Consider the following 56186-nt stretch of genomic DNA (forward strand, 5'->3'; position numbering starts at 1 on the left):
ACCAGCCGCCGCCGCGGTCTCCGACCCCGCCAGGGTTCGCAAGCCGAGGAGAGCCCCCGCAGGGGCACCGCCCCCCCCCCAAGCCCCCCCCCCCCCCCCCCGCGGGGGGGGGGCCCCCCCCCGCCCCCCCCCCCCCGCCCCCGGGCCCCGCCCCCCCCCCCCCCCCCCCCCCCCGCGCCCCCCGCCCCCCCCCCCCCCCCCCCCCCCCCCCCCCCCCCGCCCCCGGCCCCACCCCCGACCCCGCCGCACGCCCGCAAACGCCCGCACCGCCCCGCAGGGCACGGCACGGCACCGCCCCACCCCGCCCCCCACCCCCGGCCTAGCCCGCCGCCACGGCGAACTCGCACCACACACACTTCCCCCCACCCCGCGCCTCCACCCCCCACTCATCCGCCAGCCGCTCCACCAGCAGCAATCCCCGCCCCGAGACCGCCCAGTCCCCCGCCTCCCGCCGCCTCGGCAGCGCGCTACTGCCGTCCTCGACCTCGATCCGGATCCGCCCCTGCCCCGTGAGCCGCAGGCTGACGTCACCGCCGCTCTCCGTGTGCACCAGCGCGTTGGTCATCAGCTCATCCGCCGCCAGCTCGATCTCGTCGGCCCGGTCCGACGCCCCCCACGCGTCCGCCGCCGCCCGGATCAGGTGCCGCGCCAACGCCGGCGCCTCCGGGTCGCCCGGCTCCAGCCGCTGGCGCAGCGGCCCGCCGCCCCGCGCGAGGGGCGTACCGCGGCGGCGCAGGACGAGCAGGGCCATGTCGTCCCCGCCACCTGAGTCGCCGACCAGGTCGCACAGCACGTCGGCCAGCTCCTCCACGTCCGCCGGGCCACCGCGCACCGCCGCCATGAGCTCCCGCATCCCGGTGTCCTGGTCCGCGCCGGGGCGTTCGATCAGGCCGTCCGTGCACAGCACCAGCGTGTCCCCGGGGTGCAGTTCGAGGCTGGTGACCGGGTAGCCGGAGCCGGTTCCGGACTGCTCGCGCGCCGGGAGCCCGAGCGGCAGCCCGCCCGCCACCTGGATCCGGTGGCAGCTGCCGTCGCCGCGCCGCACGACCGGGTCGAGGTGACCGGCGCGGACCATCCGCAGCATCCCGGTGGTGAGGTCGGCCTCGGCGTACGTGCACGTGGCGAACCGTTCCGTCTCCAGTTCGCGCAGGAAGGCCGAGGCCCGCGCCATCGCCGTACCGGGGCTGTGCCCCTCGACGATGTACGCGCGCATCACGATGCGCAGCTGCCCCATGACGGCGGCCGCGTCCGTGTCGTGCCCCTCCACGTCGCCGATCATCACCCCGACCCGGCCGTCGCCGAGCGGGATCACGTCGTACCAGTCGCCGCCGATGTCCCGCCCCATCCGGGCGGATCGGTACCGTACGGCGATCCGCGCGCCCGGCACCTCCGGGATCCGGCGGGGCAGCATCGCCCGCTGGAGCCCTTCGGCCAGGTCGTGCTCCTGCTCGAAGAGGATGGCCCGCTGGAGGCTCTGCGCGATGCCGCTGCCGAGCGCCATCAGCACGTTGCGTTCCTCGGCGGTGAAATCGCCGTCCCGCCGGTAGAGCAGTCCGAGCGCCCCGACGGGCCGTCCCTGCGCGATCAGGGGCAGGTAGACCCCGCTGCGGACCTCCAGCGGCTCGATGTACGGCCACAGCTGCGGGTAGCGCATCTGGAAGTCCTGCCGCGAGGCGATGAAGACCGGCTGCATGGTGCGCACGGCCTCGCTCATCGGGAACTGCGCGTCGATCCGCGTGTACTCGATCTCGGGCACGTACGAGCCGAGCTGGCCCTCCGCGACCAGGTGGATGCGGCCGCCGTCGACGACGCCCAGCATCACGCTGACCGCGCCGAGGTGCCCGAGGGCCTCCGGGTCCTTGAGGACGTCGGTCACGTCGTTGACGGTGCGGGCGTGGGCGAGGATGGCGGTGGTCCGCTCGACGACGCCGGTCATGCGCCGCCGGCCCTCGGCGTGTTCCCCGTCGGCGCCGGGGTCGTCGGGGTCGTGGGCGGCGTCGCGCAGGATCCCGATGACGCGGTACGGCCGACCGTCCGGCTCCCGCAGGATGTGGCCCTGGATTTGGGTCCAGGCCGAGGACCCGTCCCGGCGGCGGCTGCGCACGTAGGCCCCGTAGTGGCTCCGGCCGTCCTTGATCGCCTGCGCGACACGGGCGTCGAGCCGGGCCTCCTCGGCGGGGGCGAGGCGCGGCCGGAGCCCGGCGAGGGTTCCGTCGTACTCGTCCGGGCGCAGGTCGAGGACCTCGAGCGCGGTGGGATCCAGATGCATCCGCCCGCTGTCGAGGTCCCAGTCGAAGGTGCCCATGCGGTTGAGCGCAAGGCTCGTGTCCGGCCGCGCGGGCCAGTCGACCTCGGGGCTGCTTCCCCTACGGGCCATGCAGCCAGGGTCTCACTCTCCCCGGCCGGTGTCCCCGTGGGCCACGAGGGAGGTGGGGCAGGCCCCACCCCCACGGGGGCGGCGGACCCCAGTGACCGGGCGCCCCCAGGTGCGCGAGGGTGACCGGAAGGCCACCGGCGGCCGCCCCACGCCCCCTCGAACGGAGGAATCCCTTTGCCCTCTCCCCCAGCACCGTCGCGAGCACCGTCGGGCTCCGCAGGCATCCACGGCCGGACGCTCGCCGTGCTGGCCGCCCTCGCCGCCCTCGCGGCGGCCCTCGTCGCCGCCTTCCTCCTCGCGCCGCGCGCGCTGGCGGCGGCGGACGGCTCCGGCGACGGCATCGTCGACCGGCGCAGCCTCGTCGAGGCCGTCCGCGAGGCGTTCGTCGCGTACGGGACTTCCGGCGGACGGGAGTTCTCCCCGGGCGTGGAGAGGGTGGTCGACTACTGGTTCCGCTACCACGTGGCCAAGGCCGTGATCGCCGCGCTCCTGCTGGTCGTGCTCGTCGCACTCGGCGTTCGTCTCTGGAAGGCGTTCCTGACGGCCGGCCCGCTGAGGACGGGAGCCAGGACCGCGCTCGCGTCGGCCGGCGCGTTCGTCACGGCGCTCGCGCTGTTCTCGCTGGCGGTCGTGATGGCCAACGTCCAGGGCGCCGTGGCGCCGTTCTCCTCGCTGTTGCCGCTACTGGAGGCCGGCGCGGCCGAGGGGACGCTCGGCGACACCCTCGGCCAGCTCCGGCGGCAACTGGCCGACTCCCCGCACGGGGATGACCTGGCCTCGCCCGCCCTTGAGGTGATGGTCGGCGACTTCGCGCGCTATCACGCGGCGATGGCCGTGATCGCCGGGGTGGTCGCGGTCGCCCTGGTCGGCGCGAGCGTGGCGCTGTGGAGGAGGCGGGCGCGAACGGCTTCGTCCGACAGGCGAACGAGGGGCCTGCTGGGGGCGCTCGGTGTCGTCTCGGCCGTGTCGTCGCTGGCCGTGCTCGTCGTCGCGGTGGCCAACACCACCACCGCCGCGGACCCGGCGCCCGCGCTCGCGGCCTTCTTCGACGGCGGCTGGTGACGCCGAAACCCCGAGATGCTCCACATCTCCTTGACTCCTCAAGCATCTATCGGGATACTTGAGAAGTCAAGGAGGTAGCAATGAGTGATGCGCTGGACGTATGCCTGCGCTTGGTGAAGGCGGAGACCACCCTGGTGAGGCGGTTCGACAACCGCCTGGGGGCGTTGTTCGGGGTGAGCCTGGCCGATTTTCTGACCCTGCTGCACTTGGGGCGGGCCGAAGGCGGGCGGATGCGGCGGGTGGACCTCGCCGAGGCGCTCGGGATGACCGCGTCCGGCGTGACGCGGGGGCTGGCGCCGTTGGAGCGGATCGGCCTCGTGGTGCGGGAGGCGGACGCCCGCGACGCCCGCGTGGCGTACGCCGCGTTGACGGACACCGGGCGCGAGCGCCTGGGCGAGCTGCTGAAGGCGGCCGAGCAGGTGGCGGCGGAGTCCTTCGCCGCCCCGCAGTGGGCTCCGCAGGAGGTGGACTCGTTGGGCGCTCTGCTCACCCGGCTGGGCGGGACGGGCCTTCCCCAGGACCACAGCCGCGCCCAGGACACCCTCTGACCCCTAGGACCTGACCCTTAGGACTCGGCCGGTGGAGCCGGCGAAGGCTCCTGGGGCTGGGGAGCCGGCGTGGTCGGCGGGGGCGGCAACTGCTGGGGGCCGGTGACCGTGAAGCTCGGTTCCGGCGCGGCCGAGGTCCGCGGGGCCGGCGGCTCCGACGCCGCCGGGCTCTGCGTCGTCGGAGGCGGCGCGGACTGCGGCTCGGGCTCCTGCTTCGCCGAGGCCGACGGCGACGGCGTGGGCGACGGCGGCTTGGACGTCGGGGCCAGCGTCGGCAGGCACGAGGCGTTCGGCGTGTCCGTCGGAGGGCACAGGCTCGGCGACGGCGACTTGGACGGGGACTCCGAGCCCGACCTCGCCGACGCGGACTCCGAAGGAGACTGCGACGGCGACAGGGACGGCGGGCAGGAGGCGTTCGGCGTGTCCGTCGGAGGGCACGCGCTCGGGGTCCCGGGGGACTCGGACGTGGACTTCGAGGGCGACGTCGAGGGGGACTCCGACGAGGACTTGGACGGAGACTGCGAGGGGGACTTCGACGGAGACTGCGAGGGGGACTTCGACGGAGACTGCGACCGGGACTCCGACGCCGTGGGCGAAGACGGCGACACGGACGGGGTCGGCGACGTCGGCGTGACCCACGGGGTCGGCGTCGGCGGCGGCGGCACCGGCTTGTCGTGCTTGCCCGAGTGGTCGTGCCGGTCGCGCTCGTACCAGCGCCGGTCCTGGTGGTCGTAGATCACGAACTTCTTCACGACCGTCACCGACGGAGCGATGACCACCACCTGCGACGGCCGGTACGAGTTCCACACCTGCCCGTAACGCTTCGGGTTGGCCTGGAGCGCCACCGGCGGACCGAGCGGGTTCCCGCACGCGCAGCGCACCCGGGGCACGCCCCGGTCGTCGACCATCACGGCCGTCCCGGCCTGGAGCACGGCCTGGTAGGCGGTGGCCTGGCCGTCGCGGTAGCCGTGGTTCGTCACCCGGGTGTCCATCCGCAGCTGCACCGGGGTGAGCGAACGGAGGTAGCCGGGGACGGCCGCCGGCTGGATGCCGAGGGCGGAGGCGAAGGCGGCGTTCTTGGCGGGCTCCGCCGACAGGGCGTTCACCTGCTTCTCGACGTCACAGCTGGCGGTGGCCCTGGTGCCGCCGTACACGCCCGGCGCGGCGCCGCTGACGCTCCTGGTGGCCGTCGTGGTGCCCGCGGTGGCCGTGGCGGCCGTAGTGGCCGTGTCACCGCTGGAGGGCGGAGGGCTCTCCGGCAGCGGTGCGGCCTCCTTCGAGGCCGTGGACTCGGTGAACGGGTCCGGGCCCGATGCGGAGACCGGTTGGAGGAACACCTCGCGGCCCGCGTTGTCGGGGGTACCGCCGGGCCGGGTCAGGACCAGGGCCAGGGCCACGGCGGCCGCCACCGCGACGAGCGCGGTGGCGAGCCGGGGAACGGATCGCCACCAGGGTCCCTTGGCAGGGCCTCCCCCGCCGCCGGTGCCGCCCGGCCCACCGGGCGTTCCTCCGCCCGGCCCGCCGGGCGGCGCGGGAGGTGGCGGCGGTGGCGGCCCGTGCTGCCCGCCCGAGAGCGGGCCGGAGGGCGGCCCCGTGGGGCGCTCTGATGACGGCACCTGGCCGGAAGGTTGCGTGGTCACGGGCTCTTCTTCCCATGAGGAGTGAGTTCCCTGGGGACCATTGTGTGCGCCGTCCGGGTGGTACCCGCAAGCCGAGGGGCTGCGCGCCGTCCGGGTGGTGTCCGGGGGCCGCGGGTGTCACGGTGGCAGGATGAGCCAGACGCCGAGATCGACAGGCCCGGCGGGTTTCGCGCGGGCATGGCGGGACGCCCTCGTCGCGGTGGTTGCGGGGTTCGTGGTGATGACGGCCGTCGCCGCGGCCGGGCTGGCGTGCGCCGGAGCGGACGATCTGCCGGGCGGCGCCTTCCCCCACGTCGTCGCCGCGGTCGTGGTGATGGCGGCCGGCGGCTCCGTCGAGGTGTCGGGCGGGGCCGGATTCCTGGCGGGAGCGGACGCCGGCCTGTCGGTGCTCCCGCTCTCGGTGAGCCTGGCCGGCGCCCTCACGGCCGGCTACTGCTTCCTGCGCCCGCTGCACAACCGGGCGGTGGCCCGTCCCCGCGAACTCCTCGGCCGGGCGGCGCCGTTGGCCCTGCTGTGGCTGCTCGCACTCACCGGCGCCGCGCTCTTCGCCCGGCAGACCTTCGGGATCTCCACCGGCGATTCCCCCTTGGGGGAGATCGCCGAACTCCTCGACTCCGCGCCGACCGTGGGGTTCCGGGCCGACCTGCCGGCCACGCTCCTGTTCGGACTGCTCTGGATCCTGGGCCTGTTGCTCATCGCCCTGCTGGTCTCGCGCCGCGCGCCGCTCCCGGCCCGGCTGGTCCGCTTCCACGCGGCGCTGCGCCCGGCCGCCTTCGCCACCGTCGTCCTGCTCCTCGCCTACGTGGTCATCGGCGTCGGCGTCGGTCTGGTGGTGGCCGCGACCCAGGGCCACACCGCGCGGACCCTGGCCGTGATCCTGCTGGGTGCGCCCAACCTCGCCTGGCTGGCGCTCACCCTGGGCTTCGGCGGGGCCTGGGAGGGCAAGGTCGAGGGGCCTTTCGGCCTGCCGATGCCGCAGTTGCTGGACCAGGTCCTGCGCGGGCCGGACCTGTCCTCGGTCGACGTGGCCTCGCTCGCGGAGCGGGACTCCCGGGCGTGGTGGCTGGTGGCGGTGGCCGCCGTCCTGCTGCTCGGTACGGGCGTCCTGGCGGCCGTACGGTCCCCCGCCCACGTGCGCCCCTGGCAACACGCCCTGCACTTGGGCGTGGCCCTGGCCCTGGCGACCCTGGCCGTCTGTCTGCTGGGGCGGATCCAGGCCCAGTTCGGCCTCTCCCTCCTGGGGCTCGGCGAGGGGGACGGCCTCGGCGGCAAGGTCGAGCTGCGCCCGGTCCTGTGGCGTACGGTCGGCCTCGCCCTCCTGTGGGGCGCGGTGGCGGGCTTCCTGGGCGCCTTCCTCGCACGCCCCCTGCACCGCCGCGGCCGCGTCGACGAGCCCGCCGCGACACAGACGTAGCTCCGAAGCGCTGACCGCCCCACCGGACCCGGACCGGACCCGGGGCTATCCCGGGCCTGCGGGCCCGTGGAACACCGGCAGCGCCCACCGCGGTACGGGAGGCGGCGCGGGGGGCACCGTCCCGCCGCCGGACCCACCGGAGCCCGACGCCCCCGCCCCCGTGGAGGACCTCTTGCGCCGGGCGCTCGCCCCCGCCCGCCGCAGCGCCCCCGTGAACTCCAGGCAGGTGCTCCAGCGGTCCTCCGGGGACTTGGCCAGGGCCTTGGCCAGGACGTCGTCCACCGCCGCCGGCAGCCCCTCCCGCCGGGAGGTCAGCGGCGGCGGGACGGCGTACTGGTGGGCCCACAGCAGGGCCATGTCGTCGTCCCGCTCGAACGGCGGGCCGCCGACGAGGGTCTCGTAGACGACGCACCCGAGGCTGTAGACGTCGCAGCGGCCGTCCACCGGCTTCCCCGAGATCTGCTCCGGCGCCACGTAGTCCAGGGTTCCGACGAACTCCCCCACGCTCGTGAACCCGGTCAGCGACAGCGACTTCTTCGTCAGTCCGAAGTCCGTGAGGTACACGTGCTCGGGGTGGTCGACGTCCGTGCCTTCGGCGACCAGGATGTTGCCCGGCTTCACGTCGCGGTGCACCAGGTCGTGGTCGTGGGCCGCGTCCAGCGCCGAGGCCACCTGGCCGGCGATCCGGGCGGCCGTGTCGACCGGCAGCGGACCCGTCCGGTCCAGCATCGCCCGCAGGTCCTGCCCGGCGACGTACCGCATGGCGATGTAGAGGAGCCCGTCGGTCTCCCCCGCCTCGAACACGGGCACGATGTGCGGGTGGTCGATGGCCGCGGCCACCTTCGACTCGTGGGCGAACCGCTTCCTGAAGGTGTCGTTCCGGGCCAGCTCGGGGGCCAGCAGTTTCAGTGCCACCGTCCGGTCGAGCCGCAGGTCCCGCGCCCGGTAGACGACCGCCATGCCGCCGCGTCCGATCTCGCTCTCCACCAGGTACCCGGCGATCTGCTTCCCGCGCAGGTCGGAGGGGCGGCCGCGGACCGGTTCCTCACTCATCACGCGCCTCCCGCGTCACGCGTGTCCACGATCCGGGTGGGGTCGTGCGGCGAGGGCCGGTCGGGGGCGCCCCCGTGCCCGGGCCCGGCCGGGCCGGCCGGTGGTGCACCCCGCCGTACGTCGGCCCCCACGCCGGGAGCCGTCGGGGGCGGTGACGGCGGCGGTGACGGGGGCCCGGGCGCGACCCCGGGTCCGGTGGCGACCGCGTACGTCGCCAGGCGGGTCCCGTCGCCGTACAGCCAGCGTCCCGCCGCCTCGTCGTAGAGCCACACCGACTCCCCGTCGACCACGACGCCGACGCGCAGCCCCCGTACGGAGCGCCGGAAGACCTCGCTGGTCACCCTTCCCGAGGCGAACTCCTCGAACGCCCGCCGGTAGCCGTCCAGGACCTCGGCGCTGCGCGCGAGCAGCGGCCGCGGGTCGTCGGCACGCTCCGGTGGCCGCCCTCCGGTGGTGGGCGGCGGTTGCGGTACGGCGACCAGCAGGCGCCCGTCCACCCAGGCGGACCAGCCGTTGGAGCACAGGACCTCCCCCCATTCGCCCTGCCGGGTCAGCAGCCGGACGGGCAGGAAGGGGTCCAGCGGGGTGGTGGGCCGGGAGACGTCCGGCGACTCCCACGCGGGAAGTCCGTCCTGCGGCACGACGTGGGTGGGCCGGAAGCCCGCGGCTCCGCCCCCCGGATCGCCCATCGGGCTGCTCATGAGGCCTACTTCCGCATGATGGCCGGCTCGTGGCGGCGCAGGAGCCGCGAGACCAGCACACCGAAGAGCAGGGACAGGGCCACCAGGCAGGCCATGCAGAGCAGCCAGACCCCTTTCTCGTGGGCGAAGAGCGGGTCCTGGGTGACCTTGCCGGGGACGATCGCACCGAGGTCGATCGTGCCGGCCATCGCGCCCATCGCCCACCGGGCCGGTGCGAACCACGCCAGCTGTTCGATGACGGGGACGCCGGTGATCTTCAGGAGGGTGCCGCAGAAGACGACCTGGACGATGGCGAGGAGGACCAGCAGCGGCATGGTGACCTCCTCCTTGCGCACCACGGCGGAGATCAGCAGGCCGAGCATCATGGCGCAGAAGGACAGCAGGGCCACGGCGAGGGTGATCTCGATCAGCGGGGGCATGAAGATGCCCTTGCCGTCCGGTGCGTTGAGTTTCACCCCGGCGAGGGCGACGAGGGTCAGGGCCGCGGCCTGCGCGACCGTGATCGTGCCGAGCACCACCACCTTCGACATCAGGTAGGCGGAGCGGGACAGTCCGACGGCGCGTTCCCGCTGGTAGATCACGCGTTCCTTGATGAGCTCGCGGACCGCGTTGGCGGCGCCGGTGAGCACGCCGCCGATGCACAGGATGAGCAGCGCGTTCAGCGCCGTCTCGGCGGTGAGGGTGCTCCCGGCGAGGGCGCGGGCCATGGCTCCCATCATGAACGGCAGGGCGATCATGATGACGATGAAGGTGCGGTCGGCGCTGAGCACGGCGGCGTACCGGCGGACCAGGGAGGACAGCTGGGAGCCCCAGCTCTGCGCCTTCGGCGGTGGCAGGGGCGCGGCCCCGCCGGCGCGTCCGGCTTCACCGGCCACCCCGGCGAGCCGGGGCTGGCGGGCGGCGACGTCGATGTGGCGGCGGTGGACGGGTGAGGCGCGGTACTGCCCCGCCCAGTCGCGGTCCCGCTGGTCTTCGAACGCTTCGAACGCCTCGGGCCACTCCGCGAACCCGAAGAAGCCGAGTGCCTCCTGGGGCGGTCCGAAGTACGCGATGCGCCCGCCCGGTGCGAGGACCAGCAGCAGGTCGCACACGTCCAGGCTGAGGACGCTGTGGGTGACGACGATGACGGTCCGGCCGTCGTCGGCGAGGCCGCGCAGCATGTGCATGACGGAGCGGTCCATGCCGGGGTCGAGGCCGGAGGTGGGTTCGTCGAGGAAGAGCAGCGAGGGTTTGGTGAGCAGTTCCAGGGCGACCGAGACGCGTTTGCGCTGGCCGCCGGAGAGGCTGTGGATGGGCTGGTCGGCGCGCTGCTGGAGGCCGAGCTCGCCGATCACCTCGTCGACGCGGGCCCGGCGCTCGGCCTTGGCGGTGTCCTGCGGGAAGCGCAGCTCGGCGGCGTAGGTGAGGGCGCGGCGGACGGTGAGCTGGGCGTGCAGGATGTCGTCCTGCGGGACGAGCCCGATGCGGCTGCGCAGTTCGGCGTAGTCGCGGTAGAGGTCGCGTCCGTCGTAGAGGACGGTGCCCTGGTCGGCGGGGCGCAGACCGGTGAGCGCGCCGAGCAGGGTGGACTTGCCGGCGCCGCTGGGGCCGACGACGGCGAGCAGGCATTTGGCGCCGACGGGGAAGGAGACCTGGTCGAGGAGGGTCTTGCGGCCGCGGTCGACGGCGACGGTCAGGCCCTGGACGTCGAGGGAGACCTCGCCCGTGTCCACGTACTCCTGGAGCTGGTCGCCGACGAGGCAGAAGGCCGAGTGGCCGATGCCGACGATGTCGCCCTCGATGAGGAACGCGGACCGCTCCACCCGGGAGCCGTTGAGGTAGGTGCCGTTGTGGCTGCCGAGGTCGGCGATCTCGTACGTGCCGTCGGCCAGGGCGCGCAGTTCGGCATGGCGGCGCGAGACGGTCAGGTCGTCGATGACGAGGTCGCTGTCCGGGGCGCGGCCGATGCGGACGACGGTACGGGCGGGCAGCGGACGCACGCTCGTCGGCTGGCGGAAGGTGCCGGTCGCGGCCGGGTTCGAGACCCTGGAGGGCCGGCCGGACGGCGGCGCGGGGGCGGAGGGCGGCGCGAACGCGGCGGGGGACGCGGCTGCGGACGCGGCGGCGGGGTCGCGCGCGGGGACCAGGACGGCGCGCGGGCCGTCGTCCAGGCTGCCGAAGCGCAGTTCGCTGCCGACCCCGACGCTCCACTCCTGGACGCGGTGGCCGTCGGCGTAGGTGCCGTTGGTGCTGCCCTCGTCCTCGACCGTCCAGTGGTCGCCCTCGGAGCGCAGTACGGCGTGGTGCCAGGAGACGCGGGCGTCGTCGAGGCAGATCTCGCAGAGCGGGTCCCTGCCCACGTGGTAGGTCCGGCCGGGGCTCATCGGGGTGGAGCCCAGGTCGGTCTGCAGGACTAGCTCGGGCGCGGTCGGCACACCGGGGCGCTGGACCATGAGCAGATTTTCCCACGATCCCGCCGCCACGGCATCGGCCGGGCATCGTCGCAGGTCAGAGGCCTCTTATAGGTAATGACAACGGTCCCCGTTGCAGCCTTTGCCGATCCCGTCCGGGTGCGCTTCACTTCACGCGACGGAACCGAACACACGGGTGACGCGACGAGACGGGGGCGCCATGACCGGGCAGGACCACACGCGCGACGACCACGATCACGACCACGGGCCGGGCCGGGGACGAGGCCGCGAGCACGGGCACGGACACGGGCACGACGCCGCGCACGGGGGTCACAGCCACGGGGTGTCCGCCGACGCCGACCGGCGCTGGCTGGCGATCGCGCTCGGCCTGATCGGCTCGTTCATGGCCGTCGAGGTGTTCATCGGCGTCATGGCCCACTCGCTGGCCCTGATCTCCGACGCGGCCCACATGCTCACCGACGCCGTCTCGATCGTCCTCGCCCTGATCGCGATGCGGCTGGCCGCCCGCCCCGCCCGCGGCGGCTACACCTACGGCCTCAAGCGCGCCGAGATACTCTCCGCCCAGGCCAACGGCCTCACGCTGCTCCTGCTGGCGCTGTGGCTGGCGTACGAGGCGGTGCGGCGGCTGATCGACCCGCCGCCGGTCGAGGGCGGGCTCGTCCTCGTCACGGCGCTGGCGGGCATCGCCGTCAACGTGGCCGCGGCCTGGTGCATCTCCCGGGCGAACCGGTCCTCGCTCGCGGTCGAGGGCGCCTACCAGCACATCCTGAACGACCTGTTCGCCTTCATCGGGACCGCCGTCGCCGGTCTGATCGTGCTCACCACCGGATTCCGGCAGGCCGACGCGATCGCCACGCTCGTGGTGGTGGTGCTCATGGTCAAGGCGGGCTACGGCCTGGTCCGCGAGTCCGGCCGGATCTTCCTGGAGGCCGCCCCGGCCCATGTGGACCCGGATGCGGTCGGTGACCTGCTCGTCAGGCAGCCCCCGGTCACCGAGGTGCACGACCTGCACATCTGGACCATCACCTCCGGGCAGGCGGCGCTGTCCGCGCACGTGCTCGTGGAGCCGGCGGGCGACTGCCACGCCGTCCGCCGGGACCTGGAGCGGCTCCTGGCGAAGGACTACGGGATCACGCACACCACGCTGCAGGTGGACCACGCGCAGGACTCCCTCCTCACGGTCGGCCGGGCGGGCGAGGACCCGTACGACTCCCACTGCACGGACGCGCACGGGCCGGTCCACCGGCAGGGCCCGCACGACCACTGACCACCGACCGCTGACCCGGTCGCCGGACCCGGTCGCCGGACCCGGTCGCCGCCCAGGTCATTGGCGCGCGTCCGCACGGGGCATGCATGCACCCATGACGCACAAGCGCAGTGCCGGACTGCTCCTCTTCCGGCGGACCGGGCGGGAGCCGGACACCGGCGTCGAGGTCCTGCTCGGCCACATGGGCGGCCCGCTCTGGGCCGGGCGGGAGGCCGGGGGCTGGGCCATCCCCAAGGGCGAGTACGGGCCGGACGAGACGCCACGGGACGCGGCGCGCCGGGAGTTCACCGAGGAGATCGGGCTGCCGCCGCCGGAGGGCGAGTACCTGCCGCTGGGCGAGGTACGGCTGACCAGCGGCAAGCTGGTGACCATCTGGGCGGTGGAGGCGGACCTCGACCCCGCGCTGATGGTGCCCGGGACCTTCACCATGGAGTGGCCGCCGCGCTCCGGAAACGTACAGGAGTTCCCGGAGCTGGACCGGGTCGCCTGGTTCGATCCGCCCCACGCCGCAAGCATGCTGATCCCCTCTCAAGTTCCCTTCCTAGAACGCCTGTTGGAGCTACTGAAGGGTTAGCGGAACGCAGCCTTGCCAACATCGCCGGCCGCGTGGACATTGCACACATGACGAACGTCGTGCTGGTGGGAACCCTGGACACCAAGGGTGTGGAGTACGGCTGGCTGCGCGAGAAACTGCTGCGCGCCGGCGTCGAAGTGGTCCTCGTGGACACAGGAATCATGGGCGAACCCCGGGTGCCCGCCGATGTGCCGCGTGACGCGGTCGCCCGGGCGGCGGAAACGGAACTGTCACACCTGCGTACGGCCGCCGACCGGGGCGCGGCCGTGACCATGATGGCCCGGGGCGCGGAGGCGACCCTGTTACGGCTGCACGCCGAGGGCAGACTGCACGGGGTGCTCGCGATCGGCGGCAGCGGCGGCACCTCCATCGCCACCCGGGCGATGCGCGCCCTGCCGCTGGGCGTGCCGAAGCTGATGGTGTCGTCCATGGCGTCCGGGGACGTCGCCCCGTACGTCGGCTCCTCGGACATCACGATGATGTACAGCGTGGTGGACATCGCGGGGATCAACAGCGTCTCCGGACCGGTCCTGACCAACGCCGTCGAGGCGATCGCCGGGATGGCCCGGGCCTACGCCCGCGCCTGCCTCGCACCCCGGCCGCCCCGGCTGGGCGCGGGCGCCCGCCCCCTGGTCGCGGCGAGCATGGCGGGCGTGACCACCGCCGGCGTGGACGCGGCGCGCGAGCGGCTGACGGAACTGGGCTACGAGGTGCTGGTCTTCCACGTCAGCGGAACCGGCGGCCGCACCCTGGAGACCCTGGCCGGCCAGGGGGTCTTCGCGGGCGTGCTCGACCTGACCCTGAGCGAGCTCGCCGACGACCTGTGCGGGGGCATCCTCACGGCCGGGCCCGACCGGCTCAGCGCGGCCGGGAGGGCGGGAATACCGCAGGTGGTCAGCCTGGGGGCGCTGGACATGGTGAAGTTCGGCCCGCTGGAGAGCCTGCCGCAGAGGGTCCGCGACCGGGGCGTCCACGTCCACAACCCCTCCATCACGGTGACCCGTACGACGCCGTCCGAGTGCGCCGAGCTCGGCCGCAGGGTCGCCGCCAAACTGTGCGCGGCGACCGGGCCCACGGCCGTGTGCCTGCCGCTGCGCGGACTGTCCACGCTCGGCGCACCGGGCGGTCCCTACCACGACCCGGGCGCGGACGGGGCCCTGTTCACGGCGCTGCGCGAGGGACTGCGGGGCAGCGCCGCCCGGCTGTACGACTACGACACGCACATCAACGACCCGGCCTTCGGCCGCGCGGCGGCCGACCGGCTGCACGCGATGATCGGCGCGGTGTCCGCCGCGGCCTGAGCGGGAACCGGCCGTGGCGCGCATCACGTCCCTGGGGACGTCCGGTCCGGGGATGCGGCGACGCCACGGCACGGATCGGCACAGCTCGGCTCAGCACGACATGCAACAGGCAGGGGCGGGACGATGAGCGACGCGTGGACGGTGCCCGGCTACACGGAGGTCCGGGAACTCGGATCGGGCGGCAGCGGCCGCGTGGTGCTCGCCGTCCACGACGTGACGGGCACGGCGGTCGCCGTGAAGTACCTGGCCGACCGGCTGCGCCAGGACCCCGCGTTCGTCGGCGGGTTCCGGGCCGAGGCCCGCCTCCTGGGCGGGCTGGGCTCCCCGTACGTGGTGCGGCTGTACGAGTACGTGGAGGCGCCCGGCGGCGCGGCCATCGTGATGGAGCTGGTGGACGGCGTCTCCCTGCGCGCGCTGCTGGCGCGCTCGGGGCGGGCCGAGCCCGAGGCCGCGCTGGTCGTGCTGAAGGGTTCCCTGCTCGGGCTGGCCGCGGCGCACCGGGCGGGCGTCGTGCACCGGGATTACAAGCCGGAGAACGTACTGGTCGCGGCGGACGGATCCTCCAAGCTGGTGGACTTCGGGATCGCGGCGAACCGCGGCACCACGCCGGGCGTCGCCGGGACCCCCGCCTACATGGCCCCCGAGCAGTGGCGGGGCCGGCCGGCCTCGCCCGCGGCGGACGTGTACGCGGCGACGGCGACCTTCTTCGAGTGCCTCACCGGGCGCAAGCCCTACGACGGGGAGAACTTCGCGGAGCTCGCCGTCCAGCACACCGAGGCTCCGGTGCCGGAGACCGAGGCCCCGGAGCCGGTACGTCCGCTGATCCGGCGCGGCCTGGCCAAGGAGCCCGAACAGAGGCCGGAGAACGCCGAGGCGTTCGTGGCGGAGCTGGAGGGCGTGGCCCGGGCCGCGTACGGGCCCCGGTGGGAGGAGCGCGGGCAGCGCAAACTGGCGGCGCTGGCCGCGCTGTTGCCGCTGCTGTTCCCCTCCGCGAGCGCGTCGGCGGGTACCACGGCGCAGGCCACGACCGCGCTGGGCGGTGGCTCGGGCTGGGCTCCCGGCCGCAGCGGCTGGTCCGCGGCGGGGGTGGCGCTGGTCCTGGGGGCGCTGCTGGTGTTCACGACCGACGCGGTCGGTGCGGACCCGGGCGCCACCTCGGCGTTGAGCGCGTTCGCCACGACGAGCGCGGCGCCGCCCGGTCCGGCCTCCCCGGCCCCGGACGGGTCCGCGTCCCCCTCACCGTCGCCGAGCGCGAGCCCTTCGGCGTCGGCGAGCCCCTCGCCGTCCGCCTGGGCGTCGCCGTCGGCGACTCCCCCACCGACCCATCGGCCCACGGTGACCTGGTCACCCACGCACACCCCCACGCCGACGCCCACGCACCCGGCCACACCGAGACCTACGCCGACGGCGCCCGTGACGGTCACGCACGTCGAGGTCTCGCTCAGGACCGGTGTCTACCGGGGCGAGGCGACCATCAGGCTCGCCACCACGGGCACCGGTCCGGTCACCGTCGTGGTGGAGTGGTTCCTGGGCGGCCGGCAGGGTGCCTACTCCGTCTCCGACGGCACCGATGCGTACGTGGTCCAGTCCGGCTCCGGCTCGACGCCCCCAGTGGTCGCCTCCCATACCTTCAGCCGCGACCGCGGCTGCTACGGCGGCGTCCGGGTCACCACCAAGCCCGCCGCCGGGAACACCTCCGCGTCCGCCTCGGAGTACCTGCTGCGCTGTCAGGACGTGCCCCGGTGAACGATCCCCACGCCCCTCAGGGCGACGACTACAGCGCCACCGTCCTCGGCAGTCACTGGTTCTACGGTCCGCCGCCGGCTGCGGACCGGGCGCCGTACGCGGCACCCGAGGCGGCTCCCGAGACCGCGTACGAAACCGCTCCCGAAGTCGTCCCCCAGGTCGTCCCCGACCGGGTCGAGGGGTCCGTGCTCCGGTTCGGGCCCGGGGTCACCGCGGCCATGCCCGCCCCCTTCCCCCCGGTCACGGCCGTCGCCGCGGCGCCCGGCCCGCGCCGGGGGGCCGGACTGCGGCGCTACGCCCTCGCCGCGGTCGTGCTGCTCGCGGTCCTCGCGTACCTCGGCTGGCAGCGGTTCGGACCCGCCATCGAGGTCCGGGACGTGGCCGTGACCACCGCTGCCGGGGGCCCGGCCTGCGACGCGGCGGCCGACGTGGTGGCCACCGTACGGACCAACGGGCGCCCGGGGACCCTCACCTACCGCTGGGTCCGCAGCGACGGCACCCGCTCCGAGCCGTTGACCGAGCGGGTGCCGCGCGGGCAGCGCGAGGCCCGGCTGCACCTGCTGTGGACCTTCCAGGGCGTGGGGAGCTACCCGGCGCGGGCCGAACTCCAGCTGCTGTCGCCCGAACGGCGCACGTCCGCCGTGGAGTTCACCTACCGGTGCCGCCCGTGACGGGCCGCCCGGGCCGGAGGGACGCGCTTCAGAAGCGGGCGTGGGCCGTGATGTCGGCCTCGAACTCGCCCGTCATCGCCGGGGTCACCGTCGGCCGGCACTGGCGGGCCGCCGCCAGGTAGTCCGCCGTGGTGGCGCCCAGCTGCGCCGCCGCCGCGCCCCGCGCGCCCACCGCCTCCAGGTCCCGCTCGAAGGACACCTGCGCCGCGATCCGCGCCGCGTGCTCGATGTCGGCCGGAGTGAACAGCTCGGTCGCCGCCACCAGGGCGCTGACGTCGACGTCCGGGCGCCCCGCGGTGTAGCGGGACCAGATCGCGGCGCGCGCCACGGCGTCGGGGGTGCCGATCGGGATCAGGTAGTCGAAGCGCCCGGGCCGCAGGAAGGCCGGGTCGAGGGAGCGGATGGAGTTGGTGGCGCACACCAGCAGCCGTTCGTCGCCCTCCCGGAAGCCCGGTATCAGCTTGAGCAGTTCGTTCGTCACGCCGTGGATTCCGCCGGGCTGCGCGGGCTCGCTGCGTACGGGCGCGATCTCCTCGACCTCGTCGATGAAGACGAGGACGCGCTCCAGCTCGGCGGTCCTGGCGAAGGCGTCGCGCAGGGCCGCCGCCAGATTGCCCTCGTCGGCGAGACGGGAGGGCAGCAGTTCGACGAAGGGCCAGCCGAGCCGGGAGGCGATGGCGCGGGCGAAGGTGGTCTTGCCGGTGCCGGGCGGGCCGAAGAGGGTGATGGCGCGCGGTGGCCGCACGCCGTGCGAGGCGGCCCGCTCGGGCTCGGCGAGCGGCAGGACCACGCGCCGTTCGATGAGGTCCTTCTCCTTCTCCATGCCGGCGACCTTGGCCCACAGGTCGTTCGGCAGGAAGCGGCCGCCGAGGTCGTCGAGGAGGCCGGCGGCCGGGCCGTGCAGCGGCTCGGTCTTCTCGAAGTAGGCGACGGCCGGCTGCCGGGTGTAACCGGCGTTGAGCAGGCCCTCGCCGAGCATGTCCTCTTCGGGCAGGACGTACGCGATCCGCCCGACGCGGGCGGCGATGAGCCTTCGCTCCAGCTCGACGAGCAGGGCGCTGGCCAGGCCGCGGCCGCGCCATCCGGCGGCGATCGCGATGCGCATGACCCAGGCCCGCTCGCCGGTGACGCAGGCGAGGGCCGCGCCGATCGGGACGCCCTGGTGGACGGCGACCACGCAGGGCTGCCGGTCGGTCAGGGCGCTGATGCACTCGGCGAGCGAGAAGACCGACTCCTGGCCGAGTTCGGCCGTGCTGTCGATCAGGTGGACCACCGCTGCGAGATCGCTCTCGCGGTAGTCGTGGATGAGCCAGTTCACCGGGTACCGCCCCTCGTTCGTGCTCCTGCGGCGAGGCTAGGGCGGCGGGGCCGGGCGATCACCCTCCGTCGTGCACAACAGGCGGTCCGGAAACTCTCCGTGGCGTCCATAGACGGGTGTCGTGGCCCGAAGGCCGGCCACCGCGGACGCCGGCCGCCGTCGCGGGGCCTGCACAGCGGCTTCACGGGATTCACAGGATTCACAGCGGATTCATACGGAATCTCGGGCTCCGGACACAGATTCGGCGGGCAGGGTGGGGTGATGATCCACCGCACGCTCCACCGACCGGCCCGGCGCCCCCGTGCGCGGCGGGCGTCACGGATTCTGCTCGCGCTGACGGCGATGGCCGCGCTGACCGGCGTGGACCTGCCCGGGGCGGGCGCCGGACCGCCGCTCGGCGTCACCGCGCGGGCTCCGGCCGACGCCGCGGCGGACCGGGTGGGCGCGCTCTTCACGGACGGGCTCGACGGCGGGCACTTCTGCACCGCCGCCGTGGTGCACAGCGACGGCGGCGACGTGATAGCCACCGCCGCGCACTGCCTGGACAGCCCGTCCACCACCGTCTTCGCGCCGGGCTACCGGGACGGACGGGCCCCGTACGGCGTGTGGAGGATCACCGGTGTGCACGTGGCCACGGGCTGGACGGACGGCGCGGACCCGGACGCCGACATCGCGTTCGCGACGGTGACCCCGGACGGCGAAGGCCGCGGCGCGAGCGTCGAGGACCTGGTGGGCGGCTTCCCGGTCGCCTCCGGGGAGCCGGACGAGGCGGCGGTGACGGTCATCGGGTACCCGCGGACCGAGCAGGCCCCGTTGCGCTGCGCCAACACCGCGACGCTCTGGTCCGCGACCCAGCGCCGGATCGACTGCCCCGACCTCAGCGGCGGCACCAGTGGCAGCCCCTGGCTGGTGGACGGCGCCCTGACGGGGGTGCTGGGCGGTTACGAGGGCGGCGGGAGCGTGCCGGAGGTCTCGTACAGCGCTGTGCTCGGCGACCAGGCCGTGGAGCTGTACCGGGAGGCCGCCGACGCGGGCTGACGGTCGCGGGCCGGGAAGGCGCGGGAGGTCAGCGGCGGGCCGGGACCCGTTCCCCGGCCGGCGCGGACGGCTGGGCGGGGAGCAGGCCGAGCGAGGGCCGGCGGCGCGGGCTCTGCGCCCGGACGTCCTCCACGCCGCGCCGCAGGCCCGCGCGCAGCGCCCGGCCGAGCGGGCGTTCGACGAACCGGTGGATGATCCACGCGAGCGTCACCATGGCGGCGGTCACACCGATGACCAGGGGCACGGGCGCCACCCGGTCGCGGAAGTGATGGATGACCGTCAGCCCGGCCATCATGTGGATCAGGTAGAGCGGGTAGGTGACGGCTCCGACGTGCGGGAGCCACCTCCACCGGACGCCGTCGAGGGCGCCGAGCGCTAGGGCCGCCATGAGCAGGAAGCCGAGCGCGATGATCACGTGGGCGGGCCAGGCGGGCGTCTGCCCGGCCGCACCGCGCCCCAGGCTGGCGATCATGCGTGCGTGCACGTGGTGCTGCGCGAGGAGGAACTGGGTGCCGGCCACGCCCCACAGGACGGCGTTCGGCCCGAAACGGCGCATCAGGTAGAAGGCGATCCCCGCGATGAAGTACGGCGAGGAGGACGGGACCGCGAAGAAGGACAGCACGCCGTTGTCCACGCCGGGGGCCACGACGCCGGCGAGGGTCCACAGCCCGCAGAACAGGACGCAGTTGCGGTAGGTCACGCCGCGCATGACGACGACCGCGAACAAGACGTAGAACTTGAGCTCGACGAACAGGGTCCAGTAGGCGTCGTCCATGTGGGGCACCCCGATGCCGCCCTGGAGCATGGACAGGTTCACCACGACGTCGCTGAGCGAGGTGACCTGCCGTACTTCGGGCCAGGCGAACAGCACGAGGGAGGTGAAGGCCACGCCCGCCCAGTAGGCGGGGAAGAGCCGCGAGAGCCGGGACACCGCGAAATCGCCCACCGTGCGGCCCCAGGCGCTCATGCAGATGACGAAGCCGCTGACCAGGAAGAAGATCTCGACGCCGAGCCAGCCGTAGACGGCGAACCGGTGGGCGTGCGGGAAGAGCGCCTCGGGCGGTTCGCCCCAGGCGCTCGCGAGGACCACGTAGTGGTAGAAGAGCACGGCCAGTGCGGCGAGGACGCGCACGCCGTCGAGGACCGCCAGGCGCGCTCCGGGGGCTCCGGACGCTCCGGCTGGCGTACGGCCGCCGCCGCCCGGCTGCGACGCTCCGGCCGAACTGCGCGCGCCCATCACTCGACCGTCCCTTCGGATGAACGGCTGTCCGAATACAGCCGTCAGATCTGCGGAACTGTAGCGCGCTGCTGCTCGGTGACCTCGGCGGGGAGTTCGAACCAGGTGGGCTCGTCCTTCAGGGCCCGGTGGATCCGGTCCAGGGCGAAGGGCTCCAGCGGCGGCAGCGCGTCCAGCTCGAACCAGGCGACCTCCAGGGACTCGTGGTCGTTGGCCCGCGCCTCACCGCCGGTCGCGCGGCAGCGGAAGGTGATGTCCTGGAACTGGCAGACGTCCCCGTTGGGATAGGTGATCGGTTCCAGCATCTGGACGAGGACCACCCGCTCCGGGACGCAGTGCACCGCCGTCTCCTCGTACACCTCGCGCACGGCGGTCGCGGCGGGCTGCTCGCCCGGTTCCGCGATGCCGCCGACCACGGACCACTGCCCGGTGTCGGAGCGCCGGCCGAGCAGGACCCGGCCCCGGTCGTCGAAGACGATCGCCGTGACCCCGGGCAGCAGGAGCAGCCGGTGGCCGGCGGTGGCACGGATCTCGCGGATGAAATCGGGAGTGGTCATCCCCCGACCCTACGAGGCCTGGGCGCCGGCCCCGGCCTCAGGCTGCCCGGCGGGTGCGGATCCGGCGGGTCAGGATCCAGCCGAGGCCGCCCGCGGCGAGGGCGAGCAGCGCGTACTCCGGCAGCGGTCCGACCACGGTGGCGGGGGTGCGGCCGGAACGCAGCGGGATCTCGGCGACCAGCGCGTCCGCGGTGAACATCTTGGTCTGCGCGGTGATCCTGCCGTCGGGGCGGATCACCGCGCTGACGCCGCTGGTGACGGGGACGAGGACGGTCCGGCTGTGCTCGACGGCGCGGACGCGGTCCATGGCGAGCTGCTGGTAGGTCATCTGGGTCCGCCCGAAGGTGGCGTTGTTGCTGGGTACGGCGATCACCTGGGCGCCGTCCTGAACGGTGGAGCGGACGGCGTCGTCGAAGGCCGCCTCGAAGCAGGTGACCATGCCGATGCCGCTGCCGGCCATGTCGAAGACGCCGGGCTCCCTGCCGGGTCCGAAGTCGCGGCGCACCCGGTCGACGTCGGAGCTGAAGAGCCGGACGAAGGAGCGCATCGGGATGCGCTCGCCGAAGGGCTGGATCTTGCGCTTGTCGTAGGTCTCGGTGGGGCCCGCGACCGGGTCCCAGAGGATCATCGTGTTGCGCAGCGGACCGGTCTCCGGGGACACCACGGCGCCGATCGCGACGGGCACCCCGATGGCCTTGACGGCGCGGTCGATGGCCTCGTAGGCGTCGGGCTGGGCGTACGGGTCGAGGTCGGAGGAGTTCTCCGGCCAGACGACGAAGTCGGGCTTCGGGGCCCGGCCCGCCCGGACGTCCTCGGCGAGCTGGACGGTCCGGTCGACGTGGTTGTCCAGGACCTGGCGGCGCTGGGCGTTGAAGTCGAGGCCGAGGCGGGGCACGTTGCCCTGGATGACGGCGGCGACGACGGTGCCGTCCTCGGCCGCGTCGGAGACCAGCGGGCGGGCGGCGAGGCCGGCGCCGATCGGCGCGGCGATGGTGAGCGCGGCCAGCGCGGCGGTGGTGCGGGCGGGGTGGCCGCGGGCGATGCGCACGGCTTCGTAGAGGCCGAACCCGCAGAGCGCCACCCCGAAGGAGAGCAGCGGGGTGCCGCCGAGGGCGGCGAGCGGGGTGAAGACGCCGTCGGCCTGTCCGAAGGCGAGCTTGCCCCACGGGAATCCGCCGAAGGGGGCCCGGGCGCGCAGGCCCTCGCCCGCGACCCACACGCCGGCGGCGAACAGCGGCCAGGCCGGGAGACGGCTGACGAGGGCGATCCCGAGGCCGCTCAGGCCGATGAGCAGCGCTTCGAGCGCGGCCAGCGCCAGCCAGGGCACCGGACCGACCTCCTCGCCGGTCCAGACGAGCAGCGGCAGGAGGTAGCCGAGCCCGGCGAGGAACCCGAGGCCGAGCCCGGCCCGGGCGCGGCGGCCGTACAGGCAGCCGGCGAGCAGCGCGAGGGCGAAGGGGGCCAGCCACCACAGGGGCCGGGGCGGGAAGCTGAGGTAGAGCAGCACGCCGGCGAGGACGGCGAGCGGTGCGCGCCCCACCCAGAACCCCTTCCGCGTCCCCCACCAGGGGGCGGCGGCACCCTCGGTCCCGGGGGCGGGCTCGACGGGCTCGACGGGCTCGACGGGCTTCAGGGGCTCGTTCCCGGCCGCGCGGGTGACACTGCTGCTCATCTGGCGGAGTGTACGTCCCCGCGGACAAAGCGCTGGTAAGCACGGGCGGGGCGTGCGGCTCGTCCTGGGCCCGGTCTAGCGGGCGAGGGCGCGCAGGTGGGTGCGGATGACCCGGACGGCGTTCTCGGCGTCGTCGACGGTCACCGTGAACAGCTTCCCGTCGCCGAGCTTCAGTTCCACGCCTTCGCCGCGCCGTACGATCACCGCGGTGCCCTTCTCGGGGCGCCAGCGGTAGCCCCAGCCGCCCCACTGCTGCGGGGTGATGCGCGGCACGAACTGGGCGGAGGACACCTCGGCGAGCCGGATCTTGCGCCGGGGCAGCCCGATGTGGCCGCAGCGCACTTCCAGGGCCTCGGAGTCGACGGTGACGGCGACGTGCACGAACGCGAGCGTGCCGTAGAGGATGAGCAGCCCGGCGGCGAGGCAGCCGGTGACGGCCATCAGGAGGGGGACGAAGCCGGAGGTCCAGGCGTTGTCGACGGCGAGCTCGATGCCGAGCGCCACACAGGCCGCACCGGCCGCTGCGAGCAGCCACTGCGCACGATTGGAGGCCCGGCCCGTCCAGAGCGGACCCGGTGGGTGACCCGTCATGTGTAGCAGCGTACTCACGTTCCCCCCGCCCGCCACGTCCCCCGCCCACCCGGTCCAGCACGCCGACCCTCCGGGAGCAGCCCGGGGGCCCGCAGGCGGCGCCCTTAGAAGTCGTCTCGTTTGGTGCTGAAGTGGCTGGCGTTGAGTTCGGTCGGTTTCAGGTAGTCAGGTGGGGACAACGCCGTTCAGGGGTGTAGTGGGGCGGTTCAGGCGCCAGACCACGTCGATCCCGCTGTCCGAGGGAGCTGCGGGGGGTGTCACTTGCTCCCGTCGGACTTCGGCGAAGCCCAATCGGGGCGGGATGACGCCGCTGGAGACGTTGGCCAGGTCGTGCGCGATTTCCACATACCGCACGTCCGGCAGGGCGAGTACCTCGGTCGCCAGAGCCGCCGCCGCTCTCGTGGCGATGCCCTGGCCGGTGGCATCCGGGTGTAGCCAGTACCCCATCATCCAGCCCTGCGGTTCGGCCCCGCGGTAGGTCGAACACATGCCGATCAGCCTGCCGGCCCGGGTGATGGCGTAGTTGTACGCATCACCGCTGTGCCACTTCGCGTCGGCCTCCGCGAGGAAGTTGCGAGTGGCCTCCTCGCTGTGCCGGGCGACCCACGGCATCCATGGTCGTAAGTGCTCCAGAGACTCCTCGATCAATGTGAACACCCGATCGAAATCGCTCTGCCCCCTCCAGCGCCGCAGGGCGAAGTCTCCGCACTCGATGATCTGCCTCGGCCGTTCCATAGCGGCCATGATGATCTCGCGGAGTGATTCATCGCAATGAGATTCCGCCCACCGGGAAGCCATCTACCAGGCAAGCCGGCGGTAGCAGACGAGTGCGGCGGCGATGCCGGCGAGGGCCAGGACGTGTGCGGCCTTGCGTTCGTAGCGGCGGTGCAGCCGGCGGCATCCGGCCAGCCACGCCACGGTTCGCTCCACAGTCCAGCGGTGGCGGCCCAGCCGCTGTGATGACTCCACGCCCTTGCGCGCGATACGCCATCACGGCAACCAGCCTAATCATCTACCCAGTGAGACGATCTTCTAGGCTGACGGCGTGCATCCGACCCGTGGCGACGCCGTGACCACCCGCCTCGACCGGGCCGTGGGGGCCGTACTGGGCTCGGCGGTGGGCGACGCGCTCGGAGCGCCCTACGAGTTCGGCCCGCCCGGGCAGCTGACCGCGCGCGGCCAGGAGATGTGCGGGGGCGGCGGCTGGGATCCGGGGGAGGCGACCGACGACACGCAGATGGCCGTCCTGGTCGGCGAGTCCCTGCTGGAAAGAGACGGCCTAGACCTCCCGGACGTCTTCGCCCGGTTCCAGCGGTGGGCGGCCGGTGACCCCAAGGACATCGGCCTCCAGACCGAGGACGTACTGACCAACGGCGAGCCGTGGGACCGCGCCGCCGCCCAGCACTTCCGGGTCAACGCGCGGGCCGCGGGCAACGGATCCCTGATGCGGGCGGCGACGTCGGCGGTGTACTTCGCCACCGCCGGGCAGGCGGGGACCATGGACGCCGCCCGGCGGATCGCGGCGCTGACCCATGGCGACCGGGCCGCGTGGGAGGGCACGGCGGTCCTCCACGAGCTGGTGCGCGTCGCCCTGTGCGGGGCCGATCCGCTGGCCGCCCTCCCCTCGGCCCTCGCCGCCGTGCACCCGGATCACCGCGAGCGGTACGGCCGCGTGCTCGCCCCCGACTGGCACCCCGGCCTGGCCACCGAGTTCAACGGGGCCGTCTGGCCCTGCCTGGGCTCCGCGGTGTGGGCGCTGCGGACGACCACCAGGTTCGCGGCCGCGGTACGGGCCGCGGTGGACCTGGGCGGGGACACGGACACGGTGGCCGCGGTGACGGGGGCCCTGGCGGGGGCCCGGCACGGCCAGGGGGAGGTCCCCGAGCGGTGGACGGCCCCGCTCCATGTGCCGCTGCCGGGGTTCGGCGACCGGGTCCTGGACGCGGCGGACCTGCGGGGGCTGGCTCAGCAGCTCGCCGGGCGCTCCCCGGCGGGCGACGGGCGCGGCTGAAGCTCCAGGCGGCGGCCGGGGAAGGCCGCGCGCAACCGCCGGTCGTGCGTGACCAGGACCAGCGTGCCGGCGAACTGGGCCAGGGGCCAGTTCCAGCTTGCGGCGCTGACCGGCCGAGAGGGCGCGCACCGGACGGGTGAGGTCGTGCGGGGTGAGCAGTCCGTGGGCGGCGGCCTGCTCCGCGTACTCCCGGCCGAACACCTCCACCGCGGACCGGGATTCGCGCCCCCACGGATCGTCCTGCCGGAGCAGCCCCACCCGCGGGGGTGTGCGTACGAGGCCTCGCGCAGGCTCCAGTTGACCGGCGAGCAGGTGCAACAGGGTGGACTCCCCCGCCCCGTTGGGCCCGGTCACCAGGAGCCGCTCCCCCGGTTCGAGGCTCAGCGAGAGCGGTTCGAGCCGTCCCGGCACTGCCGCGTCCGCCAGCTCCACCACCCCGGCGGAGCCGGTGGTGAACCGGCCGGTGAAGCGGAGCGGCTGCGGGGGCGGCGCGACCGGGTTCTCGGTCAGCCGGTGCAGCCGTTCGCGAGCGGCGCGGATGCGGCTCGCGGCGCCGTGGGCCCGCGACCGGGCGCGGACGGTGACCTCCCCGTGGTCGGGCTGCTCCCGCCCGGCCAGGAGCCGGAGCAGGGTGGGCTTGCCGGAGCCGTTGTCACCGACGACACCGACCCGCTCGCCGGGCCGGACCGTGCCAGCTGACGCGGTGCAGGACGACGTGGGGGCCGTAGCTCTTGCCGACCTCGGACAGGACGCACTAAGAAAGATCCTCGAACACCACAAGACGCTTCGTCTCGCGAGCGCGGGGTTATCCGACCGTCGCGCCGTGCCCCGCGAGGAGCCGGCCTTCGGCGTACCCGAGCGCGGCGGCGGGAAGGGCTCCCTCGCGCCCGCTGCGCAGGACCGTGAGCGCGCCCGTGGAGGGCAGATCGGGCTCGGGCCGGGCACCGAGGCGGCGCAGCGCCTGGACGGCGACGGCCTCGGCGGAGCCGTGGAAGACGAACGCGGCTCCCCGAGTGCGCAGGGCGAGGGCCGCCCGGATCGCAGTCTCGACCAGCTCGTAGTGGGTGCAGCCGAGCACCACGTCGGTGACGTCGGCCGGAGTCAGCGCGGCGGCCGCGGCGACGGCGGCCGTCACGGCGGCGTCGTCGGCGGCCTCCACGGCGTCGGCGAGTCCCGGGCACGGCACCTCGGTGACGCGGGCCCCGGCGGCGAAGTCACGGATCAGCCCGCGCTGGTAGCTGCTGCCGGTGGTGGCCGGGGTGGCCCAGATCGCCACGCGGCCTCCAGCTGCCGCAGCGGGCTTGATCGCCGGCACGGTCCCGATGACCGGCAGACCGGGCTCCAGTTCCGCCCGCATCGTGGCCAGGGCGTGCACGGAAGCGGTGTTGCAGGCCACGATCAGCGCGTCCGGGCCGTGCCCGGCGGCGGCCCGGGCGACGGCGAGCGCCCGCTCGGTGAGATCGGCCGGTGTCCGCGGCCCCCAGGGCATCCCGTCAGGGTCGGAGGACAAAACGAGGTCCGCATCCGGCCGCAGCCGCCGCACCGCCGCGGCCGCCGCGAGGAGGCCGATTCCGGAGTCCATGAGCGCGATCTTCACCCCGCCACCTTAATCGACCCCACCCCACCCCAACCCCCCACCTCGCACCCCAACCACACCCCGACACCCCCACGGGCCCCCACCCGCACCTCGCACCGGGCCGCGAGGCGATCACCCTGTGGGGGCTCGCTGCCCCGCCTTGTCCCAGGGCCGTCATCCGGCAATCCTGCGGGGGCGCTGGAGGCAACCTGCCACGCGGGCCGCGGGCCGGAAACCCTGCGGGGCTCCCCGCCGCCCCGTCTTCCGCCGGAGCCGCGGGACGAAAACCCCACGCAAGCTCCCACGCCCGTCTCGCACCGCGGCCGCGGGCCGGGCACCCTGCGAATCTCACCGCAGACACCTCCCACCAGGGCCCGACCCCGCCTCACACCGGAGCCGTGAGCCGGTCACCCTCGCGTGCCCGGAGGCACCTCTCAGCAGGGCCGCGGGAGGGCCCGTGGGGACTCCCAGCCCCGCCTCACCAGGCCGCCGGCGGGGAACACTGCGGGCCTACGTGGGCACCTCCCACCGCAGCCGCCTGCCGGTGACCCACCCGGGCTCCCCGGAGGCACCTCCACCAGAGCCACGGGCCGGGGACCCGGCGGGGCTCCCGAAGACGCCTCTCGCCAAGGCCGTGGGGTGGGGACACTGTGGGGGCTCCCCGCAGGCGCGGCGAACCAGCCGCCGCCGCGGTCTCCGACCCCGCCAGGGTTCGCAAGCCGAGGAGAGCCCCCGCAGGGGCACCGCCCCACCCCGAAGCCACCCCCAGCCCCGCCGGCGTTTGAGGCGCGCCCACCGGCCCGCACCCGACGGCAATCGGGACGGGCCCCGCCACCCCGCCAGCAGGCAGATGCACGACACCCCCACCCACCCCCGGCACACTGCCGCCATGGGCCCCCTCACCGCCGCCGCCGCCACCGCCGCCACCGCCGCCACCGCCGCCTACGCGGCCACCGCGGCCCCCGCGGCCTACGCCTCCCTCGCCGCCTGGCTCTGGCTCACCTTCGCCCAGGGCATGTTCTGGCGCACCGACGTCCGCCTCCCCCCACGCACCGCCCCCACCCCCTGGCCGTCCGTGGCGATCGTCGTCCCGGCCCGGGACGAGGCCGACGTACTGCCGCTCAGCCTCACCTCGCTCCTCACCCAGGACTACCCCGGCGAAGCGGCGATCGTCCTCGTCGACGACGGCAGTACGGACGGCACCGGAGAGCTCGCGCTCCGGCTCGCCCGGGAGCACCCCGGGCTGCCGCTGACCGTGACCTCCCCCGGCGAGCCCCCCGCAGGCTGGACCGGCAAGCTCTGGGCTCTCCGCCACGGCATCGCACTCGCCCGCGACGCGCAGCCCACCGAGCCCGACTACCTCCTCCTCACCGACGCCGACATCGCCCACGAACCCGACAGCCTGCGCGAGCTGGTCGCCGCCGCCACCTCCGCCGACCTCGACCTCGTCTCCCAGATGGCCCGGCTGCGCGTGGCCGGCCTCTGGGAGCGGCTCGTCGTACCGGCCTTCGTCTACTTCTTCGCCCAGCTCTACCCGTTCCGCCGGATCAACCGCCCCGGCTCCCGCACCGCGGCGGCGGCCGGCGGCTGCGTCCTGCTGCGCACGGAGGCGGCCGTGCGCGCCGGGGTGCCCGACTCCATCCGCCAGGCCGTCATCGACGACGTCTCCCTGGCCCGCGCGGTCCGCCGCTCCGGCGGCCGGATCTGGCTCGGGCTGGCCGAGCGGGTGGACAGCGTCCGCCCGTACCCCGCCCTCACCGACCTGTGGCGGATGGTCTCGCGCAGCGCCTACGCGCAACTGCGCCACCAGCCCCTCCTGCTGGCCGGGACGGTCGCCGGGCTGGTGCTCGTCTACCTCGTGCCCCCGGCCGCCCTCCTGGCGGGCCTCGCGACCGGGCGCCCCGCCGTCGCGTGGGCCGGCGGCCTGGCCTGGCTGCTGATGTCCGGCACGTACGCGCCCATGCTGCGCTACTACCGGCTGCCGGTCGCGCTCGCGCCGCTGCTTCCGTTCACGGCGCTGCTGTACCTCCTGATGACCGTCGACTCGGCCGTCCAGCACTACCGGGGCCGGGGCGCGGCCTGGAAGGGCCGTACCTATGCCCGTCCGAGCGGCGCCTGAAACGGCGAACTGCTGCCCGAAACAAGGTCATCCGAGGTCACGGCGTTGTGACGCTCCGTCAACACCAAATCGGTGCACCACACAACCGGTGAGCACGAGTCGGGCCAAGGTGGGGTGGAAGTGGCGAATCGTGCACGTGAACGTCAAGTGAAAGCTGTGGCCCTGACCTGCGAATATGCAGGTCAGGGCGGTGTTGACGGAACCTCGCTATGGACCCGGTGAAGTCGTGGGCTTAACTTAGGTCCCATGACCTCCCCCCGCTCCACTTATGGCGGCGGTTACTACTCCGCGCCCTCCTTCCCGGACACCCCCATCTACGACTCCCTCGTCGCCGAACGCGGCACTCCGCAGATCGCCCCGATCCGCGTCCCGGCCGCCTACGACTCCCCGAGCGCCGGATATTCGAGCGGTGGGTACCTGCCGGCCCTCGCCTCGGCGCTGCCCGCGCTGCCGCCGGCGATGCCGCAGCAGCAACAGGCCCCGGCGTACGGGTACCCGTACCAGCAGCAGGCCGCTCCGCAGCCGATGCCGCTCCAGCACGCCCCCGCGCCGTACATCCCGCAGCAGCCGCTCGCCGCCCGCGGGGGATACGTACCGCAGCCCCAGCCGCAGCAGCCCCGCCCGGTCGCGACGGCCACCGGGTACGAGGCCATGCGCCCGGCCGCACCGCGTCCGATGGCGGTGCCCGCGCCGGTGCAGGGCGCCTCGTACGAGGACCCGTACGGCCGCCCCTACCAGGGGCGTGGTTACTGACGGGCCGACCCACGCGCGGCGCGCCGGAGCGGGCTGGCAGGATGCTCCCATGTCGAACTTGCGCGTGCAGTCCCTCCACGTCCATCCCGTCAAATCGGTAGCGGGGACCGCTCCCGACGAGGTGGCCGTGGAGCCCTGGGGGCTGTCCGGGGACCGGCGGTGGGCGCTCGTCGACGCCGAGGGCGCGGTCATGACCCAGCGCCGCCACGCACGGCTCGCCCTGGCGGCGGCCCGTCCGCTGGACGGCGGCCGGATCGCGGTGTCGGCGCCGGGCATGGCGGAGCTGGTGGTGGAGGTGCCCGAACCGGGTCCGCTGGAGCCGGTCACCCTGTTCGGGAAGAAGGTGGAGACCGTCGTCGCGGCGAGCGCCGCGGCCGACTGGTTCAGCGCGTACCTCGGGGTGGAGGCGCGACTGGTGCACCTGGACGATCCGGCCGTACGCCGTCCCGTGGATCCGGACTACGCCCTGCCGGGCGAGACGGTGAGCCTGGCCGACGGCTATCCGGTGCTGCTGAGCACCCTCGCCTCTCTGGACGCGCTCAACTCGCTGATCGCGCGGGGGGACCACCCCGAGGAGGGGCCCCTGCCCATGAACCGGTTCCGCCCCAACGTGGTGGTCTCCGGGGCCGAGGCGTGGGCCGAGGACGGCTGGCGGCGCATAGCGATCGGTGACGCCGTCTTCCGCGGGGCGCGCGAGTGCGGCCGGTGCATCGTCACCACCACCGACCAGGAGACGGCGGAGCGGGGCAAGGAGCCGCTGAAGACCCTGGCCCTGCACCGGCGGATCGGCAAGTCGCTCACGTTCGGACGCCTCTTGGTGCCGGTGCGGCTGGGCACGGTGCGCGTCGGCGACGAGGTGCACATTCTCGACTGACTGCCCGGGCCGAGGCCCGGGCAGGCGGGCAGCCCTCCGGAATGACACCTTCGGGGGGCTACACGTCCAGGTTGGAACCAACCGGCACGACCAAGCCGTTGGATCAGTCAGGACGGGTGGACAGGCGGAGACTGGCCGAGGCAGGGGGAGCCGGACTGTGCGGACAGCAATGGGTTTGTGGCGTTGGCGGCGCAATCCGCTGCGCCGGCCGACCGATCTCTTCGAGGCGTGGGTGGCGTTCGCCGCGCTGGTGTGTGTGGTGGTGGTGGCCCCGACCGTGGGGTGGATCGCCGGGCTGCGGGTGGACGGCACGCTTCAGCGGGCCGCGCAGGCGCAGCGGCAGGAGCGGCATCTGGTTCCGGCCGTGGTGGTGCGGCCGGCGCCGGAGTCGGCCGCGGACGTGTCCGCCGACGCCTCGGCGCAGCGCACGGCCCCGCAGCGTACGCAGATCGTGGCCGTGTGGACCGCGCCCGACGGCACGAGCCACGAGGGCACGGTGCCGGCGGCGGAGGAACCGCCGCACCCCGGCGACCGGTTCCGGATATGGACCGACACCCAGGGCCGGGTGGTGGGGCAGCCGCTGGACCCCTCCGCCGCCGTCTTACACGCGGGGATCGCGGGCCTGGCCGCCGCGATCGGTGTGGCCGCGCTGGTCGAGACGGTCCGGCGGCTGGTCGTACGACGGCTCATGCACAGGCGGTACATACGTCTGGACCGGGCGTGGGCGGCCGCAGGCCCCGACTGGGGCCGGGCGGGCGCGGGCAGTTGACCTGGCACCCCGCGGGCTCCGCGCGCGCTACGGTGGGGCCGCCGGACCGGTCACTCCCGCGGCACCCGTGGCTTCATCGGCTCAGGGCTTCGGGGGCTCAGGTCTTCGGCGGCTGAGGTCTTCGGCGGCCGGCGGTCGCATCGGCAGCGCGAGCACGAGAGTGGGGGCACGACAGCACCATGGTTCAGGGCACGGTCCAGGTGACGCACAGCGGCTCGTCGCGGTGGCGGCGCCGCTCCGGTGACTATCCGACGCTGACCGCCGCGCTCGCCGTGGCGGGCGACGGAGACGTGCTGTCCATCGCCCCCGGCACCTACCGGGAGAATCTGGTGCTGCACCACGCCGTCACCCTGCGCGGGCCGGAGGGCGGCCTGGGATCGGTGCGGATCGCTCCGCTCGACGGCATCGCGCTGACCGTGCGCGCCTCGGCCGTGGTCCAGGACCTGTATCTGGAGGGCCAGGACCGGGCGGCGCCCGCGCTGCTGGTGGAGGACGGCTCCCCCGAGCTGACCGACCTGCGGGTGAGCACCCGCTCGGCGGCCGGCATCGAGGTCCGCGGCTCCGGGGCCCGGCCGCTCGTGCGTCGGTGCACCGTGGAGAATCCGACGGGCGTGGGCATCGCCGTACTGGACGGGGGCGGCGGGGTGTTCGAGGAGTGCGAGGTCGTCGCCGCCGGGCAGACCGGCGTCTCGGTGCGCGGCGGCGCCCGCCCCCGGCTGGAGCGCTGCCGGATCCACCACGCGACGGGTGCGGGCATCGGGGTCACCGGTGAGGGTTCGGGACTGGAGGCCCTCGGCTGCGAGGTGTACGAGGTCCAGGGCACCGGGGTCCAGATCGCCGCCCGCGCCGCGGCCCGGCTCACCGACTGCGCCGTGCACCGCACGTCCGCCGACGGGGTCACCCTCGACACCGACGCCGTGCTCACCCTGGCCGGGTGCGACATCCACGACATCCCGGAGAACGCGATCGACCTGCGGTCCCGTTCGGTGCTCACCCTCAGCCGCACCACGGTGCGCCGGTTCGGCCGCAACGGCCTGTCCGTGTGGGATCCGGGCACCCGGGTCGACGCCGAGTCCTGCGAGATCCACGACAGTACGGGCGACTATCCGGCGGTGTGGATCAGTGACGGGGCCACCGCCTCCCTGGACTCCTGCCGGGTGCACGACGTCCCGGACGCCCTGTTCGTGCTGGACCGGGGATCGCGGGTCGACGTGGTCGACAGCGATCTGTCCCAGGTGCGCAACACCGCCGTCTCGGTGAGCGACGGCGCCACCGCGCAGCTCGACGACTGCCGGATCCGCGAGGCGGCCACCGGCGCCTGGTTCCGCGACCACGGCAGCGGCGGCACCCTGGCGAACTGCACCATCGACGCCGTCCAGACCGGCGTGATCGTCACCAAGGGAGCCGACCCGTCCCTGGAGCGGTGCACGGTCACCTCCCCCGCAGAGGCCGGTTTCTACGTGTCGGCGGGCGGCCGCGGCACCTTCACGGCCTGCCGGGTGACGGGCAGTTCCGGTTTCGGCTTCCACGTGATGGACGGCTGCCGCACCACCCTGACGCGCTGCCACACCGAGCGCTGCGCCCGCGGCGGGTACGAGTTCCCGGAGGACGGGCCGGTCGCCGAGGAGTGCACCAGCGACGAGTCCGGCCCGCGCCTGGCGGCCCAGTCGGCCCCGGGCGGCGCGGGCACGGGAGCACAGGCCGGGATCCGTACGGCCACCGCCGCCCAGAGCGCCGTCGCGGCGGCCCCCGTTCGCGTACCGCGGCCCGCGGACCGGTCCGAGGACGGCCCGCCGGCGCCCGTGCGCGATTCCGGCGAGATGCTGGCGCAGCTCGACGCGCTGGTCGGACTGGAGAGCGTCAAGCGCGAGGTGCGGGCCCTGACCGACATGATCGAGGTGGGCCGGCGCCGGCAGCAGGCCGGCCTCAAGGCGGCCTCCGTGCGCCGGCACCTGGTGTTCACCGGCTCCCCCGGCACGGGCAAGACCACGGTCGCCCGGCTGTACGGGGAGATCCTCGCGTCCCTCGGGGTGCTGGAGCGCGGGCACCTGGTCGAGGTGTCCCGGGTGGACCTGGTCGGGGAGCACATCGGCTCCACGGCGATCCGTACGCAGGAGGCCTTCGAACGGGCGCGCGGCGGGGTGCTGTTCATCGACGAGGCGTATGCGCTGGCCCCGGAGGACTCGGGCCGGGACTTCGGGCGCGAGGCGATCGACACGCTGGTGAAGCTGATGGAGGACCACCGGGACGCGGTGGTGGTGATCGTCGCCGGGTACACGGCCGAGATGGACCGCTTCCTGACCGTCAATCCGGGTGTGGCCTCCCGGTTCTCACGGACCATCACCTTCGGCGACTACGGGCCGGAGGAACTGCTGCGGATCGTGGAGCAGCAGGCGGAGGAGCACGAGTACCGGCTCGGGGAGGGCACGCCGCAGGCGCTGCTGACGTACTTCACCGAGCTGCCCAAGGGGCCCGCCTTCGGCAACGGCCGCACCGCGCGCCAGACCTTCGAGTCGATGGTGGAGCGGCACGCGGGGCGGGTGGCCCAGCTGTCGGAGCCGAGTACGGACGAGCTCACCCTGCTGTTCCCGGCGGATCTGCCGGCGCTGCCCGCCCCGTGCTGACCGTGTCCACCGGGCTGACCGCCTGGCCGGGTACGCCCGCGGTTCCCGCGGGGCGCGGCACCCGGGCCGGGGCGGGCGTGGCCAACCGGGCGAGCAGGGCGTCGCGTTCCGCGGCGAAGGCCGGATCGGCCTGGTAGTCGCCGTGGCCGAGGATCGGCGCGGGCAGCGGGTGGCGGGCGCTGCGCCCGTAGGCGATCGGGTCGGGGAGCGGGCCGCGGTCCACGCCCGCCGCCGCGCCGGGCAGCGCCGGCCCGCCGATGGGGTCGGTGGCCCGCCACAGGTTGCGCCAGCAGTCGAGCTCGCCGTGCAGGGCGGTGAGCGGCCCGGGGCCGAAGTAGGCGGGGAACCAGCGGCCGTAGAGGCGGCCGAGCGGGGAGCCGTAGGTGAGCAGGGCGACCCGCCCGCGGACCGGCGGCGGCAGCTGCCAGACGGCCGCGGCGGCGAGCACGCTGCCCTGGGAGTGCCCGGAGATCACCAGGCGGCCGCCCGTGCGGCCGGTCCAGCCTGCCATCCGCCAGGTCAGGTCGGGGACGGCGCGCTCGGCGTAGCAGGGCGGCGCGAAGGGGTGGGCGGCGCGCGGCCAGAACGTGCCGACGTCCCACAGGATGCCGATGGTCCGCCGGGCGGCCGGGTCCCGGTAGGCGCGCCGGCCCCAGGTGACGAAGACGGCGACCCCCAGCCCTATGAGCCAGGACCCGGCGTCCTCGGCGGCGCGGGCGGCGCCCTCCAGCAGCGGCAGGGTGCCGCGGGCCGCCTCCCCGGGGACCTCCCCGGTGAGCCAGGCTCCGGCGAGCGCGCCCGCGCCGAGCAGCAGGGTGATCCCGGAGACGGCCGCCACGAACCAGGGCGCGGAGTCGGTGAGCGCGGCCGCGGTCCGCGCCCCGGCGATGCGGCGGCTGCGTGCCAGGTCGGGGGTCTCCCCCGGGTACTCCGCGGCCACGGACGCGGCGAGACGGCGCCGGTCGCGCGCTCCGCGCACCGCGAACCAGGCGGCGAGCAGGGCCAGTACGAGGAGCAGCGGGGGCAGTACGGCGGCCTGCCAGGACAGCAGTACGGGCGGCCCGGGCAACGGGGCGCCGGCCATGCCCGGGGTGGCCCCGCCGTCCAGCCAGTCGGCGACGCGCTGGGCCAGCCCGCCGGACATCACCCCGCCGAGGGCGCAGCCCAGCATGGCGACGGCGGGCCCACCGAGGCCGTACAGGGCGGCCGAGGGGTCGGGGGCCCTGCGGTACAGGGACGAGGCGACGACGGCGAGGGCGAGGACGCACACGCCCTGGCCGAGCATGAGCACGCCGAAGGCGAAGTCCCCGGGCAGGCGCCCGTCGGAGGTCCACGCGGGGCGTGACCAGCAGGCGTAAAGGAGCACGGCGGCGAGCAGGGCCACGGCGGCGCCGGGCAGCAGGCTGACGGCGGCCCGGTCGAGCCGGTGGTCGGGCCGGGCCTCGGTGCGGCCGCGCCGGCAGACGACCCAGGCCACGCTCAGCGCCCCGGCGGCGAGCAGGACGTGCACGGCCCAGCCGAGGGCTTCCAGGACGGGGGCTCCTGCGCGGCGGTCCTGGCGCAGGGTGGGCACGGCGACGGCCACGGCGACCGTGAACAGCCCGGCGGCGGTGTGGGCGGCGCGGAGCCGGGCCACGAGCCGGCGTCCGTACCAGAACCCGGGTCGGCCGAGTGCGGGCGCGGTGTCCGAGGCGGTGTCCGGGTCGGGGGCGCCCGCGGGCGGCGGCTGGGACTCGTAGGCGCTCCACGTCCGGTTCGACAGGAACCAGAGCAGCCCGGTCAGGCCGGCGGGGACCAGCGCCGCCAGGGCCAGGCGGCGCCCCGGCTGGGCCCACCAGCCGGCGCCGGGCGCGAGGAAGCCGAGCCAGGAGCGGGAGCGGGTGCAGGGGGCGTTGCCCGCGCACTGCCAGGCGACGAGGTCGAGCGCGACCTCGCAGGCGGCCGCGATCAGCAGCACGGTCAGGCTGAGGGCGAGGACCCGTACGAGGACGCCGTACGCGCGCACCGCACGCGGGGCGGGCCGGGCGGCGAAGGTGGCCGGCCGGGCCCAGTGCGCGAGGTTGGCCACCATGAAGGGCAGGAGCAGCAGCCACAGGGCGCGGGCGCCGTTGCCTGAGGTGAGGCGCGACCAGCAGTAGGCCTCGGGGACGGGCCGCCCGGCGTACCGCTCGGGGTGGGCTTCGGCGTCGGCGTCGTCGGTGCGGCGGAAGACGGCCGCGGTGGAGTCTCCGGTGACGCGCACGGTGCGCGGGTCTCCGAGCAGTTCGGCGGGGGAGGCGCCGGCGACTCCGTGGACGAGGAGTTCGAGGGCCAGGGGCGGCGGCTGCGGCGGCTGCTGCTGCGGCGCGGGGGTGTCCGGCACGGCGGCTCCGTTCTGGGGACTGCGGTCTCGCGGAGCTCCCGTCTCGGGGTCTGCGTTCTCGCGGAACTCCGACCGCGGGGCTCTGCGATCTCGCGGAACTCCGGTCCGGGGGCTCCGCGTTCTCGCGGAACTCCGACCGCGGGAACTCCGGGACTCCAGCATCCCGCCCGGCGGGGCGCCTGCCCAGCGTCGTGTCCGGATCGGTCCCCGGTCCGTACGGACTTCTGCCGAAGGTGCGGCTATGGTGTCGCGCGCACGTTCGGAATCCGGCCTTCGGGGCGGGTTGTCGGAACGCGCTTTCGATCGCCCGGACTTCTTCCTTCTTCGACCAGGGGGTACCGCCATGGTTCGCCGACTCCGGCCGGTGGGGCTGGACTTCATCGAGGTCGCGCCGGTCCGGCTGGTCTTCGCCGCCGAGACCGCGGCGCCGCCCGAGGCCGTGTACCGGGCCCTGGCCGATGAAGTCGCGGGATGGACGCAGTGGTTCAGGGCGGTCACCGTGGCCCGCCCCACGCAGGGCGGCGCGGGCCGGGAGGTCAAGCTGCTGGGCGGGGTGCGCTTCCAGGAGACGATCATGGCGGCGGATCCCGGTCGGCGTTACGCGTACCGGGTCGACACGACCAACGCCCCCGCCGTCCACGCCCTGCTGGAGGAGTGGCTGCTGGCCCCGCAGGGGGCGGGCACGCGGGTCCGCTGGACCTTCGCGGCCGACGGCCCCGCCCCCTTCCGCCTCGGCCTCTCCCTCGCCCGCCCGGCCCTGGGCCGGTCGTTCCGCCAGGCGGTGCGCACGCTGGATGCGCGGCTGGGGACCCGGCGCACGGCCGGGCCGTAACCGTGGCGGCGGTCAGGCCGTCGCCGTGGCCCTGGCGGCGGTCACGCCGTGGGCTCTCGCCAGATCCCGGTCGTCAGCAGGGTGTCGAGGGTCTTCGCGTAGGGGGCGATGTCGAGCCGCTGCGCCGCCAGCCACTCGTCGGAGTAGTACTTGTCCAGGTAGCGGTCGCCCGGGTCGCACAGCAGGGTGACGACACTGCCCGTGCGGCCCTCCGCCACCATCTCCGAGATGATCTTCAGGGCGCTCCACAGGCCCGTGCCGGTGGAGCCGCCCGCCTTGCGCCCTATCGCCGTCTCCAGAGCGCGGCAGGCGGCGACGCTCGCCGCGTCGGGGACCCGCATCATCCGGTCGATGGCTCCGGGCACGAAGCTCGGCTCCATCCGCGGCCGGCCGATGCCCTCGATGCGTGAGCCGCAGTCGCTGCTCGCGTGCGGGTCGCCCTGGGTCCAGCCGTCGAAGAAACAGGAGTTCTCCGGGTCCGGGACGCAGATGCGGGTGTCGTGCTGCATGTAGTGGACGTAGCGCGCGATGGTGGCCGATGTGCCGCCGGTGCCGGCGGTCGCGACGATCCAGGCGGGCTCGGGGAAACGTTCCAGCCGCAGCTGCTGGTACATCGATTCCGCGATGTTGTTGTTGCCGCGCCAGTCGGTGGCCCGCTCCGCGTACGTGAACTGGTCCATGTAGTGCCCGCCCGTGCGGGCGGCGAGGGCGGCCGACTCCTCGTACATCTTCATCGGGTCGTCCACGAAGTGGCACTCACCGCCGTGGAATTCGATGAGGCGGCACTTCTCCGGGCTGGTCGTGCGCGGCATGACCGCGATGAAGGGGACCCCGATCAGCTTCGCGAAGTACGCCTCGGAGACGGCGGTCGAGCCGGAGGACGCCTCGATGACCGGGCGGCCGGGGCGGACCCAGCCGTTGCAGAGCGCGTACAGGAACAGCGAGCGCGCGAGGCGGTGCTTGAGGGAGCCCGTCGGGTGCGTGGACTCGTCCTTGAGGTAGAGGTCGATGCCCCACGCCTCCGGGAGCGGGAAGCGCAGCAGGTGGGTGTCGGCGGAGCGGTTGGCGTCCGCCTGGACCTTGCGGACGGCTTCCTTCAGCCAGGCGCGGTAGTCCGCGTCGCTGCGGTCGACGTCGAGGGTCGTGACCGTGGTGGCACCGGTGGCCGTCGTGGTGCCGCTGGTACCGGAAATGCCGGTGGTGCCGGTGGTGCTCATGCGCCGCGCTCCTTCGTGGGTGTATCTCGCCCCCTGCTTTCGCAATGTACCTCCGCCACCTGCACAAACAGTCACTTTGGGTATCCATGCGGATCGCTTTCGATCGCGTTCGGTTGCACTACGGCGCACCGTGGGTGACCCTGGTGGAGGATTACCGAGGGTGCAGCACCCGTAACACTCATGTCGGGGAGTCGCAGCCGTGATCAGTCATTCCCGCAGGCACTGCGTCGTCGAACTGCAGGCCTTGCCGTCGCGGATCGGCCAAATCCGCCGGATCGTCTCCGCCCAGCTGCGCCATTGGCAGCTCGATCCGCTCATCGACCGGGCTGCGCTCGGCGTGACGGAACTGCTCAGCAACGTCCACCGCCACGCCCAGCCGGACAAGACCTGCACCGTCGAGATCGAACTGCGGCTCGGGCGTCTGACGGTCTCCGTCATCGACAGCGATCCGCGGCTTCCGGTGCTGCACGAGACCGCGGCGGGCCTGATGGAGACCTGCGGACGCGGGCTCGCCCTCGTGGAGGCCGTCAGTGAGGCCTGGGGCGCGCGGCCGCAGGCCGACGGGCCGGGCAAGGTCGTGTGGTTCACGCTCTCCACGGCCCCCGCCCCGGCGGCCCCGCTGCGTCCGGTACGGATCGCGGCCAAGCCCGTACGGGAGCCCGCGCGAGCGGTGGTCGTCGCCGTGGACCCGGGCTCCGCCGCGCCGGCCCTGCCGGTGGCCTCCCGGGTCGCCGCCAGCCCCGGGTGACCCCAGCGCGGGCCCCGGGCCGGGAGCGAGCGGGCCCCTGGCCGGTCAGTGCCCTCGGATCGGCCCGCGGCCGGGCAGCGCCCTCGGGTCGCGTCAGACCTGGGCCAAGGCCGCGAGCGGGTCGTCCAGGACCGGCTGCCAGGCCAGCTCCGCGGCGCCCACCAGGCTGTTGTGGTCCAGGGTGCACGGCAGGATCGGCACGCCGCCGCTGCGGCCCCACAGGCTGCGGTCCGCGACCACCGCGCGCAGGCGTTCGGGGTCGGCGTGCAGCAGTTCCCGGTGCAGGCCGCCCAGGATGATCCGGTCCGGGTTCAGGATGTTCACCAGGCCCGCGAGGCCCAGCCCGAGGCGGTCGATCAGCTCCTGCGTGGCCGCCCGTACCGCCGGCTCCGCGGGCTCGTCGTGCAGCAGGTCGCGGGCCTGCTGGAGCAGCGATACCTCCGGGCCGGGGGTGCGTCCCGCCGCGGTGAGGAAGGCCAGCGGGTCCGCCTCCACGTCCAGGCAGCCGCGGCCGCCGCAGTGGCAGGCCCGCCCCTCGGGGTTCACGGTGAGGTGACCGACCTCCAGGGCCAGGCCCGAACTCCCGCTGTGCAGGCGGCCGTCCAGTACCAGCGCCCCGCCCACCCCGCGGTGCCCGGTGGCCACGCACAGGAGGTGCTGGGCGCTGCGCCCCGCGCCGTGCCGGTGCTCGGCCAGGGCCGCGAGGTTGACGTCGTTCCCGGTCAGGGCCGGGCCGTCGATCCCGGCGGCCTTCACGCACTGCGCGAAGATGGCCCGTACGGGAGAGCCGGCCGGCCAGGCCAGGTGCAGGGGGTTCAGCGCCGTACCGTCCGGCTCCGCCACCGCCGACGGCACCGCGAGCCCCGCTCCGACGCAGCGCCGGCCGCTCTCGGCGAGCAGCCGCGCGCCCGCCTCCACCACCGCGCCGAGCACCTGCGCCGGGTCGGCGGAGACGGTGACCTTGCCGGGGGCGGTGGCCACGATCCGGCCGCCGAGACCCACGAGGGCGGCCCGGAAACCGTCCGAGTGCACCTGTGCGGCGAGCGCGACGGGGCCGTTCTCGTCCACCGAGAGGCGGTGCGAGGGGCGGCCCTGGGTGCCGCCCGCGCCGCCGGGGCGCGAGTCGACGCGGATCAGCCCGAGCGCCTCCAGCTCGGCGGCGACGGCTCCGGCGGTGGCGCGGGTGACGCCGAGCTCCGCCGTCAGGACGGCGCGGGTCGGGGCCCGGCCGGTGTGGACGAGCTCCAGCGCCGGCCCCAGCGCGCCGCGGCCCCGTTCCAGTTTCGTCCGTGTGGCCGTCATGGACGCGGAGGGCGTGGTCACATCCCCCACCCGCGGCGGGACCCCGTTGCCGTTCATGGCATCGATCCTCGCATGATCGGAGGGGGCCGGGCGCCGTCCCTCAGTCCAGGCCGCCGACCCGGAGTGTGATGTTCAGCCTGCCGGTCAGGCCGAGGGCCTCCGGGCCCGTGCCCGGCAGGATCTTCGGGACTCCGTGATAGGCCGACCGGCTGGGACCGCCGAAGACGAAGAGATCGCCGCTGCGCAGCTCGACGTCCCGGTACGGGCGCCCGCGCGAGGCGGTGTTCCCGAAGCGGAAGACGCAGGTGTCGCCGAGGCTGAGGGAGACCACCGGCGCCGGGGACTTCTCCTCCGCGTCGCGGTGCATGCCCATGCGGGAGTCGCCGCCGTAGAAGTTGATCAGGGCGATGTCGTACGCCACCGCGGGCTCCGGCGGCGTTCCGTACGCGGCGGCCACCGCCTCCCGCCCGAGCTCGGCGAGCCAGGCGGGCATCGGCTTGACCGGCGCCCCGTCCCCGTCGACGGCGGTGCGGGCGTATCCGTACGGGTACCAGTGCAGCCCGAGGCACACCTGCCGGGCGGACATCTCCCCGCCCCCTGGGGTGCGTACGGTGCGCAGGCCGGCCGGCGGGCGGGCCCACGCGCGGCAGGCCGCCAGCAGCTCGGCCTGCCGCCCGGGCCCGAGCCAGTCGGGCACGTGGACGGCGCCGGGGGCGATCACGGTCCGCTCGCGGGGGAAGAGCTCCGCGAGCGGCTCCGGGTGCTCGGGGTGGTTCACCCTTCCATGGTGGCCCGGGCGGGCGGGATCCGGAGCGGCGGGGGGCTGCGGGGGCCTTCGTGGACCTGCGGGGGCCTGCCCGGCAGCCTTCGAAAACGGGGCCCTCCCGTCCGCCGGGTGCGTGGCAGACTGCGGGACATGGAGATCACCGATTACGTCAAGTCCCTTGCCCGGGACGGCGAACTGCTCGCCGATCTGGCCGAACGGGCCGGTACGGACGCCCTGGTACCCACGTGTCCGGGATGGCACGTCACCGATCTGCTGCGGCACACCGGGTCGGTGCACCGCTGGGCGGCCGGCTACGTCCGGGAGGCCGGGCGGGAGCGCGTGGAGTTCCCGGCCGCGCCGGAACTGGCCGGCGCCGAGCTGATCGGCTGGTTCCGCGAGGGCCACGCGGCGCTGGTCCGCACGCTGGCCGAGGCCCCGGCCGACGTGGAGTGCTGGACCTTCCTTCCGACGGCCCCGCCGTCGCCGCTGGCGTTCTGGGCGCGGCGCCAGGCCCATGAGACCGCCGTGCACCGCATGGACGCGGAGGCGGCGCTCGGTGTGCCGTACGCGCCGGTGACGCCGGAGTTCGCGCAGGACGGGGTGGACGAGCTGCTGACCGGCTTCCACGCCCGGCCGCGCAGCCGGGTGCGCACGCCGGAGCCCCGGGTGCTCAGGGTGCGGGCCGCCGACACGCGGGCGACGTGGACCGTGCGCCTCTCGCCGGAGCCGCCCCGGACGGTACGGGGCGATACGGGCGAGGCCGCCGACTGCGAGCTGACGGGCGAGGCGGCGTGGCTGTACGCGGCCCTGTGGAACCGGCTCCCGCTGACGGGCCCCGGTGTGACGGGCGACGGGTCGCTGGCCGCGCTGTGGAGCGAGACGGCCGGAATCTGACGGCGGGGGCGCGGGCCGGGGGGCGGGGGTGAGGGCGGCCCCGGCTCCGGGGTCGTCACCCGAGGGTGGCGGCGTACCCGGTCTCGGCGCGGTACTCCCATGTCGGCGCCGCGTTCCAGGGGTTGGGCATGCCGACGCTCGTGGCGTACGCGTAGCCCGCGCCGCGGTCGAAGGCGGTGCGCAGGGTGACGCGCATCGCCGCCTCGTCCGGGACCTCGTGGACCAGGTGCCAGAACGCCGTGCCGCTCGGGTCGAGCTCGGCGCCGGCGCGGTAGCCGGAGAGCGGGTCGAAGACGTTGCCGCCGAGCCAGCCGCCGCCCGTGTACGCGGCGTAGGTGTCCTCGTACGTGACGAAGACGTCCGCGGTCCGGCGGCCCGGCTCCAGGTAGCAGTCGGCTATGGCGGTGCCCGGATTGTTGACGACGAGGCCGGGGCGGCCGGGGGCGGCGGCCTCCATGGCGTCCTGAACGTAGCGGCGCAGCTCGGCGTAGTGGTCGCGGGTGGCGTTGGCGGGGCCGCAGTCGCGGCTGACGACGTCGAAGAAGATGCCGTCGACGTGGAGGCGGCCGTCGGGGGTCTTGAGGTAGTTGTCGACGGAGGCCTTGACGGCGGCGAGGTCGCGGTTGCCGTGGTCGGTGTGGACGTAGCCGAGCACTTTGGTCTTCTCGCCGGTGGCGGTGGTGCGGCCGCGCAGTGCGTCGGCGCGGGAGCGCCAGGGCGCGTCGAAGGGGGAGTCGCCGTTGCCCGGGTTCAGGACGACCACGGAGGGGGCGGGGGCGGTGGCGGTCAGGCCGCTCAGCGCGCGGTCGTTCGCCCACACGTAGGCGGGGACGCCGATCTCCAGGCCCCGTACGCCCGGCGCCCGGGGTGCCGGGGGCGGTCCGGCGTGCTCGGGGGCGGGTGCGACGGGCGGCGCGTCGCGCGCCGACGCGGTGACGGCCGGCGCCGGCGCGGCGAGTAAGAAGACGGCCAGGGATGCGTACAGGGCCTTCACGGCGCGGGGCATGAACGTTTCCTCCGGCGGCGGCACAGGGGGGACCCGAGGAACACTAGACGGGCGGCCCTTCGTTCAAGCCTGAACCGCCCGCATTGGTGCGAGGAACAGAAGAGCGAACCATCGCCTCATCATGTGAACGGCCGCGGCGGAGCCGGCCCCCGCCGCGGCCCGGACCGCCGGGTCCGCCCCCCGTCCTGCCCTCATACGGTGGGCAGTCCGACCCCGTGGGCCAACTGGCCGGCGGCGTGCGCGAAGAAGCCGGCCCGGTCCTCGACGACCCGGTTGAACTGGCCGAACAGCTCGAAGGACACGAGCCCGACGAGCTGCGCCCAGGCGGCGACCAGCGCGGCGGTGACCTGCGGGGGCAGACCCTCGGCGAACTCCGCGGTCATCCGGTCGGCCTCGGGGCGCAGGGTGGACGGGAGGGGCGGCAGGGCGAGACCGCGGCCCTGGTGGGCGGCGCGCAGGATGCCGATGAGGACGTTGGCGACCCTGGACGCGGGGCCGACGGTGTCCATGGGCGCGCTGTAACCGGGCACCGGGGAGCCGTAGATGAGGGCGTATTCGTGCGGGTGCTCCAGCGCCCAGGCGCGCACGGCCTCGCAGACCGCGATCCAGCGGGCGTGGGGGACGGTTTCGGAGCCGATGGCCCGGGCGTCGGCCGCCTCGGCGGCCGCGCCGAGGCTGTCGTACGCGTCGATGATGAGCGCGGTGAGCAGCTCGTCGCGGCTGGGGAAGTAGCGGTAGAGGGCGGAGGAGACCATGCCCAGCTCGCGGGCGACGGCGCGCAGGGAGAGTTTGGCGGCGCCCTCGGCCGCGAGTCTGCGGCGCGCCTCGTCCTTGATGGCGGCGGTGACCTCGATACGGGCCCGTTCCCTTGCGCCTTGCACGGTGCTCATGCGGTCAGTGTGCCATGCACGTGGAGCACTGCCCAGGAAACGGATCGCCGATCTGTTGCGAGAGCACTGCTCTTGTTTTGGAGCAGCGTTCCGTGCACACTGTTCTCAAGCGAGAGCAGTGCTCTCCCCCATGCGGAATGAGCCCCGGAGGCCCCCATGAACGCGCCCACCCCGTACTACGTCCAGGCCGGCCCGTTCGCCACCCGCTTCAACGCACTCCTGGGCAAGCTGGCCCGCTTCGGCATCAGCCTGGCCGGCAGCGCCGAGCTGTCGGTCCGCGGCCGCAAGTCCGGCCAGATGCAGCGGATCCCGGTCAACCCGCACACGCACGAGGGCGCCCAGTACCTGGTCTCGGCCCGCGGCCACTCCCAGTGGGTGCGCAACATGCGGGTCGCGAACGGGGGCGAGCTGCGAGTGGGGCGCAAGGTGCGCACCTTCACCGCCATCGAGTTGACCGACCCGGCCCTGCACGCCGCCGTCCTGCGCACCTACCTGGGGCGGTGGGGCTGGGAGGTCAACCAGTTCTTCCAGGGGGTCGACGCCAAGTCGTCCGACGCGGAGCTCCAGGCGGCGGCCGCCGACCACCCGGTCTTCCTGATCACGGTGTCGCACTGACCTGACGCACGCCTGACCGCGGCCTCGTTCTCACGGGGCGGGGGTCAGCTGCGCGGCCGGTCCTGTCGGGACCTGCCGCGCACCCGTCCCCCGCTCACCACTCCCCTATCCCTGGCTGCTTCCCTGTCCGCCACCGCGGGCCGCCTGCCGGGCGTCCAGGGCGTGCAGCGCCTTGCGGGCCAGCGGGGAGGTGCGGACCAGGTCGGCCAGGGTCGTCGCGCCGCGCGTGATGCGGGCGAAGGCCCGCCACGCCGGACGGAGCCCGGTGATCGCCGCGTGCAACAGGCCCGGCTTGGCCTCGAAGAGGGTCAGCATCCGCCGGCCGACCCCCATCTCCACACCCAGTCCCGCCTTCACCGCGAAGGCGTAGTTCAGGGCCTGGCGGCGCGCGTCCACGGCGTCCTGAGCCTCGGAGATCTTCACCGCCCACTCCCCCGCGAGCCGCCCCGAGCGCAGCGCGAACGAGATGCCCTCCCGGGTCCACGGCTCCAGCAGCCCGGCCGCGTCGCCCGCCACCAGGACCCGGCCCCGCGAGAGCGGGGACTCGGGCTTGCGGCAGCGGGTCAGGTGCCCGGAGGAGACGGCCGGTTCGAAGCCGGCGAGACCGAGCCGGGCGATGAAGTCGTCCAGGTAGCGCTTGGTCGCGGCGCCTTCGCCCTTGGCCGAGATGACGCCGACGGTGAGGATGTCGCCCTTGGGGAAGACCCATCCGTAACTGCCGGGCAGCGGGCCCCAGTCGATCAGCACCCGCCCCTTCCAGTCCTCCGCGACCGTCTCGGGCACGGGGATCTCCGCTTCCAGACCGAGGTCCACCTGGTCCATCTCGACCCCGACGTGCGCGCCGATCCGGCTCGCGCTGCCGTCCGCGCCGACCACCGCGCGGGCCAGGACGGTCTCCCCGTCGGCGAGCACCACGGCGACCGTGCGCCGGTCGGGCACGGCCGCCCCGTGCTGCTCGACGCGGGCCACGGCCGTACCCGTACGGACGGTGGCGCCGGCCTTCTCGGCCGCGGCGACCAGCCCGGCGTCGAACTCGGCGCGGTTGACGAGCCCGAACAGCATCTGCTTCGAGCGCCGGGTGCGGGTCAGTCTCCCGTTCATGGAGAAGGTGACCGCATGGATGCGGTCCTTGAGGGGCAGCACGAAGCCGGGGGGCAGCGCGTCGCGCGAGGGGCCGATGATCCCGCCACCACAGGTCTTGTACCGGGGCAGTTCGGACTTCTCCAGCAGCAGGACGCGCCGTCCGGCCGTCGCCGCCGCGTACGCGGCCGAGGCCCCGGCCGGTCCCGCGCCGACCACGACCACGTCCCACACCTCGCCGGTCTCGCCGGTCTCGCCGGCCGCCCCGTCGCCCGCGTCCTGCGCGGCCCGCCCCTCACCCACGCCCTCGCCTGCGTCCGCGTCCGCGCCTGCTGCCTTGCCTGCGCCTGCGCCCGTGGCGTCTGCACCTGCCGGGCCTACGCCTGCCGCGCCTGCGTCGTCTGCACCTGCGTCGCGTACGTCGTCGTCGCTGCTCACGATGTGTTGCCGCTCCTGATCACCCGGTTGCTCCGATGCCGGGGAAATCCTACGGCGCCACGCCGCCCCGCCCTGCTGTGCGAGGATCGGGACAGCCTTTCGTCGTACCCGGCATACGCACACCCCCGCGGATGCGGGCGGCGTACGCACCGAACAACGTCGCACCCAAAAGGAGCGTGCCCATGTCCCAGAATCCGATCGCCGAGACCATCGCCTCGCTGATGCCCCGCGCCAAGCAGGAGCTGACCGAGCTGGTGGCCTTCCAGTCGGTGGCGGACTGGGCGCAGTTCCCCAAGAGCGAGAGCGAGGCGGCCGCGAACTGGGTGCTCGACGCCCTGCGCGCCGAGGGCTTCCAGGACCTGGCGCTGCTCGACACCCCCGACGGCACCCAGTCCGTGTACGGCTTCCTGCCCGGCCCCGAGGGCGCGCCGACCGTCCTGCTCTACGCGCACTACGACGTCCAGCCGCCGCTGGACGAGGCCGCCTGGATCTCCCCGCCCTTCGAGCTGACCGAGCGCGACGGCCGCTGGTACGGGCGCGGCGCGGCCGACTGCAAGGGCGGGTTCATCATGCACCTGCTGGCGCTGCGCGCGCTGAAGGCCAACGGCGGTGTGCCGGTGAGCGTGAAGATGATCCTCGAAGGGTCGGAGGAGCAGGGCACCGGCGGCCTCCAGCAGTACGCCGAGGCCCACCCGGAGCTGCTGAGCGCCGACACCATCGTCATCGGCGACGCGGGCAACTTCCGCCTCGGCCTGCCGACGGTGACGGCCACCCTGCGCGGCATGTGCCTGCTCAAGGTCAAGATCGACACACTGGGCGGCAACCTGCACTCCGGCATGTTCGGCGGCGCCGCCCCCGACGCGCTGGCCGCGCTGATCCGGGTGCTCGACTCGCTGCGCGCCGCGGACGGTTCGACGACCGTGGACGGGCTCGCATCGGACGCCGTGTGGGAGGGCCTGCAGTACCCGGAGGCCGACTTCCGCGCCGACGCGAAGGTCCTGGACGGGGTCGAGCTGATCGGTGACGGCACGATCGCGGACCGGCTGTGGGCCCGCCCGGCCGTGACGGTGCTCGGCATCGACTGCCCGCCGGTGGTCGGGGCGACGCCGTCGGTGCACGCGAGCGCGGGCGCGCTGATCAGCCTGCGGGTGCCGCCGGGCACGGACACGACCGAGGCCGTCAAGCTGCTCCAGGCCCACCTGGAGGCCCACACGCCGTGGCAGGCGCGCCTCGAACTCGAAGTGGTGGGCCAGGGCCAGCCGTTCCAGGCGGACACCGACAGCCCGGCGTACGCGTCGATGCGCGCCGCGCTGGAGACCGCGTACCCCGGCCAGGAGATGCAGATCAGCGGCATGGGCGGTTCGATCCCGCTGTGCAACACGCTGACGTCGCTGTACCCGGAGGCGGAGATGCTGCTGATCGGGCTGAGCGAGCCTGAGGCGCAGATCCACGCGGTGAACGAGAGCGTGTCGCCGCAGGAGCTGGAGCGCCTGTCGGTGGCCGAGGCGCTCTTCCTGGTCAACTACGCGGAGTCCAAGCGCGGCTGAGCCCTTGAAGCAAGTGCAGGTGCAAGTGCAGGTACGCCCGGGGCGCGCTCGTCAGTGCGCCCTGGGCGTACTTCGCTCCGGGTGAAGTCGCCTACCGCGGGCGGCCGGTGGCGCATACGTTCGAGGTATGGATCTTGTCGAAGTACTTCCGAACCGGCTGCACATGCTCCGCTTCCCGATCGGCCAGGCCTACCTCTGGCAGGACGGCGAGGCGCTCACCCTGATCGACGCGGGGAACGTCGAGTCCGCGGCCGAGATCGAGGGGGCCGTCCGCAGTCTCGGGCTGCTGCCCGAACGGCTGGAGCGGATCGTCCTCACCCACTGCCACCGCGACCACGTCGGCGCGGCCGGTGAGCTCCGCGCCCGCTGGGGCGCGCGGGTGCTGGCGCACCGTCTGGACGCGCCCGTGATCCGCGGCGAGCGGCCCGTTCCCGAACCGGCGCTGCTGGACTGGGAGATCCCGTTGTACGCGCACGGCATGACCGTCCCCGAGGCCCCGCCGACCCCGGTCGACGGCGAGTTGGAGGACGGGGACGCGCTGGGCTTCGGGGACGGGGCGTACGTGGTGCACGCCCCGGGCCACACGGACGGCAGCATCGCCGTCCATCTGCCGCGCCACGGCGTGCTGTTCACGGGCGACTGCGTCGCCGCGGTCGGCCCGCTGATGCTGGGCGTCTTCAACGTGGACCGCGGCCGGGCGATCGACACCTTCCACCGCCTGGCCGCGCTCGCCCCTTCGGTCGCCTGCTTCGGCCACGGCGATCCCCTGACGGAGGACACGGCGGCCGCGCTGGCCGAGGCCGCGGCCCAGACCCCGCCGGCTTAGGTCAGCCGACCGGGATCCCCGCCTCCAGATACAGGGGGCGGCCGCGTTCGCGGGCGCGCAGGGCCCGGCGCAGGCGTTCGTGGCGGTGCGGCGGGAGGAGGCCGGCGGCCTCGGCCTCCGTGACGAAGCGCCAGGCCCGCAGTTCCGGGCCCGGCAGCCGGAGCCGGGCGGTGGCCTCCGGTGTGAGGCGGCCGCCGTCGAAGAGCAGGCGCAGGCCCCCGTAGCCGGGGGGCTGCGGGGGCTCCCAGTCGACCACCAACAGGCCGGGGTCGTCGTCGAGTACGAGACCGAGCTCCTCGGCGACCTCGCGCACGCCCGCGCGCGCCGGCGCCTCGCCCGCTTCGACGACCCCGCCGGGGAACTCCCAGCCCGCCTTGTACGTCGGATCCACCAGGAGCACCCGGTCCTGCTCGTCGAAGAGCAGGACCCCGGCCGCCACCGTCTCGCCCGTGGGCTCCGGGGTCTGCACGATGTCGCAGACCGCGGCCGTCTCCGAGCGGACGGCTTCGGCGATCTCCTGCGCCGTCTCCCGGGGCGTCAGGACGCCGTTGTCGATGACGTGCGCGTCTCCGGTGAGCCAGCCGAGCGCCTGCTGGTAGACGGGGATGTGGTCGTACGCCCACTGCCGCACCCGCAGGTCCACGGCTGACGGCTCCCCCGGCTCCTCCCGCGTGGCGATCCGCTCGCGAAGGATCGTTTCCTCCGGGGCCAGCAGCACGTGCCGCACCGGTATCCGGCGGGCCGCAAGTCCGCCGAAGATCTCGTCCCGGTAGTCCTGGCGCAGGAGGGTCATCGGGACGACGAGCACGCCGCCGACCTCCGCGAGCATCGCCGCCGCGGTGTCCACCACCAGACGGCGCCAACTCGGCAGGTCCTGGTAGTCGCTGACCTCCGCCAGCCGTTTGGGCGGCAGCAGGACGCGCAGCGCGTCGCCGATGAACTCGGGGTCGAACAGGGTGCTGTGCGGCAGGATTCCGGTCAGTTCGCGGGCCGTGCTGGTCTTTCCGGCGCTGAATGTGCCGTTGATCCAGACAATCACGTCTACCCCTCTCCCCATGGCTCGTCCGGAGCCCCCAGTGGCTTGCCCGCACCACCCTGCCACGGAAACCTCACTCTCGGCCGAGTGCTTATCCTCAAGGTCACAGCCCCGACCGAGACCTCCGGAGGATTCACGGCCGTGCCCCACCACCACCGCCCGTCCGAGCCCCGCTACGGCAACCGGCCGACCATGAAGGACGTGGCGGCCCAGGCGGGCGTCGGCCTGAAGACGGTGTCGCGGGTGGTCAACGGCGAACCGGGCGTCACCCCCGAGACGGAGAAACGGGTCCAGGAGGCCATCGAGGCGCTGGGCTTTCGCCGCAACGACAGCGCCCGCGTCCTGCGCAAGGGCCGTACCGCCACCGTGGGCTTGATCCTGGAGGACCTCGCCGACCCCTTCTACGGTCCGCTGAGCCGGTCGGTGGAGGAGGTGGCCCGCGCGCACGGGGCGCTGCTCATCAACGGTTCCAGCGCCGAGGACCCGGACCGCGAGCGGGAGTTGGCGCTCGCGCTGTGCGCCCGCCGGGTGGACGGCCTGATCGTGATCCCCGCCGGGGACGACCACCGCTACCTGGAGCCGGAGATCCGGGCCGGCGTGGCGACGGTGTTCGTGGACCGTCCGGCCGGGCGGATCGACGCGGACGTGGTGCTGTCGGACAATTTCGGCGGCGCCCGGACCGGCGTCGCCCATCTCATCGCGGGCGGCCACCGCCGGATCGGTTTCATCGGCGACCACCCGCGCATCCACACGGCGACGGAGCGGCTGCGCGGCTTCCGGGCGGCGATGACGGACGCGGGCCTGGCGGTGGCCGATTCCTGGGTCTCGCTCGGTTCGACGAGCCCCGGGCGGGTCACGGCGGCGGCCCGGGACATGGTCACGGGCCCGGAGCCGGTGACCGCCCTGTTCGCGGCCAACAACCGCGTGACGGTCACGGTGGTACGGGTCCTGGCCGCCCTGGACCACCCGGTGGCCCTGGTCGGCTTCGACGACTTCGAACTGGCCGACCTGCTCCGCCCGGGCGTCACGGTGGTCGCCCAGGACCCCGCGGCCCTGGGCCGGGTGGCGACGGACCGCCTCTTCCAACGCCTGGCGGGGGCCGCCGCGCCCCCGGCCCGCATCGAACTCCCGACCCGCCTCGTCCCCCGCGGCTCGGGCGAACTCCCGCCCGTCAGCCGCTGAGGCGCGCGGCACGGGCCCGGCCGGGCCTCGGGGGCGCCGCGCGTCGGGGTCAGGCGGACGCCGTCAGCGTCGCCGAGCGCCGCGGGATGGCGAAGGCGTCCAGCTCGGCGCGGGTCAGGCCGGTCAGGGCGGTGACCTCCTCCGGCCCGACCGCGCCGCAGTCGAGGCCGCGTACCAGGTAGCCGGCCAGTGCCTTGGCGGTGGCGGGCTCGTCCATCACGTCGCCCTCGATCTTGGCGACGTAGGCCTTCAGGCGCGCGGCGGCGGTCTCCAGGCCCTCGCGGTAGAAGGTGAAGACGGCCGCGTAGCGGGTCGGCAGGTGCGCCGGGTGCATGTCCCAGCCCTGGTAGTAGGCGCGGGCCAGGGCGCGGCGGGTGAGGCCGTAGTGCAGCTTCCAGCCCTCGTGGACCTTGGCGGTGGTGCCGATGGGCAGCACGTTCGTCGAGCCGTCGGAGACGCGTACGCCGGTGCCGGCGGCGGCGACCTGCATGATCGCCTTCGCGTGGTCGGCGGCGGGGTGGTCGCTGGCCTGGTAGGCGGCGGAGACGCCGACGCAGGCGCTGTAGTCGAAGGTGCCGTAGTGCAGGCCGGTGGCGCGGCCCTTGGAGGCCTCGATCATGCGGGCGACGGTGGCGGTGCCGTCGGAGGCCAGGATGGACTGGCTGGTCTCGATCTGGATCTCGAAGCCGATCCGTCCCGGGCGCAGGCCGCGGGCCGTCTCGAAGGCCTCAAGCAGCTTGACGAACGCGCTGACCTGCTCGGCGTAGGTGACCTTGGGGAGGGTCAGGACCAGCCCGTCCGGCAGGCCGCCGTGCTCCAGGAGCCCGGAGAGGAAGATGTCCGTGGTGCGGATGCCGCGGTCGCGGACGTTGGACTCCATGCACTTCATGCGGATGCCCATGTACGGGGCGTTGGTGCCGTTGGAGAACGCCTCCGAGACGAGGCGGGCGGCGCGGGCCGCGGCCTGGTCCTCCTCTTCGTCGGAGCGGACGCCGAAGCCGTCCTCGAAGTCCACGCGGAGGTCCTCGATCGGCTCGGAGGCGAGCTTGGCGCGGACGCGGTCGTAGACGGGTACGGCCAGCTCGTCGGAGATGCCGAGGACCCGGGCGAAGGTGGCGGCGTCCGGGGCGTGCTCGTCGAGCGCGGCGAGGGCCTGGTCGCCCCAGGAGCGGATGGTGTCGGCCGCGAAGACGTCACCGGGCACGTAGACGGTGTGGATGGGCTGCCGGGTGCCGGGGTCGCCCGGGTAGTGGCGCGCGAGTTCCGCGTCCACCGGCGCGAGGGAGGCGCTGATGCCCTCGCTGACCGCGCCTGCGAGGCTCGTCGCCACCTTCTCCTGCTGACCCATCGTGCACTCTCCTCTTTTCCGCTTCACGGAAGCTTAGATCCGCATAGCAGAATTTAGTCACGGGGTTCCGCTCCGTCAATGGTCCCCCCGCCGTCCTGGACAAACGACTCGGGGCCGCGCGGTGACAATCACCACACGGCCCCGGAGAAGACCAAGCTGAGAAGAGAAGCGCAGGTCAGCCCTTGCGGACCTTGATCTCCTCGGTCAGCTGCGGGACGACCGCGAAGAGGTCGCCGACCACGCCGTAGTCGACGAGGTCGAAGATCGGGGCCTCGGCGTCCTTGTTGATGGCCACGATGGTCTTCGAGGTCTGCATGCCCGCGCGGTGCTGGATCGCACCCGAGATGCCGGAGGCGATGTACAGCTGCGGGGAGACCGACTTGCCGGTCTGGCCGACCTGGTTGGAGTGCGGGTACCAGCCGGCGTCGACGGCGGCGCGCGAGGCGCCGACGGCCGCACCGAGGGAGTCCGCGAGCTCCTCGATGATGTGGAAGTTCTCGGCGCCGTTGACACCACGGCCGCCGGAGACCACGATCGCGGCCTCGGTCAGCTCGGGACGGCCGGTCGACTCGCGCGGGGTGCGGCCGGTGACCTTGGTGCCGGTGGCGAGGGCGCCGAAGGTGACGGCGAGCGTCTCGACGGTGCCGGCGGCCGGAGCGGCCTCGACCGGGGCCGAGTTGGGCTTCACGGTGATGACCGGGGTGCCCTTGGAGACGCGGGACTTGGTGGTGAACGACGCGGCGAAGGCGGCCTGGGTCGCGACCGGACCCTCGTCACCGGCCTCCAGGTCGACGGCGTCGGTGATGAGGCCGGAGCCGATGCGGACCGCGAGGCGGGCCGCGATCTCCTTGCCCTCGGCGGAGGACGGGACGAGCACGGCGGCCGGGGAGACGGCGTCGTACGCGGCCTGGAGCGCGTCCACCTTCGGTACGACGAGGTACTCGGTGAACTCGGGGGCGTCGGCGGTGAGGACCTTGACCGCGCCGTGCTCGGCGAGCACCGCGGCGGTGGCGTCGGCACCGGCGCCCAGGGCGACGGCGACGGGCTCGCCGATGCGGCGGGCCAGCGTCAGCAGCTCGAGGGTGGGCTTGCGGACGGCGCCGTCCACGTGGTCGACGTAGACGAGAACTTCAGCCATGGGACTGCTCTCCTGCGATTGCGAAGTGTCTGGGGGCTAAGGAAGGGCGGCGGAAGCTCTTAGATGAACTTCTGGCCGGCCAGGAACTCGGCCAGCTGCTTGCCGCCCTCGCCCTCGTCCTTGACGATCGTGCCGGCGGTACGGGCCGGGCGCTGCGCCGCGGCGTCGACCACGGTCCAGGAGCCTTCCAGACCGACCTCGTCGGCCTCGATCTCCAGGTCCTCGAGGTCCCAGGACTCCACCGGCTTCTTCTTGGCGGCCATGATGCCCTTGAAGGAGGGGTAGCGGGCCTCGCCCGACTGGTCCGTCACCGAGACGAGCGCGGGGAGGGAGGCCTCCAGCTGCTCGCTCGCGCTGTCGCCGTCGCGGCGGCCCGTCACGGTGCCGTCCTCGACCTTGACCTCGGAGAGCAGGGTGACCTGCGGGACGCCCAGGCGCTCGGCCAGGATCGCCGGGAGGACGCCCATGGTGCCGTCGGTCGACGCCATACCGGTGATGACCAGGTCGTAGCCGGCCTTCTCGACCGCCTTGGCGAGCACCAGCGAGGTGGCCATGACGTCGGAGCCGTGCAGGTCGTCGTCCTCGACGTGGATGGCCTTGTCGGCGCCCATCGACAGCGCCTTGCGCAGCGCGTCCTTGGCGTCCTCGGGACCCACGGTCAGGACGGTGATCTCGGCGTCGTCGGCCTCGTCGGCGATCTGCAGCGCCTGCTCGACGGCGTACTCGTCGAGCTCCGACAGCAGGCCGTCGACGTCGTCACGGTTGACGGTCAGGTCATCGCTGAACTGCCGGTCGCCAGTGGCGTCGGGGACGTACTTCACACAGACAACGATCCTCAGGCTCACGCCGGCTCTCCTACCGCATCGTCTTTTCTGGTACCGCCTTATGCAGGCAGCATAGGCGCCTTGTCGGGCGGATCCCGGTCGGGGCGGCCCGCGCTCCGAAGGGAATGTTACTCGTCAGTACACAGCGGGTGCCGCCACATCGCAAGGCCGGTCAACTGTGATCTGCCCAACGCCGCCCGAGACGCCCGAGCAGGGACGATTCAGTCACGCAACGCGTTGAAGCGCCCCTGGTGGTACAGCAGGGGACGGCCCTCCCCCGCCGGGTCCCCCACGACCACCTCCGCGATGATCACACGGTGCTCGCCCGCGGGCACCCGCGCCACGACACGGCAGACCAGCCACGCCAGGACGCCGTCCAGCACCGGGACCCCGTGCGGCCCCTCGCTCCAGCCGGTGGCCGGGCCGAAGCGGTCGGCGCCGCTGCGCGCGAACAGGCCGGCCAGCTCGCGCTGGTGCTCGCCGAGTATGTGGACGCCGAGGTACTCGCCGTCGCGCACCGCCGGCCAGCTGGAGGCCCGGGTGGCGATCGTGAAGGACAGCAGCGGAGGGTCGGCGGAGACCGAGTTGAGGGAGGTGGCGGTGAAGCCCACCGGCCGCCCGTCGTCCTGGCCGGTGATCACGGCGACGCCGGCGGCGTGCTGCCGGAAGACGGAACGCAGGAGGTCGGGCGAGCCGGGGCGGCCGGCGCCGGAGCGGGGGAACGGGGCCGTCGCCACCGTGGGGACCGTCGGAGCAGTCATCAGGTTCTGCTTTCTACCGCGGGACGCGCGGGCACTGTCGAGGATCGGGGAGCGGGGACGTCAGCGATCCCGACAGCGCGCGCTCGCGTGGCGGGCGAGGTCCACGTGGACCCGTCCGTAGAGCAGGAGTTCATACCGCATGCCGCCAGCCTGGCGATCTCCCGTGGACGCAGTCAAGCGAGAACGGCCAGATGTCAGGCGCGTCACGCTGCGTGCGGGCGCGCGCACCGGCGCGTCCGGTCAGACGGCGGCCCCCAGGGCGGCGATCACGTCCACCTTCCGCGGCATCCCGGCCGCGCGCCGGACGATCAGGCCCGTCGCGTCCAGTACGAGCACGGTGGGGGTCTTCTCGATGCCGAGGGCCCGTACGAGGTCGAGCCGGTCCTCCGCGTCGATCTCGATGTGCGCGACTCCCTCGACCATGGCCGCGACCTCGGCGAGGATCCTGCGGGTGGCCCGGCAGGGCTGGCAGAACGCGCTGGAGAACTGCACCAGGCTGGCCCGCTCGCCCGGTTCGGCGCCCAGGTCCGCGGCGCTCAGCCGGACCCGCGGGCCGTCCCCGCGGCCTTCCGGCCCGACCGCCCGGCCGTCTTCGTCCCCGAGCATCCGTTCTCCCGTCGCCGCCTGCGTGTGCGTACGCCGTCCCCGTACGCTGGTACGTGGATCGGAGCACTCCGCGGCCCCCCGGCATTCCCGGCGTGACGAGAATCTCCCCGGGCAAAGGCTTACGGACTGGCCAGCGGGCCCCGTATGGGGCACGATCCCCATGGTCGCGTACCTACGCTTCCGTAACTTCCGGCCGGGAGCACCTCCCCAGGCAGAAAGCGGGGTCTCCCCAATGGCTGAGCTCGTCTACCCTCCCGTGATCGGTGCTGCGCACGGACTGTTCCGTGCGCTCGACATCCGTATCGACATGCAGGGCACCGACAACATCCCCCGCAAGGGCGGCGCGGTCCTGGTGTCGAACCACATCGGATACCTCGACTTCATCTTCGCCGGCCTGACCGCGCGGCCGCAGAAGCGCCTGGTGCGCTTCATGGCCAAGGACTCGGTGTTCCGGCACAAGGTGTCCGGTCCGCTGATGCGCGCGATGAAGCACATCCCCGTCGACCGCAAGCAGGGTGAGGCCGCCTACCAGCACGCCCTGGACTCGCTGCGGTCCGGCGAGATCATCGGGGTCTTCCCCGAGGCGACGATCTCCCAGTCGTTCACGCTCAAGAGCTTCAAGTCGGGTGCGGCGCGCATGGCGCAGGAGGCCGGGGTCCCGCTGATCCCGGTGGCGCTGTGGGGCACGCAGCGGCTGTGGACCAAGGGGCGCCCGAAGGACCTCAAGCGCAGCCACATCCCCGTGACCATGCGCGTGGGCGAGCCCATGGAGGCCCCGGCCGACCAGTTCGCCGGCGCCATCACGCGGCGGCTGCGCGAGCGCGTGCAGGAGCTGCTGGACGCGGCCCAGCGCGCCTATCCGGC

At 74.1% G+C, this 56186-nt stretch carries 47 protein-coding genes and 3 pseudogenes (1 of these 50 running past the window's edge); 23 read left to right on the forward strand and 27 right to left on the reverse strand.

All coding sequences use genetic code 11. The features are described 5' to 3' along the window. Positions 1-319 precede the first annotated feature (319 nt). Complete coding sequence (locus tag ACF059_RS06470) at positions 320-2377, reverse strand: SpoIIE family protein phosphatase (RefSeq protein ID WP_392052190.1); 2058 nt, start codon at positions 2375-2377, stop codon at positions 320-322. 174 nt (positions 2378-2551) lie between these two features. On the opposite strand from ACF059_RS06470, the gene ACF059_RS06475 reads away from it, so the two are divergent. Then, positions 2552-3439: a hypothetical protein gene (locus tag ACF059_RS06475; RefSeq protein WP_392052193.1), complete on the forward strand. Its 888-nt coding sequence runs from the start codon at positions 2552-2554 to the stop codon at positions 3437-3439. Positions 3440-3519: 80 nt separating this feature from the next. Beyond that, complete coding sequence (locus tag ACF059_RS06480) at positions 3520-3987, forward strand: MarR family winged helix-turn-helix transcriptional regulator (protein WP_361947468.1); 468 nt, start codon at positions 3520-3522, stop codon at positions 3985-3987. Positions 3988-4358: 371 nt separating this feature from the next. On the opposite strand, the pseudogene ACF059_RS06485 reads toward ACF059_RS06480, so the two are convergent. Continuing rightward, a pseudogene (locus ACF059_RS06485) lies at positions 4359-5627 on the reverse strand (DUF6777 domain-containing protein); the annotation flags it as partial. A gap of 130 nt (positions 5628-5757) precedes the next feature. Between ACF059_RS06485 and ACF059_RS06490 the strand changes: the two are divergent. Continuing rightward, positions 5758-7041, forward strand: a complete 1284-nt coding sequence (locus tag ACF059_RS06490; protein ID WP_392052196.1) for a streptophobe family protein — start codon at positions 5758-5760, stop codon at positions 7039-7041. 45 nt (positions 7042-7086) lie between these two features. On the opposite strand, the gene ACF059_RS06495 is transcribed toward ACF059_RS06490, so the two are convergent. Genes ACF059_RS06495 through ACF059_RS06505 form a run of 3 tightly spaced genes read right to left on the reverse strand, consistent with a single transcriptional unit; the run spans position 7087 to position 11227 of the window. After that, positions 7087-8094, reverse strand: a complete 1008-nt coding sequence (locus ACF059_RS06495) for a serine/threonine-protein kinase (RefSeq protein ID WP_392052199.1) — start codon at positions 8092-8094, stop codon at positions 7087-7089. Further along, on the reverse strand, positions 8094-8795 hold the full coding sequence (locus tag ACF059_RS06500) for a hypothetical protein (RefSeq protein ID WP_392052202.1): 702 nt from the start codon (positions 8793-8795) through the stop codon (positions 8094-8096). Before ACF059_RS06500 ends, ACF059_RS06495 begins: the two co-directional genes overlap by 1 nt. A gap of 5 nt (positions 8796-8800) precedes the next feature. Continuing rightward, entirely contained in the window at positions 8801-11227 is a 2427-nt protein-coding gene (locus ACF059_RS06505) for an FHA domain-containing protein (protein WP_392052205.1), read from the reverse strand. Between the two features lie 178 nt (positions 11228-11405). Between ACF059_RS06505 and ACF059_RS06510 the strand changes: the two genes are divergently transcribed. The 5 genes from ACF059_RS06510 (at position 11406) to ACF059_RS06530 (ending at position 16765) form a co-directional block, all read left to right on the forward strand. Then, positions 11406-12473 carry a cation diffusion facilitator family transporter gene (locus tag ACF059_RS06510; protein WP_392052208.1) on the forward strand — a complete coding sequence of 356 codons (1068 nt, stop codon included), beginning with the start codon at positions 11406-11408 and terminating at the stop codon, positions 12471-12473. A gap of 94 nt (positions 12474-12567) precedes the next feature. Next, a complete protein-coding gene (locus ACF059_RS06515) occupies positions 12568-13047 on the forward strand; it encodes an NUDIX domain-containing protein (RefSeq protein WP_392052211.1) in 480 nt (159 codons plus the stop codon). Positions 13048-13094: 47 nt separating this feature from the next. Beyond that, the gene (locus tag ACF059_RS06520; RefSeq protein ID WP_392052214.1) at positions 13095-14348 is read left to right on the forward strand and encodes a Tm-1-like ATP-binding domain-containing protein; all 1254 of its coding nucleotides are present in this window, start codon (positions 13095-13097) and stop codon (positions 14346-14348) included. A 123-nt stretch (positions 14349-14471) separates the two neighbouring features. Continuing rightward, positions 14472-16094: a serine/threonine-protein kinase gene (locus ACF059_RS06525; RefSeq protein ID WP_392052217.1), complete on the forward strand. Its 1623-nt coding sequence runs from the start codon at positions 14472-14474 to the stop codon at positions 16092-16094. Further along, a complete protein-coding gene (locus ACF059_RS06530; RefSeq protein WP_392052219.1) occupies positions 16091-16765 on the forward strand; it encodes a hypothetical protein in 675 nt (224 codons plus the stop codon). Before ACF059_RS06525 ends, ACF059_RS06530 begins: the two co-directional genes overlap by 4 nt. A 28-nt stretch (positions 16766-16793) precedes the next feature. On the opposite strand, the gene ACF059_RS06535 is transcribed toward ACF059_RS06530, so the two are convergent. Then, entirely contained in the window at positions 16794-18083 is a 1290-nt protein-coding gene (locus ACF059_RS06535; protein WP_392052221.1) for an ATP-binding protein, read from the reverse strand. A gap of 261 nt (positions 18084-18344) precedes the next feature. Here ACF059_RS06535 and ACF059_RS06540 point away from each other — a divergent pair, with 261 nt between their 5' ends. Beyond that, positions 18345-19121 (forward strand): trypsin-like serine peptidase, encoded by a 777-nt coding sequence (locus ACF059_RS06540; RefSeq protein WP_392052223.1) that lies wholly within the window; start codon positions 18345-18347, stop codon positions 19119-19121. 28 nt (positions 19122-19149) lie between these two features. Here ACF059_RS06540 and ACF059_RS06545 read toward each other — a convergent pair whose 3' ends face one another. The 6 genes and pseudogenes from ACF059_RS06545 to ACF059_RS06570 all read right to left on the reverse strand — a co-directional run. Then, positions 19150-20358, reverse strand: a complete 1209-nt coding sequence (locus tag ACF059_RS06545) for an acyltransferase family protein (protein WP_392052225.1) — start codon at positions 20356-20358, stop codon at positions 19150-19152. Positions 20359-20402: 44 nt separating this feature from the next. Beyond that, the gene (locus ACF059_RS06550; protein ID WP_392052229.1) at positions 20403-20915 is read right to left on the reverse strand and encodes an NUDIX domain-containing protein; all 513 of its coding nucleotides are present in this window, start codon (positions 20913-20915) and stop codon (positions 20403-20405) included. 37 nt (positions 20916-20952) lie between these two features. Continuing rightward, the gene (gene lnt, locus ACF059_RS06555) at positions 20953-22587 is read right to left on the reverse strand and encodes an apolipoprotein N-acyltransferase (RefSeq protein WP_392052232.1); all 1635 of its coding nucleotides are present in this window, start codon (positions 22585-22587) and stop codon (positions 20953-20955) included. 75 nt (positions 22588-22662) lie between these two features. Next, positions 22663-23178: a hypothetical protein gene (locus ACF059_RS06560; RefSeq protein ID WP_392052235.1), complete on the reverse strand. Its 516-nt coding sequence runs from the start codon at positions 23176-23178 to the stop codon at positions 22663-22665. A gap of 165 nt (positions 23179-23343) precedes the next feature. Next, positions 23344-23913 carry a GNAT family N-acetyltransferase gene (locus ACF059_RS06565; RefSeq protein WP_392052238.1) on the reverse strand — a complete coding sequence of 190 codons (570 nt, stop codon included), beginning with the start codon at positions 23911-23913 and terminating at the stop codon, positions 23344-23346. Positions 23914-23976: 63 nt separating this feature from the next. Beyond that, positions 23977-24165 (reverse strand): annotated as a pseudogene (locus tag ACF059_RS06570) (transposase); the annotation flags it as partial. Between the two features lie 58 nt (positions 24166-24223). Between ACF059_RS06570 and ACF059_RS06575 the strand changes: the two are divergent. Next, entirely contained in the window at positions 24224-25189 is a 966-nt protein-coding gene (locus ACF059_RS06575) for an ADP-ribosylglycohydrolase family protein (protein ID WP_392052241.1), read from the forward strand. 138 nt (positions 25190-25327) lie between these two features. Here ACF059_RS06575 and ACF059_RS06580 read toward each other — a convergent pair. Both ACF059_RS06580 and ACF059_RS06585 read right to left on the reverse strand, forming a co-directional pair. Continuing rightward, positions 25328-25969: pseudogene (locus ACF059_RS06580) on the reverse strand (ATP-binding cassette domain-containing protein); the annotation flags it as partial. 25 nt (positions 25970-25994) lie between these two features. After that, the gene (locus ACF059_RS06585) at positions 25995-26786 is read right to left on the reverse strand and encodes a glutamate racemase (RefSeq protein WP_392052244.1); all 792 of its coding nucleotides are present in this window, start codon (positions 26784-26786) and stop codon (positions 25995-25997) included. Positions 26787-27654: 868 nt separating this feature from the next. Between ACF059_RS06585 and ACF059_RS06590 the strand changes: the two genes are divergently transcribed. From ACF059_RS06590 to ACF059_RS06610, 5 genes are all read left to right on the forward strand, one after another. After that, positions 27655-28884 (forward strand): glycosyltransferase, encoded by a 1230-nt coding sequence (locus tag ACF059_RS06590; RefSeq protein ID WP_392052247.1) that lies wholly within the window; start codon positions 27655-27657, stop codon positions 28882-28884. Positions 28885-29130: 246 nt separating this feature from the next. Further along, positions 29131-29637, forward strand: a complete 507-nt coding sequence (locus tag ACF059_RS06595; protein WP_360899337.1) for a DUF6643 family protein — start codon at positions 29131-29133, stop codon at positions 29635-29637. A gap of 49 nt (positions 29638-29686) precedes the next feature. Further along, complete coding sequence (locus ACF059_RS06600; protein WP_392052250.1) at positions 29687-30511, forward strand: MOSC domain-containing protein; 825 nt, start codon at positions 29687-29689, stop codon at positions 30509-30511. A 169-nt stretch (positions 30512-30680) separates the two neighbouring features. Then, entirely contained in the window at positions 30681-31280 is a 600-nt protein-coding gene (locus tag ACF059_RS06605; RefSeq protein WP_392052252.1) for a hypothetical protein, read from the forward strand. 179 nt (positions 31281-31459) lie between these two features. Beyond that, positions 31460-33904, forward strand: a complete 2445-nt coding sequence (locus tag ACF059_RS06610; protein ID WP_392052255.1) for a right-handed parallel beta-helix repeat-containing protein — start codon at positions 31460-31462, stop codon at positions 33902-33904. Here the strand turns inward: ACF059_RS06610 and ACF059_RS06615 are convergent. Beyond that, positions 33855-36266 carry a hypothetical protein gene (locus ACF059_RS06615; protein WP_392052257.1) on the reverse strand — a complete coding sequence of 804 codons (2412 nt, stop codon included), beginning with the start codon at positions 36264-36266 and terminating at the stop codon, positions 33855-33857. The genes ACF059_RS06610 and ACF059_RS06615 overlap by 50 nt on opposite strands. Positions 36267-36609: 343 nt before the next feature. Here ACF059_RS06615 and ACF059_RS06620 point away from each other — a divergent pair, with 343 nt between their 5' ends. Then, a complete protein-coding gene (locus tag ACF059_RS06620; protein WP_392052260.1) occupies positions 36610-37098 on the forward strand; it encodes an SRPBCC family protein in 489 nt (162 codons plus the stop codon). 41 nt (positions 37099-37139) lie between these two features. Here the strand turns inward: ACF059_RS06620 and ACF059_RS06625 are convergent, their stop codons facing one another. After that, positions 37140-38315, reverse strand: a complete 1176-nt coding sequence (locus tag ACF059_RS06625) for a PLP-dependent cysteine synthase family protein (protein WP_361947391.1) — start codon at positions 38313-38315, stop codon at positions 37140-37142. A 199-nt stretch (positions 38316-38514) separates the two neighbouring features. Between ACF059_RS06625 and ACF059_RS06630 the strand changes: the two genes are divergently transcribed. Continuing rightward, positions 38515-39063 carry an ATP-binding protein gene (locus tag ACF059_RS06630; RefSeq protein WP_392052263.1) on the forward strand — a complete coding sequence of 183 codons (549 nt, stop codon included), beginning with the start codon at positions 38515-38517 and terminating at the stop codon, positions 39061-39063. Between the two features lie 93 nt (positions 39064-39156). Here the strand turns inward: ACF059_RS06630 and ACF059_RS06635 are convergent, their stop codons facing one another. Both ACF059_RS06635 and ACF059_RS06640 read right to left on the reverse strand, forming a co-directional pair. Then, complete coding sequence (locus ACF059_RS06635) at positions 39157-40422, reverse strand: ROK family protein (protein WP_392052265.1); 1266 nt, start codon at positions 40420-40422, stop codon at positions 39157-39159. 43 nt (positions 40423-40465) lie between these two features. Next, positions 40466-41143 carry an alpha-ketoglutarate-dependent dioxygenase AlkB family protein gene (locus ACF059_RS06640; RefSeq protein ID WP_392052268.1) on the reverse strand — a complete coding sequence of 226 codons (678 nt, stop codon included), beginning with the start codon at positions 41141-41143 and terminating at the stop codon, positions 40466-40468. Positions 41144-41281: 138 nt separating this feature from the next. Here ACF059_RS06640 and ACF059_RS06645 point away from each other — a divergent pair, with 138 nt between their 5' ends. Next, the gene (locus ACF059_RS06645) at positions 41282-42025 is read left to right on the forward strand and encodes a maleylpyruvate isomerase family mycothiol-dependent enzyme (protein WP_392052271.1); all 744 of its coding nucleotides are present in this window, start codon (positions 41282-41284) and stop codon (positions 42023-42025) included. A gap of 55 nt (positions 42026-42080) precedes the next feature. Here ACF059_RS06645 and ACF059_RS06650 read toward each other — a convergent pair whose 3' ends face one another. Together ACF059_RS06650 and ACF059_RS06655 are read right to left on the reverse strand one after the other, a co-directional pair. Continuing rightward, positions 42081-43031 carry a spherulation-specific family 4 protein gene (locus ACF059_RS06650; protein WP_392052274.1) on the reverse strand — a complete coding sequence of 317 codons (951 nt, stop codon included), beginning with the start codon at positions 43029-43031 and terminating at the stop codon, positions 42081-42083. A 191-nt stretch (positions 43032-43222) separates the two neighbouring features. After that, entirely contained in the window at positions 43223-43921 is a 699-nt protein-coding gene (locus ACF059_RS06655; protein WP_392052278.1) for a TetR/AcrR family transcriptional regulator, read from the reverse strand. Between the two features lie 156 nt (positions 43922-44077). On the opposite strand from ACF059_RS06655, the gene ACF059_RS06660 reads away from it, so the two are divergent. Continuing rightward, positions 44078-44536, forward strand: coding sequence for a nitroreductase/quinone reductase family protein (locus tag ACF059_RS06660; RefSeq protein ID WP_392052281.1), 459 nt, complete (start codon positions 44078-44080; stop codon positions 44534-44536). A 105-nt stretch (positions 44537-44641) separates the two neighbouring features. On the opposite strand, the gene ACF059_RS06665 is transcribed toward ACF059_RS06660, so the two are convergent. After that, positions 44642-45850, reverse strand: a complete 1209-nt coding sequence (locus tag ACF059_RS06665; RefSeq protein WP_392053114.1) for a geranylgeranyl reductase family protein — start codon at positions 45848-45850, stop codon at positions 44642-44644. A gap of 386 nt (positions 45851-46236) precedes the next feature. On the opposite strand from ACF059_RS06665, the gene ACF059_RS06670 reads away from it, so the two are divergent. Then, the gene (locus tag ACF059_RS06670; RefSeq protein ID WP_366868674.1) at positions 46237-47601 is read left to right on the forward strand and encodes a dipeptidase; all 1365 of its coding nucleotides are present in this window, start codon (positions 46237-46239) and stop codon (positions 47599-47601) included. A 127-nt stretch (positions 47602-47728) separates the two neighbouring features. Further along, positions 47729-48427 carry an MBL fold metallo-hydrolase gene (locus ACF059_RS06675; protein ID WP_392052284.1) on the forward strand — a complete coding sequence of 233 codons (699 nt, stop codon included), beginning with the start codon at positions 47729-47731 and terminating at the stop codon, positions 48425-48427. 1 nt (position 48428) lies between these two features. On the opposite strand, the gene ACF059_RS06680 is transcribed toward ACF059_RS06675, so the two are convergent. Next, entirely contained in the window at positions 48429-49466 is a 1038-nt protein-coding gene (locus tag ACF059_RS06680; protein ID WP_392052287.1) for an NUDIX domain-containing protein, read from the reverse strand. 189 nt (positions 49467-49655) lie between these two features. Here ACF059_RS06680 and ACF059_RS06685 point away from each other — a divergent pair, with 189 nt between their 5' ends. Next, positions 49656-50645 carry a LacI family DNA-binding transcriptional regulator gene (locus ACF059_RS06685; protein ID WP_392053117.1) on the forward strand — a complete coding sequence of 330 codons (990 nt, stop codon included), beginning with the start codon at positions 49656-49658 and terminating at the stop codon, positions 50643-50645. Positions 50646-50694: 49 nt separating this feature from the next. Here the strand turns inward: ACF059_RS06685 and ACF059_RS06690 are convergent, their stop codons facing one another. The 5 genes from ACF059_RS06690 to ACF059_RS06710 form a co-directional block, all read right to left on the reverse strand. Beyond that, on the reverse strand, positions 50695-51993 hold the full coding sequence (locus tag ACF059_RS06690; protein ID WP_392052290.1) for a DUF6986 family protein: 1299 nt from the start codon (positions 51991-51993) through the stop codon (positions 50695-50697). A 175-nt stretch (positions 51994-52168) separates the two neighbouring features. Beyond that, positions 52169-53131 carry an electron transfer flavoprotein subunit alpha/FixB family protein gene (locus ACF059_RS06695; RefSeq protein ID WP_392052292.1) on the reverse strand — a complete coding sequence of 321 codons (963 nt, stop codon included), beginning with the start codon at positions 53129-53131 and terminating at the stop codon, positions 52169-52171. A 59-nt stretch (positions 53132-53190) separates the two neighbouring features. After that, a complete protein-coding gene (locus ACF059_RS06700; protein ID WP_392052295.1) occupies positions 53191-53976 on the reverse strand; it encodes an electron transfer flavoprotein subunit beta/FixA family protein in 786 nt (261 codons plus the stop codon). A 200-nt stretch (positions 53977-54176) separates the two neighbouring features. Continuing rightward, a complete protein-coding gene (locus ACF059_RS06705) occupies positions 54177-54716 on the reverse strand; it encodes a flavin reductase family protein (RefSeq protein ID WP_392052299.1) in 540 nt (179 codons plus the stop codon). A gap of 240 nt (positions 54717-54956) precedes the next feature. Then, positions 54957-55322, reverse strand: a complete 366-nt coding sequence (locus ACF059_RS06710; RefSeq protein ID WP_392052302.1) for a TlpA family protein disulfide reductase — start codon at positions 55320-55322, stop codon at positions 54957-54959. Positions 55323-55554: 232 nt separating this feature from the next. Here ACF059_RS06710 and ACF059_RS06715 point away from each other — a divergent pair, with 232 nt between their 5' ends. Beyond that, on the forward strand, positions 55555-56186 hold the 5' portion of the coding sequence (locus tag ACF059_RS06715) for a lysophospholipid acyltransferase family protein (protein WP_361953031.1). The gene runs 91 nt beyond the window's last position; the window shows 632 of its 723 coding nt (coding positions 1-632); it begins with the start codon at positions 55555-55557; the stop codon falls past the right edge of the window.

It is taken from the genome of Streptomyces sp. NPDC016562 (genome assembly GCF_043076955.1).
Classification (GTDB): Bacteria; Actinomycetota; Actinomycetes; order Streptomycetales; family Streptomycetaceae; genus Streptomyces.

Bases quoted from the DNA above. Each gene is read 5' to 3' on its own strand.
- ACF059_RS06470 (WP_392052190.1), bottom strand. From the start codon at position 2,377: ATGGCCCGTAGGGGAAGCAGCCCCGAGGTCGACTGGCCCGCGCGGCCG.
- ACF059_RS06480 (WP_361947468.1), top strand. From the start codon at position 3,520: ATGAGTGATGCGCTGGACGTATGCCTGCGCTTGGTGAAGGCGGAGACC.
- ACF059_RS06490 (WP_392052196.1), top strand. From the start codon at position 5,758: ATGAGCCAGACGCCGAGATCGACAGGCCCGGCGGGTTTCGCGCGGGCA.
- ACF059_RS06495 (WP_392052199.1), bottom strand. From the start codon at position 8,094: ATGAGTGAGGAACCGGTCCGCGGCCGCCCCTCCGACCTGCGCGGGAAG.
- ACF059_RS06500 (WP_392052202.1), bottom strand. From the start codon at position 8,795: ATGAGCAGCCCGATGGGCGATCCGGGGGGCGGAGCCGCGGGCTTCCGG.
- ACF059_RS06505 (WP_392052205.1), bottom strand. From the start codon at position 11,227: ATGGTCCAGCGCCCCGGTGTGCCGACCGCGCCCGAGCTAGTCCTGCAG.
- ACF059_RS06510 (WP_392052208.1), top strand. From the start codon at position 11,406: ATGACCGGGCAGGACCACACGCGCGACGACCACGATCACGACCACGGG.
- ACF059_RS06515 (WP_392052211.1), top strand. From the start codon at position 12,568: ATGACGCACAAGCGCAGTGCCGGACTGCTCCTCTTCCGGCGGACCGGG.
- ACF059_RS06520 (WP_392052214.1), top strand. From the start codon at position 13,095: ATGACGAACGTCGTGCTGGTGGGAACCCTGGACACCAAGGGTGTGGAG.
- ACF059_RS06525 (WP_392052217.1), top strand. From the start codon at position 14,472: ATGAGCGACGCGTGGACGGTGCCCGGCTACACGGAGGTCCGGGAACTC.
- ACF059_RS06540 (WP_392052223.1), top strand. From the start codon at position 18,345: ATGATCCACCGCACGCTCCACCGACCGGCCCGGCGCCCCCGTGCGCGG.
- ACF059_RS06545 (WP_392052225.1), bottom strand. From the start codon at position 20,358: ATGGGCGCGCGCAGTTCGGCCGGAGCGTCGCAGCCGGGCGGCGGCGGC.
- ACF059_RS06550 (WP_392052229.1), bottom strand. From the start codon at position 20,915: ATGACCACTCCCGATTTCATCCGCGAGATCCGTGCCACCGCCGGCCAC.
- lnt (WP_392052232.1), bottom strand. From the start codon at position 22,587: ATGAGCAGCAGTGTCACCCGCGCGGCCGGGAACGAGCCCCTGAAGCCC.
- ACF059_RS06560 (WP_392052235.1), bottom strand. From the start codon at position 23,178: ATGACGGGTCACCCACCGGGTCCGCTCTGGACGGGCCGGGCCTCCAAT.
- ACF059_RS06565 (WP_392052238.1), bottom strand. From the start codon at position 23,913: ATGGAACGGCCGAGGCAGATCATCGAGTGCGGAGACTTCGCCCTGCGG.
- ACF059_RS06590 (WP_392052247.1), top strand. From the start codon at position 27,655: ATGGGCCCCCTCACCGCCGCCGCCGCCACCGCCGCCACCGCCGCCACC.
- ACF059_RS06595 (WP_360899337.1), top strand. From the start codon at position 29,131: ATGACCTCCCCCCGCTCCACTTATGGCGGCGGTTACTACTCCGCGCCC.
- ACF059_RS06600 (WP_392052250.1), top strand. From the start codon at position 29,687: ATGTCGAACTTGCGCGTGCAGTCCCTCCACGTCCATCCCGTCAAATCG.
- ACF059_RS06605 (WP_392052252.1), top strand. From the start codon at position 30,681: ATGGGTTTGTGGCGTTGGCGGCGCAATCCGCTGCGCCGGCCGACCGAT.
- ACF059_RS06610 (WP_392052255.1), top strand. From the start codon at position 31,460: ATGGTTCAGGGCACGGTCCAGGTGACGCACAGCGGCTCGTCGCGGTGG.
- ACF059_RS06620 (WP_392052260.1), top strand. From the start codon at position 36,610: ATGGTTCGCCGACTCCGGCCGGTGGGGCTGGACTTCATCGAGGTCGCG.
- ACF059_RS06625 (WP_361947391.1), bottom strand. From the start codon at position 38,315: ATGAGCACCACCGGCACCACCGGCATTTCCGGTACCAGCGGCACCACG.
- ACF059_RS06635 (WP_392052265.1), bottom strand. From the start codon at position 40,422: ATGAACGGCAACGGGGTCCCGCCGCGGGTGGGGGATGTGACCACGCCC.
- ACF059_RS06645 (WP_392052271.1), top strand. From the start codon at position 41,282: ATGGAGATCACCGATTACGTCAAGTCCCTTGCCCGGGACGGCGAACTG.
- ACF059_RS06650 (WP_392052274.1), bottom strand. From the start codon at position 43,031: ATGCCCCGCGCCGTGAAGGCCCTGTACGCATCCCTGGCCGTCTTCTTA.
- ACF059_RS06655 (WP_392052278.1), bottom strand. From the start codon at position 43,921: ATGAGCACCGTGCAAGGCGCAAGGGAACGGGCCCGTATCGAGGTCACC.
- ACF059_RS06660 (WP_392052281.1), top strand. From the start codon at position 44,078: ATGAACGCGCCCACCCCGTACTACGTCCAGGCCGGCCCGTTCGCCACC.
- ACF059_RS06670 (WP_366868674.1), top strand. From the start codon at position 46,237: ATGTCCCAGAATCCGATCGCCGAGACCATCGCCTCGCTGATGCCCCGC.
- ACF059_RS06675 (WP_392052284.1), top strand. From the start codon at position 47,729: ATGGATCTTGTCGAAGTACTTCCGAACCGGCTGCACATGCTCCGCTTC.
- ACF059_RS06685 (WP_392053117.1), top strand. From the start codon at position 49,656: ATGAAGGACGTGGCGGCCCAGGCGGGCGTCGGCCTGAAGACGGTGTCG.
- ACF059_RS06690 (WP_392052290.1), bottom strand. From the start codon at position 51,993: ATGGGTCAGCAGGAGAAGGTGGCGACGAGCCTCGCAGGCGCGGTCAGC.
- ACF059_RS06695 (WP_392052292.1), bottom strand. From the start codon at position 53,131: ATGGCTGAAGTTCTCGTCTACGTCGACCACGTGGACGGCGCCGTCCGC.
- ACF059_RS06705 (WP_392052299.1), bottom strand. From the start codon at position 54,716: ATGACTGCTCCGACGGTCCCCACGGTGGCGACGGCCCCGTTCCCCCGC.
- ACF059_RS06710 (WP_392052302.1), bottom strand. From the start codon at position 55,322: ATGCTCGGGGACGAAGACGGCCGGGCGGTCGGGCCGGAAGGCCGCGGG.